The organism is Candidatus Margulisiibacteriota bacterium (assembly GCA_018822365.1).
Taxonomy (GTDB): domain Bacteria; phylum Margulisbacteria; class WOR-1; order O2-12-FULL-45-9; family XYB2-FULL-48-7; genus XYB2-FULL-45-9.
Genome location: JAHJKL010000059.1, coordinates 1 through 49406, shown reverse-complemented (window position 1 = coordinate 49406; position 49406 = coordinate 1). Strand labels below are relative to the sequence as shown.

50 protein-coding genes and 3 tRNA genes are annotated in these 49406 nt (G+C 46.1%); 51 read left to right on the top strand and 2 right to left on the bottom strand.

All coding sequences use genetic code 11. From position 1 onward, the window contains the following. From KKF06_05205 to KKF06_05165, 9 genes are all read left to right on the top strand, one after another. Window positions 1–259, top strand: a 259-nt coding sequence (locus tag KKF06_05205; GenBank protein MBU1617151.1) for a hypothetical protein, incomplete at its 5' end; no start/stop codon positions are given. Window positions 260–293: 34 nt separating this feature from the next. Further along, window positions 294–899 (top strand): hypothetical protein, encoded by a 606-nt coding sequence (locus KKF06_05200; protein MBU1617150.1) that lies wholly within the window; start codon window positions 294–296, stop codon window positions 897–899. A 40-nt stretch (window positions 900–939) separates the two neighbouring features. After that, entirely contained in the window at window positions 940–2397 is a 1458-nt protein-coding gene (locus KKF06_05195; GenBank protein MBU1617149.1) for a tetratricopeptide repeat protein, read from the top strand. Between the two features lie 12 nt (window positions 2398–2409). Then, window positions 2410–2646 (top strand): hypothetical protein, encoded by a 237-nt coding sequence (locus KKF06_05190; protein MBU1617148.1) that lies wholly within the window; start codon window positions 2410–2412, stop codon window positions 2644–2646. A gap of 8 nt (window positions 2647–2654) precedes the next feature. Continuing rightward, entirely contained in the window at window positions 2655–3299 is a 645-nt protein-coding gene (locus tag KKF06_05185; GenBank protein MBU1617147.1) for a nucleotidyl transferase AbiEii/AbiGii toxin family protein, read from the top strand. A 10-nt stretch (window positions 3300–3309) separates the two neighbouring features. Then, window positions 3310–3382: transfer RNA gene (locus tag KKF06_05180), tRNA-Thr, on the top strand. Window positions 3383–3391: 9 nt separating this feature from the next. Next, a tRNA-Thr gene (locus KKF06_05175) sits at window positions 3392–3464 on the top strand. 5 nt (window positions 3465–3469) lie between these two features. Beyond that, a tRNA-Cys gene (locus KKF06_05170) sits at window positions 3470–3538 on the top strand. 11 nt (window positions 3539–3549) lie between these two features. Continuing rightward, the gene (locus KKF06_05165; protein MBU1617146.1) at window positions 3550–4656 is read left to right on the top strand and encodes a glycosyltransferase; all 1107 of its coding nucleotides are present in this window, start codon (window positions 3550–3552) and stop codon (window positions 4654–4656) included. Here the strand turns inward: KKF06_05165 and KKF06_05160 are convergent. Next, window positions 4637–6085, bottom strand: coding sequence for a hypothetical protein (locus tag KKF06_05160; protein ID MBU1617145.1), 1449 nt, complete (start codon window positions 6083–6085; stop codon window positions 4637–4639). The genes KKF06_05165 and KKF06_05160 overlap by 20 nt on opposite strands. Then, window positions 6085–7122, bottom strand: coding sequence for a hypothetical protein (locus tag KKF06_05155; protein ID MBU1617144.1), 1038 nt, complete (start codon window positions 7120–7122; stop codon window positions 6085–6087). The genes KKF06_05160 and KKF06_05155 overlap by 1 nt, the downstream gene beginning before the upstream one ends. Window positions 7123–7223: 101 nt before the next feature. On the opposite strand from KKF06_05155, the gene KKF06_05150 reads away from it, so the two are divergent. From KKF06_05150 to KKF06_04945, 42 genes are all read left to right on the top strand, one after another. Further along, complete coding sequence (locus tag KKF06_05150) at window positions 7224–8306, top strand: SLBB domain-containing protein (protein MBU1617143.1); 1083 nt, start codon at window positions 7224–7226, stop codon at window positions 8304–8306. Between the two features lie 16 nt (window positions 8307–8322). Beyond that, window positions 8323–9198: a hypothetical protein gene (locus KKF06_05145; GenBank protein ID MBU1617142.1), complete on the top strand. Its 876-nt coding sequence runs from the start codon at window positions 8323–8325 to the stop codon at window positions 9196–9198. Between the two features lie 9 nt (window positions 9199–9207). After that, window positions 9208–10326, top strand: a complete 1119-nt coding sequence (locus tag KKF06_05140; GenBank protein MBU1617141.1) for an NAD(P)/FAD-dependent oxidoreductase — start codon at window positions 9208–9210, stop codon at window positions 10324–10326. Between the two features lie 39 nt (window positions 10327–10365). Beyond that, window positions 10366–10590, top strand: a complete 225-nt coding sequence (locus KKF06_05135; protein MBU1617140.1) for a helix-turn-helix domain-containing protein — start codon at window positions 10366–10368, stop codon at window positions 10588–10590. A gap of 14 nt (window positions 10591–10604) precedes the next feature. Continuing rightward, window positions 10605–11597 carry a UDP-N-acetylglucosamine 4,6-dehydratase (inverting) gene (pseB, locus tag KKF06_05130; GenBank protein ID MBU1617139.1) on the top strand — a complete coding sequence of 331 codons (993 nt, stop codon included), beginning with the start codon at window positions 10605–10607 and terminating at the stop codon, window positions 11595–11597. 12 nt (window positions 11598–11609) lie between these two features. After that, window positions 11610–13502: a hypothetical protein gene (locus KKF06_05125; protein ID MBU1617138.1), complete on the top strand. Its 1893-nt coding sequence runs from the start codon at window positions 11610–11612 to the stop codon at window positions 13500–13502. Further along, the gene (locus KKF06_05120) at window positions 13499–14536 is read left to right on the top strand and encodes an alcohol dehydrogenase catalytic domain-containing protein (GenBank protein MBU1617137.1); all 1038 of its coding nucleotides are present in this window, start codon (window positions 13499–13501) and stop codon (window positions 14534–14536) included. Before KKF06_05125 ends, KKF06_05120 begins: the two co-directional genes overlap by 4 nt. A 13-nt stretch (window positions 14537–14549) precedes the next feature. Then, window positions 14550–15245, top strand: a complete 696-nt coding sequence (gene rpe / locus KKF06_05115; GenBank protein ID MBU1617136.1) for a ribulose-phosphate 3-epimerase — start codon at window positions 14550–14552, stop codon at window positions 15243–15245. Beyond that, window positions 15238–16152, top strand: coding sequence for a sugar phosphate isomerase/epimerase (locus tag KKF06_05110; GenBank protein MBU1617135.1), 915 nt, complete (start codon window positions 15238–15240; stop codon window positions 16150–16152). Before rpe ends, KKF06_05110 begins: the two co-directional genes overlap by 8 nt. A gap of 1 nt (window position 16153) precedes the next feature. Continuing rightward, on the top strand, window positions 16154–16726 hold the full coding sequence (locus KKF06_05105; GenBank protein MBU1617134.1) for a hypothetical protein: 573 nt from the start codon (window positions 16154–16156) through the stop codon (window positions 16724–16726). Continuing rightward, on the top strand, window positions 16723–17511 hold the full coding sequence (locus tag KKF06_05100) for an NTP transferase domain-containing protein (GenBank protein ID MBU1617133.1): 789 nt from the start codon (window positions 16723–16725) through the stop codon (window positions 17509–17511). The genes KKF06_05105 and KKF06_05100 overlap by 4 nt, the downstream gene beginning before the upstream one ends. Beyond that, complete coding sequence (locus KKF06_05095; protein ID MBU1617132.1) at window positions 17504–18322, top strand: NTP transferase domain-containing protein; 819 nt, start codon at window positions 17504–17506, stop codon at window positions 18320–18322. The genes KKF06_05100 and KKF06_05095 overlap by 8 nt, the downstream gene beginning before the upstream one ends. Next, the gene (locus KKF06_05090) at window positions 18316–19422 is read left to right on the top strand and encodes a bifunctional glycosyltransferase family 2/GtrA family protein (protein MBU1617131.1); all 1107 of its coding nucleotides are present in this window, start codon (window positions 18316–18318) and stop codon (window positions 19420–19422) included. Before KKF06_05095 ends, KKF06_05090 begins: the two co-directional genes overlap by 7 nt. Beyond that, window positions 19419–21305 carry a hypothetical protein gene (locus KKF06_05085; GenBank protein MBU1617130.1) on the top strand — a complete coding sequence of 629 codons (1887 nt, stop codon included), beginning with the start codon at window positions 19419–19421 and terminating at the stop codon, window positions 21303–21305. The genes KKF06_05090 and KKF06_05085 overlap by 4 nt, the downstream gene beginning before the upstream one ends. Then, window positions 21302–22330, top strand: a complete 1029-nt coding sequence (locus tag KKF06_05080; protein MBU1617129.1) for a galactitol-1-phosphate 5-dehydrogenase — start codon at window positions 21302–21304, stop codon at window positions 22328–22330. Before KKF06_05085 ends, KKF06_05080 begins: the two co-directional genes overlap by 4 nt. Continuing rightward, window positions 22327–23463 carry a UDP-4-amino-4,6-dideoxy-N-acetyl-beta-L-altrosamine transaminase gene (pseC, locus tag KKF06_05075; protein MBU1617128.1) on the top strand — a complete coding sequence of 379 codons (1137 nt, stop codon included), beginning with the start codon at window positions 22327–22329 and terminating at the stop codon, window positions 23461–23463. Before KKF06_05080 ends, pseC begins: the two co-directional genes overlap by 4 nt. Continuing rightward, window positions 23460–24335, top strand: coding sequence for an aldo/keto reductase (locus KKF06_05070; protein MBU1617127.1), 876 nt, complete (start codon window positions 23460–23462; stop codon window positions 24333–24335). The genes pseC and KKF06_05070 overlap by 4 nt, the downstream gene beginning before the upstream one ends. Next, a complete protein-coding gene (pseG, locus tag KKF06_05065; protein MBU1617126.1) occupies window positions 24335–25381 on the top strand; it encodes a UDP-2,4-diacetamido-2,4,6-trideoxy-beta-L-altropyranose hydrolase in 1047 nt (348 codons plus the stop codon). Before KKF06_05070 ends, pseG begins: the two co-directional genes overlap by 1 nt. A 2-nt stretch (window positions 25382–25383) precedes the next feature. Further along, window positions 25384–26205, top strand: a complete 822-nt coding sequence (locus KKF06_05060; GenBank protein ID MBU1617125.1) for a glycosyltransferase family protein — start codon at window positions 25384–25386, stop codon at window positions 26203–26205. Further along, entirely contained in the window at window positions 26195–27478 is a 1284-nt protein-coding gene (locus KKF06_05055; protein MBU1617124.1) for an aminotransferase class III-fold pyridoxal phosphate-dependent enzyme, read from the top strand. The genes KKF06_05060 and KKF06_05055 overlap by 11 nt, the downstream gene beginning before the upstream one ends. Before the next feature lie 10 nt (window positions 27479–27488). Next, window positions 27489–28622 carry a hypothetical protein gene (locus tag KKF06_05050; GenBank protein ID MBU1617123.1) on the top strand — a complete coding sequence of 378 codons (1134 nt, stop codon included), beginning with the start codon at window positions 27489–27491 and terminating at the stop codon, window positions 28620–28622. Next, window positions 28546–29574 (top strand): thiamine pyrophosphate-dependent dehydrogenase E1 component subunit alpha, encoded by a 1029-nt coding sequence (locus KKF06_05045; protein MBU1617122.1) that lies wholly within the window; start codon window positions 28546–28548, stop codon window positions 29572–29574. Before KKF06_05050 ends, KKF06_05045 begins: the two co-directional genes overlap by 77 nt. Then, entirely contained in the window at window positions 29567–30553 is a 987-nt protein-coding gene (locus KKF06_05040; protein ID MBU1617121.1) for an alpha-ketoacid dehydrogenase subunit beta, read from the top strand. Before KKF06_05045 ends, KKF06_05040 begins: the two co-directional genes overlap by 8 nt. Beyond that, window positions 30546–31283: a WbqC family protein gene (locus KKF06_05035; protein ID MBU1617120.1), complete on the top strand. Its 738-nt coding sequence runs from the start codon at window positions 30546–30548 to the stop codon at window positions 31281–31283. Before KKF06_05040 ends, KKF06_05035 begins: the two co-directional genes overlap by 8 nt. Next, the gene (locus KKF06_05030; protein MBU1617119.1) at window positions 31280–32347 is read left to right on the top strand and encodes an N-acetylneuraminate synthase family protein; all 1068 of its coding nucleotides are present in this window, start codon (window positions 31280–31282) and stop codon (window positions 32345–32347) included. Before KKF06_05035 ends, KKF06_05030 begins: the two co-directional genes overlap by 4 nt. 14 nt (window positions 32348–32361) lie before the next feature. Beyond that, window positions 32362–32829: a GNAT family N-acetyltransferase gene (locus tag KKF06_05025; GenBank protein ID MBU1617118.1), complete on the top strand. Its 468-nt coding sequence runs from the start codon at window positions 32362–32364 to the stop codon at window positions 32827–32829. A 1-nt stretch (window position 32830) separates the two neighbouring features. Then, window positions 32831–33580: a PIG-L family deacetylase gene (locus KKF06_05020; GenBank protein ID MBU1617117.1), complete on the top strand. Its 750-nt coding sequence runs from the start codon at window positions 32831–32833 to the stop codon at window positions 33578–33580. After that, entirely contained in the window at window positions 33570–34259 is a 690-nt protein-coding gene (locus tag KKF06_05015; protein MBU1617116.1) for a GNAT family N-acetyltransferase, read from the top strand. The genes KKF06_05020 and KKF06_05015 overlap by 11 nt, the downstream gene beginning before the upstream one ends. Before the next feature lie 68 nt (window positions 34260–34327). Further along, the gene (locus tag KKF06_05010) at window positions 34328–35857 is read left to right on the top strand and encodes an oligosaccharide flippase family protein (protein ID MBU1617115.1); all 1530 of its coding nucleotides are present in this window, start codon (window positions 34328–34330) and stop codon (window positions 35855–35857) included. Between the two features lie 64 nt (window positions 35858–35921). Then, on the top strand, window positions 35922–36683 hold the full coding sequence (locus tag KKF06_05005; protein ID MBU1617114.1) for a class I SAM-dependent methyltransferase: 762 nt from the start codon (window positions 35922–35924) through the stop codon (window positions 36681–36683). Then, entirely contained in the window at window positions 36684–37304 is a 621-nt protein-coding gene (locus KKF06_05000; GenBank protein MBU1617113.1) for an SIS domain-containing protein, read from the top strand. Between the two features lie 10 nt (window positions 37305–37314). Further along, on the top strand, window positions 37315–38298 hold the full coding sequence (locus tag KKF06_04995) for a Gfo/Idh/MocA family oxidoreductase (GenBank protein ID MBU1617112.1): 984 nt from the start codon (window positions 37315–37317) through the stop codon (window positions 38296–38298). Continuing rightward, window positions 38285–38977 carry an SDR family oxidoreductase gene (locus KKF06_04990; protein ID MBU1617111.1) on the top strand — a complete coding sequence of 231 codons (693 nt, stop codon included), beginning with the start codon at window positions 38285–38287 and terminating at the stop codon, window positions 38975–38977. The genes KKF06_04995 and KKF06_04990 overlap by 14 nt, the downstream gene beginning before the upstream one ends. After that, window positions 38974–39702 carry an SDR family oxidoreductase gene (locus tag KKF06_04985; GenBank protein MBU1617110.1) on the top strand — a complete coding sequence of 243 codons (729 nt, stop codon included), beginning with the start codon at window positions 38974–38976 and terminating at the stop codon, window positions 39700–39702. The genes KKF06_04990 and KKF06_04985 overlap by 4 nt, the downstream gene beginning before the upstream one ends. Then, window positions 39699–40784 (top strand): 3-dehydroquinate synthase, encoded by a 1086-nt coding sequence (locus tag KKF06_04980; protein MBU1617109.1) that lies wholly within the window; start codon window positions 39699–39701, stop codon window positions 40782–40784. The genes KKF06_04985 and KKF06_04980 overlap by 4 nt, the downstream gene beginning before the upstream one ends. 3 nt (window positions 40785–40787) lie before the next feature. Continuing rightward, complete coding sequence (locus KKF06_04975) at window positions 40788–41930, top strand: cupin domain-containing protein (protein MBU1617108.1); 1143 nt, start codon at window positions 40788–40790, stop codon at window positions 41928–41930. Continuing rightward, window positions 41931–42311 (top strand): VOC family protein, encoded by a 381-nt coding sequence (locus KKF06_04970; protein ID MBU1617107.1) that lies wholly within the window; start codon window positions 41931–41933, stop codon window positions 42309–42311. Between the two features lie 4 nt (window positions 42312–42315). Then, entirely contained in the window at window positions 42316–43230 is a 915-nt protein-coding gene (locus tag KKF06_04965; protein MBU1617106.1) for a phosphoglycerate dehydrogenase, read from the top strand. A 1-nt stretch (window position 43231) separates the two neighbouring features. Then, window positions 43232–45235 carry a hypothetical protein gene (locus tag KKF06_04960; protein ID MBU1617105.1) on the top strand — a complete coding sequence of 668 codons (2004 nt, stop codon included), beginning with the start codon at window positions 43232–43234 and terminating at the stop codon, window positions 45233–45235. Further along, on the top strand, window positions 45232–47247 hold the full coding sequence (locus KKF06_04955; GenBank protein ID MBU1617104.1) for a hypothetical protein: 2016 nt from the start codon (window positions 45232–45234) through the stop codon (window positions 47245–47247). The genes KKF06_04960 and KKF06_04955 overlap by 4 nt, the downstream gene beginning before the upstream one ends. After that, entirely contained in the window at window positions 47234–49042 is a 1809-nt protein-coding gene (locus tag KKF06_04950; protein ID MBU1617103.1) for a hypothetical protein, read from the top strand. The genes KKF06_04955 and KKF06_04950 overlap by 14 nt, the downstream gene beginning before the upstream one ends. After that, window positions 49018–49406 (top strand): hypothetical protein (locus tag KKF06_04945; protein ID MBU1617102.1); only part of this gene is annotated, 389 nt, incomplete at its 3' end. The genes KKF06_04950 and KKF06_04945, both read left to right, overlap by 25 nt.

Genomic DNA, 49406 nt, shown 5'->3' with positions numbered 1-49406 from the left:
GATCGAGAAATTGATCTTCCTGGTCAATGAGCTTAAACGGGACAAAGAGCGGCTCATCTGGCGAAACCAGGAAATGCAATGCCAGCTTCAAGCGGCGGAAGAGATCCGCTTGGCGGAAGAAGGTATGCGTCTTGAGAATGCTCAGCTGCGGCAGAGAGCATCCACTAAATTTGTGAGCGCCAGCAGCAAGCGCTTTAAAGTAATCCGGAAAAAGGAGGGTCGAAAACCAAAAAGAGTTTCAATGAAAAGAAATGATTAAAAATAGTTTTCGTTCCTTTGGCTGCGTGTTATTTGTGTTAATTTTAGTGGTGGCGGCAAGTGCCGAATTGTCGTTTTTTATGATCGACAATTTTGAGTCAGGCAGGTTTGACAAATGGTATAAGTTTGGCGAAATGACCGCCAGGATCGTGGAAAATGGGACTCCGGAAGGAAGGGATACGATCAACGAATCATGCGGCGACTATTCCCTGGACCTGAAAGGAAGTTCGCAGAATTATTATGTTGGCGGGATCGGCAGTGATCTGAATGTTGACGCGACGACATTTTCTCGGATCCAAATGGATATTTACGGGGTTGCCGGTGCCGGCAAAATAAAGATCGAATTGTTTGATGACGATAATGACAATTTTGTTTTGGAGCAGGATTCCAACAAGGATTGGATCCCAACCAAGGATGATAAATGGGTCGCGGAAGTCCCGATCTTAGGGAAGGGTTTTACCAGGGTTTCAATCCCGTTTACCGCTTTCCGCCTGGAAAATCCCGGGGCCGGGGATGGGACCTGGAACCTTGACCAAAAGAATAGTTCGGGCGGATTACTGAAGATCCAGATGATCGTTTTAACGAATCAACCAAAAGGAGACGTTGAGACCAGGGTAGACAATATCCTATTAACATACTGATGAAAACCAAATTAACACCGATTAATGGGGGGGGGCTTGAATGAAAAAGGGTTGGCTGATCATATTTTTCGTTTTCCTGGTCGTTGGCAGTGCTTTTTCCCTTGATATTTCCGGCGATAAGGAAAATATTAGCCTGAAGGCGGGGCCGACCGAGCCTGGGGAAGGCTTGTCTTTGGTATGGGTCGAAGCGATCATCTATCCCAAGACAGTAAAAGACGATAAGATCATTTCACTGGGGGTTAGGACCGCTTCGCGGGTTAAAGAAGTCCAGGCGACCTTTGATTTTTCCGCCAATCCAATCAACCTTTCCACCAATGATAGTATGTCCTGGAGCACGACCTATTCACTTCCGGATACCGCGACGGTCGGGGTACATGTGGTTCGTTATAAGATAATCGGCCAGAGCGGTGGAGCGATCCAACGTACTGTTGAGTTTTTTGTTGAAAAGCAAAGCTGGATGCCGCGTGATCTCTCTGCTGTTAATCGAGGCGAGCGGGCCAAAACGACTGGATGGCCGTTGACTGTTACCTCAACTTGTACCGCCGTTTCCGGTCAAGCGACCCGCCAGCTGACCACCGGATCGATCCTGATCGGGATCTCCAAAGTTCCCTGGTACAAGGTGATCTTTGATGACGGAAAAGAGGGGTGGGTTTCCGCCTCCTACGTAAAAGAGCCGACCGAAGATTATTTCTACATGGGCTTCCGGGCCTATCAAGCCAAGAAATATACCGCCGCGATCAAGTATTACCGCGACGCGGTGACGATCAATCCCCAGCTGATCAAAGGTTATATCTGGCTGGCAAAAAGCTATTCAGCCAATGGCGATCTTTCTTCAGCCGCGGAAGCGATCAAGCAATCTCTCCAGCTTAATCCTCGCGATATTGACAGCCGGGTGGTCGCCAATTCTTTGGCCAAGAAGTTCCTTTATCAGGCTAATCTGCGCTATCGCGCGAAGCGATATCATGAAGCGGTCGCCTCATACCGCGAAGCGCTGGCCCTTGATCCGAACTCGACTAAAGCCTGGGTCGATCTGGGCGAGAGCCTGCTTAAGCTTGGCCTTAATTCAGAAGCAAATGATGCCTGGCGAGAAGGGTTGCGGTTTGATCCGCAAAATTCCCAGCTTTTGGCCGCTTTAAAGGTTAAAGGGGTTGATCCGGCGAGTTTGGCCGAAAATCCAATTGAGGTCAAAGAAAAGAAACAAGCGGTCCCTTCAATGGTCGCCGACGATTCGCTCCGGATCGTCAAAGATGAACGGACCAGCAAGGGGACCAGGGTTGAAGCGGCGATCAAGTCGGTCATCAGCTTGACCAAATCGGTTGGGACCCCGATCGTGGAAAAAGGGTGGAAGATCAAGCGACAGGGGGAAAAATTCCTGGTCAGCTACCTGTGCGAGCAGAACAGCGGGGGGCTGGAGTCATTTGATTGGATGGTTGATGTCGATACCAAAAGGGTCGCACCGCACAATGATAACGCCCGGCTCCTGATGAGCCGGTGGTGAAAATTTAAAATCATGAAACTGCCTGATTATTTTAAGCAAATTATTTGGTTTGCCGATTTTGATCAGGTTTCTTTAGCTAAAGACAAAGAGATGGTTCTTTTTCAAGCCTTGGAAAAGGGGAGAATGGAGCATTTGCGTTATCTGGCCGGTAAGCTTGGCGGTCGGGCGATTTATTCCTTTGCCAGAAAAAACTCCAACAAATTAAGTCGTAAGAGCATATTGCCTTTTATTCGAGCGCTGTTCGCCTGATCAAGAAAATGAAAAAATTGTTTTGGAATATATTGGACAAGAAAAGGCTCGAAACATTTAAGGAGCTTTACACTATATTTGGCAACGATTATTATTTGGCCGGTGGAACCGCGCTCGCTTTGCAAATTGGCCATCGGGAATCGCTTGATTTTGATCTGTTCAGAGATAAAGAGATAACTTTTGCGGTAAAAAGGAAAATGTTGGCGGGTTTTATTAAGCGTTCTCCCAAGATGTTGGTTGATACCGCCGATGAATTAACGCTAACTGTCGAACATGCCGTAAAAATAACAGTCCTTAACTATTTTTGGGGACCGGTTTTCCCGCTGATCAAAGTTCCCGGGTCTTTGTCGTTATTATCCATTAAAGATATCGCGGCGACAAAAGCTTATGCTCTGGGGCGAAGGGGAAATTACCGCGATTATTTTGATCTTTATGTTATTATTAAGAATCGGCAGGCTTCGTTGCGAGAGATTGTGAAGATATCGAAAAAGAAATATGGAGATGTTTTTAGTGAACGGATGTTCCTGGAGCAGTTGCTTTTTACTAAAGAACTTGAAATTGACGGCCATCTCCGTTATTTGGCTGAAAAGGCTGTTTCTCCCAACACTTTAGCCGGTTTCTTTAAAAGAAGGATCATTGATGAGGGGTTCTAAGGGTTTGCATGCCGACGTAGCTCAGCTGGTAGAGCAACTGATTTGTAATCAGTAGGTCGCCAGTTCAACTCTGGCCGTCGGCTTTTTTTCGGGCCACTGTAGCTCAGTTGGTAGAGCAGCTGTTTCGTAAACAGCAGGTCGCCAGTTCAATCCTGGCCGGTGGCTTATTTAGCTCAGTTGGTAGAGCAGTCCGCCGCAGGCGGATAAACAGCAGGTCAGCGGTTCGATCCCGCTCGTCGGCTTAAATATTATGAAAAATATTCTTTTTCTCGAACAGTTCTCCTTTTTAGGTGGCGGACAGAAGGTTCTTCTTAAACTGATTAAAGGGCTTGATTATCGCTCCTGGGTTATTATTCCAGGAGAAGGAGACTTCTCACGAGCGCTTACCGGAATTGGCGCTCAACCGATTGTTGCCCCTATTGGACAATATTCAACTGGCCGCAAATCCCTAATCGATTTTGTTAAATACCTGTTTCTTTCAATTATTATGGTTTTCTTTTCAATATATATCATCAAGAAAAACCAGATTAATATTGTATACGCGAACGCTCCCAGGACATTCTTGTGGGGAGCGCTTGCCGCTAAGATATGCGGGATCCCTGTCATTTGGCATCTTCATTCGAACCTAAAAGGGGTTGAATTGCGGCTGTCAAGGTTTTTAGCCAAACATTGGGTTGATAAATTGATCGCGGTTTCTAATTTTACCTCCAATGTGTTTAACAATGGAGATCCAATTCTTTTGGCCAAAACTAGTGTTGTTTACAATGGGATTGATCCACGAGAATATGATCAGGTAGCTGTTTCTGATTTACATAAGACATACAATTTGCAAGGAAAAAAGGTGATTACATTCATTGGGCGAATTACTCCACTTAAAGGGATCAAAACATTAATTGAAGCGGCAGATATTATCAAAAACGAGGGCCAGCTGGCCTATTTGATCGTTGGTGAGCCTGCTCCTGGAGATAGAAAGGATGTTGAATATAGAGGAAAACTGGTGGATTTCGTTGGTAAACATAAACTAACCGATCGGGTATTATTTGTTGGACAGAGAAACGATATCCCCTCGATATTGAAGATGACTGATATTTTGGTCCTACCATCCGTTGAGCCGGAAGCGTGTCCCTTAGTTATTTTGGAAGCGATTGCCGCGGGAAAGAACGTTATTACTACAGATATTGGCGGACAAGCGGAACTAGCCAAAGAGGGCCTTCTTTTCCCGCCCGGCGACGCCCAAAAGTTGGCTGATTTAATTATATTAGGGATCAATACTAAAGTTGGACGAGAAAGCGGCGCGGTTGAGACGCGAACAAGTTTTCAACAAAAGATCGCGGAAACTATTGCCTCTTTGATTTAGCTTTTTTCTTTTCTTTTTTTGCTTCTTCCGGTCGCGGCGAGCAGATGCATATCGCGCAGAAATATAGGACAAACGGGATTTGATACATCATTAGCCGGTTGACCAGCGTTCCATCGACGAGGTATTGATACGTTCCGGGGCTGGAAAAGGCATAAATGATCATGGCCAGATTGGCGACGATCAAGATAAAGCCGTATTTTAAATAACTTTGCCAGATCAATTTCGCTCCCAAAACCGAAACGACGATAAAAACGAACCAGAGAATTTGCCAGTCGGCGTAAGTGAACATTCTCCGCCCAAGATGATAGGCCAGATCGGCAAGCGCGGGTGTGATTGGTTGAGAAACAACACCACCGGATACCAGCGGGGTTGGAATGGCAGGGGAGAGCCGTGCCGCTACACTGCTTAAAAAACCGTATAAAAAACTATTCGACGAAAAAAGCCAGGGGGAAGAGATTAACACGGCAATAGTCAGACTTTTGAGGCCGCTCCAGCTTTCTTTGGGGCGCTCGAAAAGGAGAAAAACGGCTAAAACTATGACCGACATCCCCCAGAGTGGGATACCTGATTGCTTTACGAAATTACCAATACCAAAAAGAAAAGCTGACGTGAATAGGTAGTACGGCTTATTTTCTTTGAACCAAGATAGTAGATAAATAGCTCCGGTTGAATAATAAAAAGTCTGCATCAGGTCTGAATAGGCGTTGCCGGAGTGGAGAATTATCAGCGGAAATGAGGTGAGCAGGTAAGTAAATATCAGGGCTTTAAACCGGGAGGTTTGAGCTCGCAGGCGGAAGTAAAAGATGAAGAGCATGGAAGAAAAGCAAAGAGGAAAAATTACTTTTCCCAGCGCGTCGTCCCAGTAGCCAATCCCCATATAAATCCAGGATTGAGCTAAGGGATTAAGATAGGGGTGAGGGCCCGCGACTGCTTTCGCCTGTTCGGTCGCGACCTGGCCGGTGGTAAAGATGATTTTGGCGATCGTTCCCTGCCGCCACATCGCGTCAAATTCGATCGTCGGTTTGACTAAAGCGTCAAAAAAAACATAAACAATGGTTAGGCCGATCAATATTATAATGACTTTCTCAAAATAAAATTGCCAGCTGTGCCGTTTATTTATCTGGCCGACCAGGTTACTTAAGAAAAATGGGATCGTTTCGAGCCCAAAGGATAAGGTTTTAAAGTAATACGCGCAAATGATCAGCAGCGCGGTCAAGCTGACCGTTGGGATCAATACATTTCTAAGATTTAAAGTAATCCCTAGAAGAGACATGGCGAACATTTCGATCCCCAGCAAGCCGAGCCCAATACCCCAGGCAAGTGAGCCTCTTTCCAGAAACGAGATCTTTTCCCTGATCAGCGCTGAAGTCACCCCATAGCCGAGGAGCAGAGGGACCGAAACGGCTAAGATTAGCTTGATAGTTATCATTATTTTTTTCCTTTGACAATATACTTGCCATTGTCAAGCTTGGCAAAGACCGGCAAACTTTGGAGCTGTTTGGTCTGGTCAGAATTCGGATAAAAAGCCAGAATGTAATCCGGTTTTTTATTTACGTCGCCGGCAAGAACATGGGGAACCAAAAAAAGCCGGCCAGCGAGGTCCGGAGAATTGATTGAAGAATAGATCAGAAAATTGACCGGTTTTTTGGGGAGGGTCTTAGCGGCAAATTTAAGGAATTCGTAATAATCTTCTCCGTACGCTTCGGCGTGCTTTTGCTCGATCGTTTTGCCGAAATATTTTTGGTAATTGACCTTAAAAAGCGAGAAATAATTAAGATCGGCGTTCAGCGCGAGCAGAAGCCAGGAAGCGACAATAGCCGCGAAAGCGGTTTTTACGGCGGAATTAAAAGGGGAGAAGAACTCTTCAAAGCTTTTGGGTCTTCCCATAAACAGGTTAAAGATAAGAGAAAAAATAAAAGCCAGCCCGACAAGCCAATAAAAATAGACATTGATCGAATTGCCGTACAGAGGACTGCTGTGAGTGACATTGATCGAAAATCCGGTAGGAGTCCGTCCTTTTGGCCCCCAAAACTCTTGCCAGCCGGAAGCCAGGAAAGTCAGCCCATTCCCCCGGCTCACGGTTGAAGCGAGAATTTCAATTTGGCCAGGGCTTTCCGGGGCAATGATTAGCCGCTTGATCCAGCCTATCCAATAGGGGTTTTGAGAGGGAATATTAAAATAATAGGTATGAACGCCCCTTTTCGAGGAAAACCAGATGCTTTTTGACTGCTCAAACCGCTGATCGTACGAAGTGATCCAATAAAGACGGGTTAACCCGTTACTTGAGCAATTTAACTTCAAGCTCAAAGTCGAATTTTCCAGCGAATCGATCATCATCGCCGGGCTTTCGAGATAGTCCTGGCCGGGTGTTTTTTGGAAAGGGACATTAATCTCTTCGGCAAAAGCTGGTAGGTAAAACGCGAAAATAGAGAGAAAAGCTACAATTATTAGTCTTTGCTTAATCATGTCAGGTAATTATATAGTAATAACGATTAATTTCAACCTGACAATACAGATATTGGCGACGATTGAATGAAAATCTTTAATGTGGTATTATACTAAAATCTATGGAAAGAATTGTTTCATTCATTCTAATAATGTGCTTGGCTAGTACTGCTTTTCCTGCCTTTGCATTGTCGGTTGAGGAGTTTAGTTTGAATACGCCAAATATTCAATCTGTTGGAGCAATTGAACAAGCTGGGCCAAAGTCTGCTGGGGATATGGTGTTGGAATTACCAATTGATGGAGCCGCATATATACTTGGCCCGGGGGATCTTTTAGCTATTCATATAATAATAGGCGACGGCGAATTGTCTGTTGATCATAATTTATTAGTCGGAGCTGATGGGAAGATTTATTTCCCCAATATAGGTGAAATCTACATATCAGGGGTGAGTTTAGATCAGGCAAAAAATAAGATCAATAATGAAATTAAAAGCCGTTATAGAAACAATTATCAGCTCTCTGTTCTTTTAAGTCAACCTAAAAAAGTTAAAATCTACCTTTCCGGGATGGTTAAAAATCCCGGTCCCTTGTCGGTTTACGACAATTTAAGAGTTTCCGAAGTTATCGCCCAATCCGGAGGGGTTGCCAGCGGGGCCTCAAATCGTTTTATTTATATTCGACGGAAAGCGACTAACGGCAAAGAAATCCTCTTTGCTGCCGACCTTTTTGAAGCCTATCGCAGTCGCGATCTCTCAAAAGATCTCCGGGTTCAGGCCGGCGATATTATTGAAGTGCCCGATTCTGATAATCTTCTGCTTAGCCAAACTCAGGAGAAAGAAAATGATAAATTGCTTTTTGAGGGGAAAGAAACGTTTGTTTATGTTTATGGAGAAGTGAATAAAAGCGGACGTTTCGAATATGTACCGGGGAAAAGATTGTCTGACTATATTAGTTATGCGGGTGGGCCAACTGCCAGGGCCTTGCTAAGTGGAACTACGGTAAGCCGTGGGGAGAATGGACAAGCGCGAAAAATTAATATTGACGTGGCTGATGCGATTTATAATGGCAAAAAGGAAAAAGACATCGAATTAATTGGCGGCGATGTTGTTAATGTCCCGGGAAATTTCTTTTATTTTTCAGACTTTTCCAGCTTTGCCAGTATGATCTTTACCGGAGTTGCGCTATATAATACATTTAAGCGTTAATTAAAGGAATAAATAAGTGGAAGACGAAATAAATATTAAAGAATATATTGATGTTATTATTAAACGTTGGTTGGTCATTGTATTGGTTACAGGGATTGTTCTTGGTTTTGTCTTGATTACCGGCCTAAGGGAACCCCCTGTTTTTGAAGCAAAAACTACAGTCTTGATTCGTGGCAACGCAGGTTCTGGTATGTCGCAATATGCGGGATTGGCCGGTATGCTAGGTATCAATGTGGGCGGAGTAAGCAGTATTGGCGAGTTGACAGAATTATTAAAAAGTCGAGCGGTAGCGGAAAAAGTTCTTGATGATTTAAAACTTACTCAAAGAATAAAAGGTTGGGATAATCCTAAGGCTAATAGACAATCATTAATTTCATCCGTTGGTTCCATGGTTAAATTACCTAAGGTAAGCGGTAATGTTATCGAAATTAAGGCCGAAGCAAATGACGCGCAATTAGCGGCTGATTTGACAAATGGTTTTGTTTCGAACCTCGCTTACTACTGGAATCAGCTTAATTTTACTCAAGCACAGAAGAAATTAAAATATATTGAAACGGAATTGCCTAGAATCAAAGAGGAATTGCAATTGGTTGAGGACAAAATGAGCTTATCCTCTGGATTTTCCTTTCAGGGTGGGGTGCAGAGAGATTTTGAAATTTACAATTCAGTGTATACCATGCTAAGGAAAGAATACGAGTCGACCAAGCTTGAGGCGTCTAAGGAAATCCCTCCTTTTTCTGTTATAGACAAAGCAGAAAAGCCGCTTTCACCAGTCAGGCCAATATTTAAGAATATTTTTGTTTTTGGGTTGGTGATGGGTTTGTTTTTAAGTGTTTTGTCTGCATTTTGTTTGGAGTTTTGGGGCAATTCTTCGGGTCGTAAAAAATCTTAGCCGAATATTATGGAAAAGATTAAATATGCCATAATCGGCGCGGGCGTTGTCGGATTGGCCATTGCTAAGGTTTTAAGCGATCGACATGACGGTGATCTGATGGTTTTTGAGAAATACGACAGTTTTGGCCAGGAGACCAGCAGTCGTAACAGCGAAGTTATCCATGCCGGTATTTATTATCCCCCCAATACTCTGAAGAGCCGACTATGCCTTGAGGGAAACTCGCTCCTTTATAAGCTTTGCGAAACGGCCGGGATCAAATATCAAAATTGCGGTAAAGTGATCATTTCCACCAATGAAGAAGAAAAGAAAGAGATTGAAAAGATCTATCAGAATTGCATAGAAATCGGCGTGCCGGGGATCAGTTTACTGACTGAAGCCGAAGTTGAAAAGCTGGAGCCGAATGTTTTTGCTTTGACCGGTATTATGTCGGCCACGACCGGGATTATTGATTCTCACGGTTTAATGAAATATTACTACCAGCAGGCGCAGGCCAATGGAGTGCTTTTTGCTTTTAATCATGAGGTTACCGGTATCAGGAAACAATCCGGTGGATATATAATTGAAACTTCGAACGGCGAAAAAATCCTGGCTGAACGGGTTATTAACGCGGCCGGGCTTGGTTCGGACCAGATTGCCGGATTGGCCGGTTTCGATGTCAAAAAACTGCATTATAATCTTTATCCCTGCAAAGGAGATTACTTTTCCATTCCCGGGGCCAAAGGGAAAATTCACCACCTGGTTTATCCGGTCCCTCATAAGCAAGGATATGGACTCGGAGTCCACGCCACTCTAGACCTGACCGGGCAGATCCGTTTAGGGCCCGATGCCCATTATGGCGAGAATTTAATTTATGAAGTCGACCCGGCTAAGCGGGCGGAGTTTTACCGCGCGGCCAGGACCTATTTCCCCTGGTTGAAAGAAGAGATGATTAGCCCGGATACTTCCGGGATCAGGCCAAAACTACAGGGCCCGGACGACGGTTTCCGCGACTTTGTCATTAAAGAGGAGTCGGCTAACGGTTATTCCGGTTTTATCAATCTGATCGGGATCGAATCCCCAGGGCTGACCGCTTCCTTGGCAATCGCCCAACTGGTAATAAGACTAGTAATGACTAGTTCTGACTAGGACTTGACAGCCCCTGAATAACCTCCTATACTATATTATATGGGCATCCAAGAGAACGAAGTCTATACGCCTCAAGAGGCTATTTCACTCCTGAAGATCTCTGATTCGACGTTTCGCCGCCTCATTCGGAAAGGGGTACTCAAAGCGGCCAAGATCGGCGGACAATATCGTATTCTCGGCAAGCATCTCCTCCAATTGTTGAACCCTACATTACCTGCTAAAATAATAAATGTTTATAAAAAGGTATTAAAAGAACTGGAATAAAATAGGGGGCTTTAATGACAAAAAAAGAAAAACATGTATTTGATGGGAAAAGTGTTTTAATTACTGGCGGAACGGGATCGTTTGGCAAAAAACTAATCGATATTGTGCTTAAGGAGGCGTGTCCAGAGCGACTGATTGTTTATAGTCGGGATGAGCTAAAACAGTTTGAGATGCAGCAATATCTCAAAGACCAGAATAGGGTGAGATTTTTTATCGGCGATGTTCGGGATAAGGATCGGTTAATGCGTGCGTTCGATGGGGTTGATTTTGTTGTTCACGCCGCCGCTCTCAAGCAGGTCCCGGCGATGGAATATAATCCATCAGAAGCGATCAAGACCAACATTAATGGGGCGATGAATATCATTGAAGCGGCGATCGATAAAGGAGTTAAACGAGTTGTCGCTCTTAGTACCGATAAAGCTTGTAATCCAATAAATCTATACGGTGCGACTAAACTATGTTCCGATAAACTATTTATTTCAGGTAATTCATATGCTGGTTTGCATGATACTCGTTTTGCCGTTGTTCGTTACGGCAATGTGGTTGGGAGTCGTGGCAGTGTGGTCCCTTTTTTCCGAGAAAAAGCCAAGGAAGGAGTTTTGCCGATTACCGATGAACGAATGACCCGTTTTTGGATTACCCTGGAGCAGGGAGTTCGTTTTGTTATCAGTAGTTTTAAGCGGATGCATGGCGGCGAACTATTTGTTCCCAAAATTCCAAGCATGAACATTATGGACCTAGCCAAAGCCATAGCGCCTAGCTGTCAGACTAAGGTGGTTGGGATTCGGCCGGGGGAAAAGCTCCATGAAGTGATGATTTCCGAAGATGATGCTCGTCATACCCTGGAATTAAGCGACCGCTATGTAATTCAACCGGCTTTTCAGTGGTGGAGCCTGACCAATCATTCCCAGGGGAAGCCAGTTCCGGAGGGTTTTAGCTATAGTAGCGATACTAATGAGCATTGGTTATCCATTCCGGAGCTACAAACGATGATCGAGGAGCAATAACTTTTGCGGACAATGAAGATCGATAAAAAAGAGCTGGCAGGATTTTCTTTGGTGCTGGCGATCGTTCTTATCCTGCTATTGTTCCGGGACGCCCTGATCCTGTTCTGCGGCAAGTGGCCGCATTTATACGCCGTGATCAATACCACAACGCTCTCTTGGGAAGAGATCTATTGCTACACCCCGTTCGCCAATCGTGTTTCGTTGACGAACCTTTTTCCCGCGCTACCCAATGCCGACCCGTTTTTCGCGTTTTTTACCAATTTTCCTTTTTTGGCCATTTGGGTGCAGGGGGTGATCTTGAAAATATTAGCGGGTGGGAACCCGGATGTCTATTTGCTGATCATGCATGTCCTGTTCCCAGTCCTTAGTTTTACCCTCCTTTACCTGGTTTATCGGCGGTTCATTTCGCAAAGCTGGGCGCTGTTGTTCTCGTTCTTGGGTGTTATTACTTACGGGAATTTTTCGTATCTTGCTTTCTTGTGCAATCTGATCGCGACGGGGATAAATTGGAGCAGTGTTTTATCGCTATCGAGTTTGAGCCCCCTGGAGCTAAGCCGCGCGCCTTCCCCTAGTTTTACGTTCTTTTACTTTATTCTCTGTTTTTATCTGACCATCGCGAACATTAAGCCATCGTTCAAACGGATCGTCGGCTTGAGCCTGCTCTGGGGCTTGAACCTCTATGTCTATGTCTTTAATTTTATTGTCGGCGCGATGTTCTGGCTTGCCTTTTTGTTCTATTCTTCCGTCTTGGTAAATAAAAAGATCGAGTGCCGCGATATCGCGATCAAAGTGGGCATCGCCGGTGCGCTCCTGGCGCTGATCGCCCTGCCGCTGGTCGGTAAGACACTGTTCTTCGCGACCCCCATTGACGCGCAGGTTCTTGATAAGATGGGGATGGTCACCAGATATCAAGGGCTGATCTATAGCCTGCAATATTTTATAAGTTATTTCGCGATCCCGGTCCTGGTCGTTTTAGCTGTCATCCGGATCTTTTCTTTCGATTATTATGAGCTGTTTTACAAATTTAGCCCCATCTTGATACTGCTGTTCATCGAATTCCTGATCCTGAACCTGCACATCTTGTTTGGCCGGTTCATGCAGCCGCATCTGTTTTCGACCCGCTTGGCGAATTATTTTTTCCATTATTTTTATTTTGTGCCGGTCATCTATTATCTGTCAAATCCGCCGAAAACGCTCTTTCATAATCCGCAAATTAATCAGAAAGTGGCGCAATGTTCCACTTTTATCCGCGAATATATCATCGAAAAGAGGATTTATTTCATCCCGGTCATTATTGCCTTTGTTTCCATGATCTCGTTAGTCTCGAGCGTGCGGAACTATGATAATTATCGGCAAAAGATTGAGCCACGGATGCCGGCCATCTCCGAAAGGCTGGCTCTCTTGACCGGGAAAGCCGCCGCGGGCGAGGTCGTGATCGCTGCCGACCCAGCGGTTAATATCCTGGTCCCGGCGATAACCAGGCAGGGTTCGCTTTGGGTGAACGCTTTCAATAATTATGAGTCGACCGACCGGATCGTCGAGCGCCTGGCTTTGTTTGCGCGACTCTATGGTTGGGACGAGGCTCGTTATCTTGAATTCATGATGCCGAGCAAAATAATGAAGAACATCTACACGGACCGCGATTTTATCTTTACCGACCAGGTCTATCGGCAGGGGTTCGGCTATTGGCTTGTCAATCACAATATGACGATGAACGCAGCCGAATTAAGGGCTTATAAAAATAGTATTGTCGGAAAATATAACGGCGTCGATATTAAAATGGGTCTGGAGAAATATCGCGTTAGATTTATTGGGTCCGCTGTCCCGCTGCGCCTCCCGGTCCGCAATAAGGTCGTTGCAATCAAGGATAAATATAAGGTCTACGAGGTTATCAGCGTACAATGAAAGCGGCAATTATCAAAGGATTAGGGGAGATGTCGGTCGAGACAATCGAGACCCCGCGCGTGAAGGACGGCACGGTCCTGATCAAGGTCAAGACCTGCGCCGTTTGCGGTTCGGATATCAGAATCTTTGAGAGCGGCAACGATCGGGTCAGGTATCCGGCGGTGATCGGCCATGAGATCGCCGGTGAGGTCGTTGCGGTCGGTGCCGGTGTTTCACAGTTTAAGCGGGGAGATCGTGTCGCCGTCGGGGCCGACGTCCCCTGCGGCGCTTGTGATTGGTGCCGCCATGATATGGGTAATTGTTGCGACGAGAATTACGCCATGGGCTATCAATTCGCCGGCGGTTACGCCGAATACTGTTTGTTGGAGCCGCTGGTGGTCAAGCACGGGCCGGTCGCGCTAATCCCGGACAGTGTTTCTGACGACGAAGCGGCGATCGCGGAACCGTTGGCCTGCTGCATTAATGGCCTGGAACGGGCCCAGATGCAGCCGGGGAAGACGGTCCTGATCATCGGTAGCGGCCCGATTGGGACGCTCCTGGTAGCTCTGGCGAAAGCTTATGGCGCGGCCTCCGTGGCGATCGCGGAAAGAAATCCGCAACGGCTGGATCTGGCGAAGGTTTACCAGCCTGATCAGCTAATCCTTTCTGTCCAGGAAGATCTTCGGGACCGGGTCCGGCAGCTGACTGCGGGGAAGGGGATGGACATAGTTATTACCGCTTGCGCGAATACTGACGCGCAGGAAGAGGCGTTAGGTCTGGTCGCCAAACGTGGCGTGATCAACTTTTTCGGCGGATTGCCCCGGGGGTCCCGCCAGATCAGAATTGATTCCAATCTCATCCATTATCGGGAATGCTACGTTACCGGGTCCCACGGTTCCGTTCCCCGTCAACATAAACTGGCGCTGGATCTGATCGCCGGCGGGAAGATTGACGTTAGAAAAATAATTAGCCATTCCTTCCCTCTGGAGCTGATCGCCGAAGGATTCAAAACGGTAAAAAACCTGGCGGGGATGAAAGTTGTGATCAAGCCCTAATAAGGAAGGGAAAATGAAGAAAGTGAAAATATCCGCTTCAATCATCTGTGCCGACTGGCTGAACATGGGCAAGTCGCTGACCGAATTGACAGCCGAGGGGATCGATTATATCCATTATGACATTATGGATGGATTTTTCGCGCCGACCTATACTATCGGGACCGATATTATCCGGCAGATCAGGGATAATACCCAGATCCCGTCGGATTTTCATCTGATGGTCGAAGAACCGGCCAGAATATTCCAGCGCTTTACGCCCAAGGCCGAGGATATTTTTTCCATCCACTACGAAGCTTGCCGTAATTTGCACCGGGACCTGATGGCCATCCGCAGTTTCGGTTGCAAGACGGGGGTCGTGCTTAACCCGGCGACGAACCTGGAAGCGCTTGATTACATTATTGATGACGTCGACATTATTACCATTATGACGGTGAACCCCGGTTATACGGGACAGAAACTGGTTCCGCAGACGATCCAAAAGATCAAACGGCTGAAAGATAAGATCGACACTTCCGGCTTGAATATCGAACTGGAAGTGGACGGGAATGTGAATGCCGAGAATATCCCCAAAATGGTTGGGGCAGGCGCGGATATCCTGGTCGGCGGCTCATCGGGGTTATTCATCAAGGATATGTCTCTGACCGAATCGGTCGCCCGGATGAAAACCTATATTGACGAGGGGCTGAAATTAAGAGGTCAGAATGGCTGACATCAAGCTGGGAATAAATACCGGGTTTGCGCTCAACCGCTATTCGGCGCCGGAAGACTGGACAAGAGTGGTCGGCCGGGAATTAGGCCTCAAATACGTGCAGTTGACAGCTGATCTTATCAATCCCTCTCTGCCGGATAAAATAGTCGCCAGTCAGATAAAAAAGATCCGTCACGAATGTCGGAAGAACAGCGTGGTGGTAGCTCACACCTTTACCGGCGCCTTTACTCGCGTCAATCACTTGGCCCATCCCGACGAAAAAATAGCGAAGTACTGGCTGGGGTGGTTCAAGCGGTTCGTCGATATCTCCGTAGCGCTGGAAGCGGAAAGCCTGGGAAGCCATTTTGGGATCTTCAGCGTGCCGACGATGGATAACGCCACCAGACGGCGGGAAGTATTTGCTCGTTGCGTGGAGCACTGGCAGTCGATCGCGGCCTACGCCAAAAAGCAGGGGTTAAAATACCTGACCTGGGAGCCGATGTCCATTCCGAGAGAAATGGGCGAGACGATTGCGGAAACGAGGCGGATCCAGCTGGCCGTGAACGATGGGTCAGCCTTGCCGATTAGACTGTGCCTGGACGTGGACCATGGGGATGTCGCCTCGCGCGATCCCCGGGATACCGATCCTTATGCCTGGATCGCCGAATTCGGCAGGGACGCGCCGTTGATCCACATCAAACAAAGCCTGATCGATAAAGGAGGGCACTGGCCGTTCCTTCCGGATAAGAATAAAGCGGGGAAGATCAAGCCGCAAAAAGTGCTCCGCGCCATCAATGATTCGGGAGCGCGCGACGTTTTGCTTTTGCTGGAGTTAAGTTTCCGGGAACGAGAGCCATATGAAAGCCGGGTGCTACGGGACTTGCGGACGTCGGTCAAGTACTGGCAGCCCTTTGTCGCGGTGAAATAACATGATAATCGTACGACACCAGATAAATACGGTCGCCGAACTCCAGGCGATCGGGCCGGAATTCGGGATCGAGATCGACATTCGAAATAACGACCGGAAGCTGATCCTGCACCATGATCCCTGGGGGGAAGGCGAAGAACTGGATGCCTTTCTTTCCCATTACCGGCATAAGCTGTTGATCCTGAACGTGAAAACAGAGGGGATCGAGGATCGTATCCTGGAACTGATCAAAAAGTATGAGATCAAGGATTACTTTTTCCTGGACGTGAGCTTTCCCTTTATCGTTAAGATGGCCGGGAAAGGTTTCGTTAAAAATGCCGTGCGGTTTTCGGAGTACGAATCACTGGAGACCTGTCTCGCGATGAAAGGGAAATGCGACTGGGTCTGGGTCGATTGTTTTTCCCGGCTACCGCTGACACCGGAAATTTACGTCCGCCTGAAGGAACATTTTAAGATCTGCCTAGTCTCTCCCGACCTGCTGGGCCGGCCGGCCCAGATCAAAGAATACCGGAAAATGATCGGCCAGATGGAGCTTGACGCCGTCTGCGCGGATGACTGGGAAGCGTGGCAATGAAGATCGTCATCCCCATGGCGGGTCATTCCCGGCGGTTCAAAGCGATCGGCTATAACGACCCCAAGCCGTTCATCATGATCGACGGGAAGATGATGATCGAATACGTCTGTCAGATGTTCTCGCCCAATGACGAATTTATTTTTGTCTGCAACGAGGAGCAATTGAAAAACGAACGACATTACGCCAGGTTAAGGACGGTCGTGCCGCATGGCCGTGTCATCGGGATCCCCGCGCACGAGCTGGGTCCGGTCTATTCCTCCCTAGCCGCGGATCCCTATCTTGCCACTGATGAAGAAGTCATTATTTCCTACTGTGATTTTTTTGTTCACTGGAATTACAAGGCCTTCCTGATGAAAGCGCAAAACTACGATGGAGGGATCCCGGTCTTCCGTGGCTTCCATCCCGCGTCTTACGGCGACACGAATTATTGCTATCTCCGGGGCAACGAGGGCGGCGAGTTGCTGGAATTGCGGGAGAAAAGATCGTTCACCGATAATCGCGTCCAGGAACATGCTTCGGTCGGGATCTACTATTTCGACCGCTGGTCGACCTATCAGCATTACGCGAACCTGATCATTAAGGGCGAGGAAAAGGTTGCCGGCGAATATTACGTCAGTCTGGTGTTCAATCCCATGGTCCGGGACGGGAAAAAGGTCTGTTTGCACGAAGTCGACAAGTTCATTTGCTGGGGAACGCCGGAAGACCTGGAACAATATCTATTCTGGTCTGGTTATTTCAAGGACCACGCGAACCGGATCATGAAATACGAGGTTGAAAATGCTTAACCTTATCCCGATGGCTGGCGGTGGCAAACGGTTCCAGGAAGTGGGGTTTCGGGGTCCGAAGCCGATGGTTCCGGTGCTGGGCCAGCCGATGGTCATAACTGCCAGTCGCTCGTTCCCCCGGGCCGACCGCTGGATATTTATCTGTAACAGCGAGCACCTGCAACGTTATCCGTTGAAACAGGTGCTACTCGATAATTTTTCCTCCACGGCGATGGAAGTCGGTATTATCACCGTCGATCAGATTACGCAGGGGCAGGCCTGTACCTGTCTTTTGGCTGAAGACCGGATGCGTCCGGACGAAGCGCTCTTTATTTCCTCCTGCGACTATCAGGTTGTTTACGATCACCCCGCGTACCAGCGCTTGCTCGATGATCCGACCGTTGATGTCATCATCTGGACATTTAAGAACCCGCTGGCGGTTAAGAAGAACCCGCTGGCCTACGCTTATTGCCGGGTCAAAGATGGCCGAGTTGTGGAGGTCGTAGAAAAAAAGACAGTTTCCGACCAGCCGGAAAAAGACCCGGCGGTGGTCGGTTCTTTTTATTTCCGGCGGTCAGAGGCTTTTCTGGCCGGCGCTAAAAAAATGATCGTCAAGAACATTAGGGTGAACAATGAATTCTATGTTGGAACGAGCATAAACCAGCTGATCGAAGACGGCAAGAAAGTCGTTGTGTTCGAAGTTGAGCGCTTCATTTCGTTCGGGACGCCTTTCGAACTGAAGCTTTTTCAATACTGGGAAGAATATTTCGATCGTTTGGAGGATTTCGATTATGCCGCTCAATATTCGAAATATGGGAAAGTAAAATGGTAGGGATCGAACTTTCCATAGTGCTACCCTGTTACAACGAAAGCCGAAATCTGCCGCTGATCCTGGACCGATTAAGAGCGTTCGCCGGCCGGTACGATTTTGAACTGATCTTGGTCGATAACGGTTCCACCGATGATTCCGCGGCGGTCTTGCGGGCGCTGTTGGCAAAAGAAGAGAACCGTTTTGCCCGGAGCGTCAGGATCGAGCGAAATATCGGGTACGGTCACGGGATCATGACGGGCCTTGACGCGGCGAACGGGAAAGTCCTGGCTTATTCGCACGCGGACATCCAAACTCCGCCCGAGGATGTTTTCCGGGCGTTCCAGCTGATGAAGGACAACCACTTGGCGCTGGACCGGGTCCTGATCAAGGGGTTACGCGTCAATCGGCGCGAGGACCAGCAAGTCCTGACCCGCGCCCTGGGGGAAATATCTTCGCTACTTTTAGGCTACGAGCTGGAGGATATCAACGGTCAGCCGAAATTATTCTCCCGGGGTTTCCTGGCCAGCCTGAAAGGCGCGCCGGTCGACTTTTCCTTTGATGTGTTTGTGATGTATAAAGCGAAGCAGCAGGGGTTGGCGATCAAAACCTTTCCGGTCGATTTTGGAACCAGACTCCACGGTGAATCAAAATGGGCAAATTCATTATTCTCGAAATATCGAACGATCTTTGGCTATTTGCGGAATATCTGCTTTTTAGCGCTACAGAACATCAAGGACCAGAATAATCCGTTCCAGCAATTTAGCAAATTCATTCTGGTCGGCGGGCTTAACACGGCGATAACTTACGCGGCCTTTTACGCTTTATACAAGTATTTCGCCTTTTATTATGTGCTGGCGTCTACGATCGGCTACTTAATGGGGATGGTGAGCGGTTTCTATTTCAACCGGCGCTGGACTTTCCGAGCCGATGGCGGGGGCGCGGCCGGCCAGCTGCTCAAATATTTTATTCTTAACCTCATTTCTTTGGGCACGAATGTGCTGGCGATCTACGCTTTGACCGAAAGCTTTTCCATTATCCCGGAAGTATCGCAGTTGATCGTGCTGGTTTTAACGACGCTCATCAATTATTCTGGGGCCAAATGGTGGGTATTTAAACGATGAAAAGAGATTATCCGGCGCTCGTTATTAACTGGATCGGGGCGAACCTCTTTTTCGTCGTTTTACTGGTGATCGCCGGGTTGTTATTGGGACTGAAGGATATTCTGACCCTGTTATTCTCCGGCTGGCCGCATTTATATCCAGTCTCGAATACCGATTGCCAGACCTGGGAATCGGTATATCTATATACTCCATGGGCGCGGCAGGTTTCGCTGGGCAATCTGTTCCCCGCGGATCCGTTCTTTTCTTTGCGCCAGAGCGTTTTTAGTTCGTCCCCATTTTTGACCATCTGGGTAATGGGTTTTTGCTTAAAAGTTATCTGTTTGGGCAATTTGGACCATTATATCCTGTTCATGAGGGCTGGCCTCCCGTTGTTTTCGATGTTTTTTCTTTATTTGATCGCGCGCCGGTGGCTGGACAGATATTTCAGCTCTATTTTGGTGTTTCTTGGAACAGTTGGGGCTGCGTTTCCTTTTCCTATTTTTGGCTGGGGGACGATTGGCAATATGCCTAAATTTATCAGCCAGGCGACAGTGCCATTGGAAATGACCAAAATACCCTATCCCAGCTTAAGTTTTGTTTTTTTTGCTTTGACTTTATGGATAACAATTCACCTGTTTTCCCAGCCGCTGAAAAAGAAGACCGCCTTGCTGGTAGGGATGTTATGGGGACTTAACATTTATGTTTATATCTTTAATTTTGTTTTTGGCGTGGTCTTTGCCGGTTTGCTTGTCAATCTCTTGGTGATCATGGGGGGAACTAAAAAAAGTTTAAAGAATTTGTTAGTTGAAGCTTTGGTCATGAATAGCCTGCTCTTGGCTTCCATATCAGCGGTCATTTTGCCTTTCTTATTCAGCCAATTTGTGTTTATTGACGAAATAGGCAAAGAATTTTCCATGAAAGTCGGCTGGGTCGGCAGGGAACGCGGCTTAATCTTAAGCCTGACGTGGGTTGTGTTCATGGCCCTAACGTATTTTGCCACCTTGATCGTTGCCTGGCTACGCGGCGTCAACCTGCGAGAGTTGATAGATAGAAGCAAGATTCTGGTCTTATTGTTGGTCACTTATTTGTTTACTGTAAATTTGCATTTACTGCTTGGTCGATTTGTCCAGCCTGATCATTTTTATATTAGAATTTATATGTATTTGCAGCACTTAAACTTAATTCCTCTTGTTTTGGCCGGTTGTGTTTTACCGGGAAAGAAACGGAATTATCTTTGCTTATTGATAAAAATTGTTCTTATTATTGGTTTAATTGGAGCAATATTTGTGACCATATTACAGAATATAGGATTGTATGATTATCAGATTGTACGGACTGCCCCAATTATGAAAGGCGTGGAAAGTCGATACTTAAGCTTAAGCAAATACGCTCGTTTAGATGAAACGATCGTTTCGAGCGATCTCGCGGTTAATTATATGATCCCGCTGGAAGGGAAAAACGCGACCCTTTTTATTCCGGGATTTATTGCCAGGAGAAGCTCGAATGATTTGGTAGAGAAAGTGGTCATGTATATTAAGATATTTGACTGGGACGAAAACAAACTGCTTCAATATATGAGTTCTAACGTGGATTTGAAGGAAGTCGGGGATAAAATGCATAAGCTTCCGAACGGCCAGGTTATTTACGACGACGCTCTTTTTAGCTTTCTTGGCTATTGGTTTGTTTATCACGGCGATTTTCGGGGTAATTACGAGAAACGGGCCGAATACCGCCAATACTTACTAAAAGTATTTAAAGAGTTTGACCTGGCAAGGGCTGCTCGGGAAAACAAGGTTATGGTTATACAATCCGATAGGGGGATAAACAAGAAATTAAGACCATACGTGGAAGCGGTGATGGATAGCGGCAAAGGTTATAAAGTCTACAGGATGAAATATAAATGAAAGCCTTAGTTTTAAGAGAAAATGGTTGTTTGGAACAGTCGGAGGTTGATTCTCCTCAAATAAGCAATGGCGAATGCTTGATCAAGGTTGAAGCGGCTGGAGTATGTTCGTCCGATATCGCGCGCGCGTTTTATGGCGGGGCCTATCGCACCCCGTTGATTATGGGGCATGAAATAGTGGGCACAATAAGGGAAATGGCGGCCGGAGTTAGAGACTTTCGGGTTGGTGATCGGGTCGCCGTTTATCCGATTTTGGCTTGTAATAATTGTTCTTATTGTCGGGACGGTAATTTTCAATTGTGCGTTAAATATGATTATTTTGGGTCGAGAAGGGACGGGGGCTTCGCCGAATATTTAGCGGTACCGGAAACGAATTTGGTGAAAATCCCGGATAATGTCGATTTTGATGCGGCCGTTTTAGTTGAACCGGCGGCGGTCGCCCTGCACGGGGTTAAAAAATTAGATATTCAAGGATCGGCTAAGGGGCTTGTTTTTGGCGCCGGTCCAATTGGCAATCTGGCTGGCCAGTGGTTGAAGTTTGCCGGTTGTGGCGAGGTTGATATCGTTGATCGGCACGCTAGTAAACTGAAAATCGCCGAAGAAAACGGTTTGCGGCCGGTTAAGTCAGAAACTAACGCTGTCGCCGAACTGTTATCCCTTAGCGATGGGGGTTATCGTTATATTGTCGAAGCGACCGGTTCCCCCCAATTGATCGAATTGGCCCTCAAGGTTGTTCGGCGGGAAGGCACGGTTTTATTGCTTGGCAACATTAGCGGAGAGTTAAAATTGCCGCAGGCATTAGTTTCCTCGTTATTGCGTAAGGAGATCAAGATCTTGGGGACTTGGAATTCAAGGATTGACGAATGGCCGGAGGTTTTGGCGGCTTTCGGGGGAACGGTGCGCGTGAATAATTTGCTTAGCCGCAAGGTTCCGCTGTCGAAAGGGGCGGCGACGCTTGCGGAAATGAAAGACGGTAAGTCCGGGAAAGCTAAAGATCCATTATTAAAGGTTATTTTAAAACCATGAAGACAATTCCCTACGCGACTCAGTGGATCGACGAAGAAGATATTCAAGCGGTTGCGGCGGCTCTCCGCTCCAGCCATTTGACGCAAGGGCCGCTTGTCGATCAATTTGAGGCCGCTGTCGCCGCTTATTGCGGCGCTAAATACGCGGTCGCGTTTAACTCCGGGACTTCCGCCTTGCACGGAGCTTGTTTTGCCGCAGGGCTTATAGCTGGGGATGAGGCGATAACTTCTCCGATCACGTTTGTCGCTTCCGCCAACGCCATCCTTTATTGCGGCGCTAAACCGGTCTTTGCCGATATTGATCCCCAGACCATAAATCTTGACCCGGCCGCCGTTGCCGTTCGGCTGACCGCTAAGACCAAAGTTTTGCTCCCGGTCCATTTTGCCGGTCAACCCTGCGACCTGGTGGCGCTTTCTAAGCTGGCTAAAGAACGGAATTTAATAGTGATCGAAGATGCTTGTCACGCTTTGGGCGCCGATTATCAGGGGGAAAAGATCGGTGCCGGTCAGTATTCGGACATGACCATCCTTAGCTTTCATGCGGTCAAACATATCACCACCGGCGAGGGGGGGATGGTTTTGACTAACAATAAGGAGTTCGCGCAGAAACTAAAAACTTTCCGTACCCATGGCATTACTCGCGATCCGCAACTTCTCGCCGAAAAAGATCCAGGCCCTTGGGTTTATGAAATGCAGGCACTCGGCTTTAACTATCGGCTGACTGATTTTCAGTCGGCGCTGGGGATCAGCCAATTGAAAAAGCTCGACCAATTTGTCGCTCGGCGGCGGGAGATCGTCGCCCGTTATCAGGCTGCGTTTAAAATTATTCCCGGCTTGGCGACTATTCAGGAAAAGCCCGGTTGTCGTTCGGCCTGGCATATTTATCCGGTCATGGTCAAGGGGGATCGGCGCGAACGTTTCGATTCCCTCCGTAAAGTCGGGATTGGGGTGAACGTTCATTACATACCGGTCTACCGCCAGCCTTATTACCGGAAACTGGGATATGCGCAAAATGAATGCCCGCAGGCGGAAAATTATTATGAGTCGGCGATCACGCTGCCGCTTTATCCCCGCCTGAAGGACGAGGAAGTTGACTATGTGATCAGCAAAGTCAAAGAGGTCATGGCAAAATGAACAAGATCGCGCTTGGAACTGCCCAATTCGGAATGGATTACGGCATAAACAATCTTCGAGGGAAAATCCCGTCAAAGGAAGCGTTTGCTATCCTTGATGAAGCGGCGCGGAGCGGCATTGACACGCTTGATACTGCGACTGCTTACGGCGAGAGCGAAAATATTCTGGGCGAATTCCTAAAGCTGAATAAAAATAAATACCGGGTAGTTTCCAAGTTGCCCGGAGAGCTATTGACGGACCTTAAAGAAATAGTCAATGCCTCGCTTGAAAAACTTAATATCGGCTCTTTTTACGGATATCTTTTCCATAATATTAATACTTACAAAGAAGCGCCCCTGCGCCTGGAATTGCTTAAGGAGCTGAAAAAAGAAGGGAAAATCAATAAAATTGGCTTTTCCCTTTATTATCCGGCCGACCTGGACCTTATCTTGGATAACGATTTGGAATGTGATCTTGTTCAGGTCCCATACAGTGTTTTTGACCGGAGGTTCGAGCCCTATTTCCGGAGGTTGAAAGACCGCCAGATCGAACTCCATGTCCGGTCGGTCTTCCTTCAGGGCTTGCTTTTTAAGCCGGCCAGCGAACTTGGCGGTTATTTTTTGCCGGTTAAAGGTAAAATTGCCGCGCTCCGACGGTTGGCGGAGGAATCCAGTATCCCACTGCCTTCAATGTTGCTTAATTTTGCGCTGGCCAACAGTTCGGTTGACCGGGTAGTCGTCGGAGTTGACGGGCTGGACAATCTTAGAGAACTGGTTGCTTCCGCCCGATATCTGAATGAATTTTCTAGGATAAAGGACCGGCTGGACGGGCTGAAAGAGGACGACGAAAAAATCCTCCTTCCCTTCAACTGGAAAGCGGCGGTGGCAGGCTGATGAAAGTATTTTTTCGCGTCGATGCATCAAAGAATATTGGGATTGGGCATTTAATGCGATGCCTGACGCTCGCGACGGCGCTGGTTGAAAAAGGGGTGAAAGTTTCGTTTATTTGCCGCGAGCTTCAGGGGGAGGTGCATGGAGTAGTCGAGAGCAAAGGAATAAAAGTTCATAAGTTGCCCGGCAAATCTGCCGGGGCTTTGGCAGCGGGCGGCGAAGAAACAAAAAATATTATGTCGAATGAAACATCCGGACCGGATTGGCTGGTTGTGGATAATTATGCCTTAGATGAAAATTGGGAGTCGCAAATGAGGCCTTATGTAAAAAACATTATGGTTATCGATGATTTGGCTGATCGCTCGCATAATTGCGATGTTTTATTGGACCAAAACTACTTCGAGAATCTGGAAAATCGCTATGATGGCTTAGTCCCGGTTGGTTGCGCTAAATATCTGGGGCCGAAATACGCGCTACTGAGAAAAGAATTTTTGGCGGTAGAAAGAAAATCGCCCGGGCAAAGCGACCTGGTGGGACGGGTTTTGATCTCATTCGGCGGCGCCGATCCCACTAACGAAACGGTAAAATCGCTTAATGCGCTTATGAAACTGGAAGGATTTAGCCCGGCGATCGATGTGGTAATTGGCGTTTTGAACCCTAATAAAAAGGCGATTGAGCAACTTTGCGCTAACTTTCCAGGTGCGGTCGTGCATTATCAGGTAAACAATATTGCGCAAATAATGGCAAAGGCTGATATCGCGATCGGTAGCGGCGGGGCGACAACCTGGGAGAGATGCTACCTGGGTTTGCCGACGATCACTTTAGTTTTGGCTGAGAATCAAGCCAAGATCGCGACCGACCTTGCCGCGCAAAATGTTATTGTAAATATGGGATGGCATGCCAATGTAACAAGCGACGGCTTGGCACTGGCAATAAAAAATTTAGTTTCTGATTCAGGAAAACGGCGGAAGATGAGCGCCAAAGGACGTCTGCTGGTGGATGGGAAAGGGGTCGAAAGAATGATTTCCGTGATGCTGGAGAGGCGGTAGGAATGATCGGAATAATAATACAGGCCAGAATGGGTTCGACAAGATTGCAGGGCAAGGTGATGAAAGAGGTCCTTGGCCGGCCATTGCTCGAATTATTAATTGAACGATTGAAAAATTGCCAACTGGTTGATGAAATCGTAGTGGCCACTACGACCAAGGCCGCCGACGATGTTATTGAGGCTTTGGCGCGGAAATTGTCTGTCAAAGTCATGCGCGGCAGCGAAGACGATGTTTTGGACAGATATTTTCAAGCGGCTAAAAAGTTTGCGCTTGATCATATCGTGAGAATTACAGCGGACTGTCCTTTGAGCGACCCGGAAATTGTCGATAAAATGATAAAATATTATATAGACAGTTATTTTAAATATGACTATTTGTGCAACACGATAAAGCCGACTTTTCCCGACGGGATGGATGTTGAAATCTTTAGTTTTGAGGTTTTAGAAAAGATACATAGGCTTTCCCAGAAAAAATATTTGCGCGAGCATGTTTGTGGCTACATTATAGAGAACCCGGATCAATTTCGTATAAAAAACTATGCAAATGATAATGATTTGTCAGCGATTCGTCTTACGGTGGACACTCCGGAAGATTTTGAATTAATAAGGGTAATATTTGAAAGATTGTATCCTTCAAAGGGGATCTTTCATTTCGATGACATATTGGAGCTTATTAGGGAAAACCCGGAATTATCAAAGATGAATAGCCGCGACGGAAGGAACGAAGGTTTTTTGCTTTCTTTGGAAAAAGAAGGGTATGATGAGGCTGAAAGAGCCGCGATAAAAAAGATTATTGTTGATAAGGAGAAGATCTATGGGATATGAGAAGTCGCTAAAGTTATACGATGAGGCAATAAACCTAATACCGTCGGCTACTCAAACCTTTAGTAAAGGTGCCCGGCAGTATCCTTTTGGCGCTGCCCCGATATTTTTAGCGAAGGGGAAAGGCAGCCATGTCTGGGACGTAGATGGGAATGAGTTTATCGATTACCCGATGGCGTTGGGTGCGATTATCCTCGGTCATTCATATCCTTCCGTAAATCGGGCGATAATGCAGCAGCTTGAGAAAGGCATCGTTTATTCCTTGCCGCATCCGTTGGAAGTAGAGCTGGCTGAGATTCTTGTTGAAATAATCCCTTGCGCGGAAATGGTAAGATTTGGCAAAAACGGTTCGGACGCGACCGCCGGCGCGGTCAGGACGGCCAGGGCTTATACTGGAAGGGATAAGGTCGCCTGTTGCGGTTATCATGGCTGGCAAGATTGGTATATCGGAACAACGACCAGAAACGCTGGCGTACCGGGGGCGGTACAGGACCTGACCCTGACATTTACATATAACGATATCGATAGTTTAAAAAAAGTGTTTGATGAAAACAAGGGCCAGATCGCCGCGGTGATAATGGAACCGGTAGGGATTGTTGAGCCAAAGAACAGATTTCTTCAGCAAGTGAAGGAACTTGCCCATAAAAATGGCGCTTTGTTAATCTTTGACGAAGTGGTCACCGGTTTCCGTATGGGCCTTGGCGGAGCGCAACAATATTTCAATGTCATTCCCGACATGGCCTGCATCGGGAAGGCGATGGCCAACGGTTTGCCGATTTCCTGCGTGGTAGGCAGAAAAGAAATAATGGAGACGTTTGATGAAGTCTTCTTCTCTTTTACGTTTGGCGGAGAGTGCCTGTCATTAGCGGCAGCCATCGCGACGATCTCTGAAATGATGAAAAAGAATGTTATAAAAAAAATCTGGGCTAACGGCAAGAAATTGCAGGAAGGTTACAATTGTCTGGCGCAGGAAATGAACTTAGGCCATATTACGCAATGTGCCGGACTGCCGCCGCATACGGTCATAACTTACGATAATTTGGGAGAGATCGACCCGTTATTAATTAGAACATTGTTTCAACAGGAAGCGATCAAAAGAGGCGTTCTGGCGATTGGCGTTCATAATGTGTGCTATTCGCATTCTTCAGAAGATATTGACAAGACATTGAAAGCGTATCGGGGAACGCTTCAGGTCATTAATGAGGCGCTTGCTGACGGAGACATTAAACGATTTTTAAAAGGAAAGGTCGTTCGGCCAGTATTCCGCAAACCATGAGGAGGGGGAGATGATTTATCAGATATATCTGCCAAAATTTGGAGCAAATATCGAATCGGGGACAATTACCGAATGGTTGAAAAAAGAAAATGAACCGGTGACCAAGGGGGAAACCCTCGCGTTGATCGAAACCTCAAAAGCTATCTTTGAGCTTGAAGCGGAGGAGTCCGGGGTATTGAAAAAAGTTTTGGCAAACGCAGGGCAAGAAGTGGCCTTTAATCAGACGATCGGCATCATAGCCGGACCCGATGAGGATATAACCGCGGTTCTTGCCGAAATTAAATCAACAAAAACCGATAAATCGGCGGAATTTGTCAAGGAAATGGACAAAGGCGTTTTTGACGTGAAACAGGAAGGGCCAGTGAATAACAGGAAAATGACCCCGGCCGCCCGCCGGCTGGTCAGGGAGAAAAAAATAAGCGAAGACGTTTTAAACGCCATTGAAAAAGAAGTGATCGAAGAAAAAGATCTTTTGTCTTTAATTGATGCGGGGCAAATTTATATTTACGGGGCCTCGACCGGATGCAAACAGATTATGGAAATATTAAAAAGCAATCATAAATATAAAATCCTTGGAATAATTGATGATAACAAGGAATTCCATGACCGGACCGTGGAAGCTTATAAAGTGTTGGGCGGGTTTGAATGGTTAAAAAGAAGATACGAAGAAAATCCTGATTTTGGAGTAATGATCGCTTCTCACTCCACCAACCGGGAAAAGATCTATAATAAAATCAAAGAAAATATGCCGGGGATCAAACTGCCGCCGATCATCGACGAAAGAGCGATCATCATGTCTGGCGTAAGAGTGGGAGAAAGCAGTTTGATTGAAGCGGGCGTTATTCTGGGCCAGGAAGTGGAGATTGGAAAGAACGTCATCTTGAATTTGGGAGTTAAAATATCCCATAACAGCGTGGTCGGCGACCATTCTCATGTTGCGTTGGGGGTCAGTATGTCGGCGGCGGTGGTAGTGGGAAAAAACGTCTTTATCGGTGCGGGTGCGGCGATAAACCCGGCGGTTACGATCGGGGAAAATTCTATGATCTCCCCGGCGACCGCGGTTCTGCATGATATTCCTGAAAACGTCATTGTCAACGGTGTCCCAGGCAAGATTGTGGGGGAAAGCAAGCGTGGCAAACAATAACCTTGAGCAATTAATTGAATTTTACAAATTGATGCTCAAGATCCGCCTTTTTGAGGAGAAAATCGATTGGCTGTTCTCCCGGGGGATGCTTGGTGGCACCAGCCATATGTGCATTGGGCAGGAGGCGGTGGCAGTGGGGATCTCGGCTAATTTGAATCAAGATGACTATGTGATCAGTTCCCATCGGGGTCACGGCCATTTGATAGCCAAAGGGGGAGAGATTAGAAAGATATTTGCGGAATTGATGGGTAAAATCGACGGCTATTGCTATGGGAAGGGTGGGACCCAGCATCTTTGCGCGAAAGAGATTGGTTTTTATGGGACAAATGGGATCGTCGGCGGCGGCATACCTGTTGCTACCGGGATCGCGCTGTCGATAAAACTTCGAAAGACCAGGCAGGTCGCAGTCGTATTTTTTGGGGATGGGGCGACTAACCAAGGGACATTCCATGAATCGCTGAACATCGCTTCGATCTGGAATTTGCCGATCTTATTTGTTTGCGAGAACAATCTTTATGGCATGTCCGCGCCGGTTGGCAAAATGACCAATATAGACGATCTCGCGCAGCGAGCCGATGCTTATAATATTAAAAATTACATTGTGGATGGCATGGATGTAAGCGGGGTCTTTGATGTTTCTAACGAGGCCATAAGCTATATCAGGGACCGGCAACAGCCTTGTTTTATTGAAGCGAAAACATACAGACATTGCGGGCATTCGAAAAGCGATCCCAAGGTTTACCGGACAAAAGACGAAGAAAAGTGCTGGTTGGAAAAGGATTGTATCGGTTCTTTAAAAAAACGATTGGCAGTTGCTGGCTTTGATGTTGAAAAAATGGATAAAATAAAGGGTGATATCGAACGTGAGGTCGGGGACGCTCTGAAATTTAGCGAAAAAAGCGAATTTACGCCGCAACATTTTGCGCTGGAAGGGGTTTACAAAGATGGCTAGGATTATTTCATATCGTGAGGCAATCCGGGAAGCAATTGCCGAAGAAATGAGCGCGAATGAAAAAGTTATCTTTCTGGGGGAAGATATTGGCGCCTATGGCGGGGCGTTTGGCGTCAGCAAAGGGTTGCTTGACCAGTTTGGTGACGCCCGGGTTATTGAGACTCCGATTTCCGAAAACAGTTTTGTCGGCATCGCGGTGGGCGCCGCGATGACTGGCTTTTACCCTATTGTAGAAATTATGTTTATGGATTTTATTACTCTGGCTATGGACCAAATTGTTAATCATGCCGCTAAGATCCATTATATGTATGGTGGGCAGATCAATGTCCCGCTGACCGTCCGAGTTCCGTCCGGGGCAGGAAAAGGCTATGGGGCGAGCCACTCGCAAAGCCTGGAAAGCTGGTTTGTCAATGCTCCAGGATTGAAAGTGATCGCGCCGTCAAACCCCTATAGCGCCAAAGGGTTGTTGAAGAGCGCGATTAACGATCCTAACCCGGTCATTTTTGTCGAAAATAAAATGCTTTATGACCTTAAACAGGAAGTTCCGGAAGAGCCGTACTATTTGGAGATCGGGAAGGCGGAAAAGGTCCTTGCGGGGACCGATATTTCGCTCATTTCATACGGCCGGGCTCTGCATCTTTCTTTGGAAGCGGCCAAAATAGCTAAAGAATCGGGGATTTCCGTCGAATTGATCGATCTCGCGACGTTAAAACCGTTGGATGTCGACACAATATTAAGCTCCGTAAAAAAGACTGGGAAAGCGGTCATAGTTGAGGAAGGGTATAAAACTTCGGGGATAGGAGCGGAAATTGCTGCTATCATAGCGGAAGAGTGCCTGGAGTATCTGAATGGGAAAGTGGTTAGAATCGCGGCGGAAGACTGCCCGATCCCTTCATCGATAGCGCTGGAGAAAGCGGTGCTACCGAGTGTCGATAAAATTGTGGAAGCAATAAGAAAGGCTTGTTTTAGTTATGAATAAAGAAAAGATCATACTTACCGCGCATCAACCGGTATATTTGCCATGGTTGGGTTTATTCCATAAGATTTCCCTGGCGGACATATTCGTTTACTTCGACGACGTTCAATACCAGACCAAAGATTGGAACAATCGGAATAAAATCAAAACTAACCAGGGAGATATCTGGTTGACCGTTCCGGTGTTAAACAAGGACCATTACCAATTGAAGCTGAAGGACGTCATGATTAACAACGAGTTGCCGTGGGCAAGAAAACATTTCAAATCCATATATCTTACGCATAAAAAAGCCAAATATTTCGATAAATATATCGGCTTTTTTGAAGATACCTATAATAAAAAATGGGATAAATTATCCGATTTAAACGAACATTTGTTAAAAAACATCATGAAATTCCTGGGCATTGAAGTCAAGTTTTTTAAGCTTTCCGAATATGGCTTTACTTCCAGCAAATCGGAACTGGTCCTCGAAATGTGCCAAAAAATGGGAGCGGATTTATACATCTTTGGGATCCAGGGAAAGAACTACGCGGACCTGGAGGCGTTTAAAAAAGCCGGGATAAACGTTTATTTCCAGGATTACCAGCATCCGGTTTACGACCAGCTTCACGGGAAAGAGTTCAGCCCGTTCCTCTCAATTATAGATTTGCTCTTTAACCACGGGGAAGATAGTTTGCGAATAGTTCAATCGGGGAACATAACTAAAGGGGAATTGTTAAAAAGTATCGTATGAACATAGAAAACGAGAAAGACATAAAAATAAAAATCGGCCGTAAAGAGATCGGGACCGGAGCGCCTTGCTATATTATTTCTGAAATAGGAAATAATCATGGGGCGAACCTTGAAACGGCCAAAAAAATGATCAAAGCTTCTTTCGCAACGGGTGCGGACGCGGTTAAGTTCCAAACTTTTAAGGCATTGGATATAGTCAATCCAAACGTTCCCGCGAATGCTTACTCCGGCTGGAATGTATCCGATAAATTCGATTACTGGTACCAGTTTGTCGAAACACTGGAAATGCCTTATGAATGGTATGATGAATTAATCGGTTACACAAGGAGCCTGGGCCTGGCCTTTATATCCACTCCGGCCAGTATGGAAGCGGCCTTGTTCCTGGCCGAAAAAAAAGTTGACGCCATAAAAATCGCCTCCATGGACCTGAATAATCTTCCGTTTTTGCGGGAAATTGACAAGCTTGGCTTGCCGGTCATTCTTTCAACCGGCATGTCCCGGCTGGAAGAGATCGAAGAGGCTGTTCAATCGTTTAAAAAAGCCCCGCTAGCCTTACTCCATTGCGTATCGAATTATCCTTTAAAGCCTGAAGAGGCCAATCTTTTAAACATTAAAATGTTAAGGGACCATTTTTCACGGCCTGTTGGCTTTTCAAACCATGCTCTGGGTTACGACCTTGATCTGGTCGCTATAGGTCTAGGCGCCTGTATCATTGAAAAACATTTTACCCTTGATCGAAATGATCCCAAGCCCGCCGAGCATCATTTTTCCATGCTACCGGAAGAGATGAAGGAAATGGTTTTGAAAATACGAGTTATTGAAAAAGCCTTGGGGAGCCGAAACAGGGAAGTAAGCGGGAAAGAGCTAAAAAACCGGGAACTGATAAGAAGAAGCATTACCGTATTGGAAGACATTAAAAAGGGGGACATTATTAAAAGCGAATCCCTAGGATTTATCCGGCCCGGTACGGGGATCGAACCGAAGAATATAAATAAAATAATTGGAAAGAAGGCGCGGAGAGCAATGAATGCCTATGACTTGGTGAAATGGGAAGATTTGGAATAAAGAGGACGATAAAAATGGATAGAATAAAATTGAGAAAAGTGAAAATGTCCGACGCCGCCGATTTGTTCCGCTGGCGGAATGACCCGGAAACGCGAAAGGTTAATTTTCAATCAGCTCCGGTAAAATATAAGGGTCATCTGAAATGGTTGGCCTCCTCCCTGACCAGCCGCGACCGTCTTCTTTTTATGGCGGAAGATAGCAACGGGGAAGTTATCGGGCATGTAAGGTTGGACCGCTTGGGCAAGGGGATTGGGGAATTTGGGGTGCTTGTTGTACCCGAAAAAAGAGGCCGGGGCTATGGCCCGGTCCTTATAAAGAAGGCGTTGTCAATGAGGCGGTTTCCCATATATTTGGCCAGGGTTAAGCAGGATAATCCCGTTTCTTTAAAAACTTTTATCCGGGCCGGTTTTGTACACGTTTTTGATTACGAAAGCCGGGGAAACGGACGGATCTCCCTGCTTATATATAAAGGAAAACTATAATATGCATGAAAAAATACTGATTGTTGCTGCGCACCCCGATGACGAAGTGTTTGGTTGCGGCGGGACGATCGCCAAACTGGTGAAGGAAGATCGGGCCGAGGTTTATTTGCTCGTCTTGGGAGACGGTGTTACCTCCAGATCGTATTACCCTGGGATTTCAAATGTAAAAGAACGTAAGCTCTCCTCCGCCAAAATAGTGCGTCGGCAGAAAGAAATGAGGCGCGCGGCCGGAATATTGGGGATCAAACCCGATCGGATAAAGTATTGCGGGTATCCAGACCAGCGGTTTGACGCTGTCTCGATTTTAGCTCTCATCAAGGAGATTGAGCAGGTAAAGAATGATTTTGCGCCGGAAAAAGTCTTTACCCACCATTGGGGAGATTTGAACCGGGACCACCGGATTGCCTATGAAGCGACTATTACCGCCTTCAGGCCGAAGTTTGGCGACAAGAAGAAGGCGGAAATATTATGTTATGAAATCCCGGGGAATATGGATATTCTCCAGCCTTTATCGACTAACCGGTTTAGGCCCGATGTGTTGGTCGATATTACCGGTACGATCGGAAAAAAGATTGAGGCCGTGAAAGCCTATGAGAGCGAATGGAATGATGCGGGCCCATTATCGGTAGAAGGCCTGATTAGTAATGCAAAAAAAAGAGCCGGAAAAGGAAAAAATAAAATGGTCGAATCGTTTGTCAGGCAGAATATTAGTGCGGGACAACGATCGAATGGAGGAGTTTATGAACAATAATTTTGCCCCAGCGGTGTTTTTAACGGGGGAGCTGGTATATTTGAGGACCCCGGACATTGAAAAGGACGTTATCAGTGGCAAATGGTACACTTGGTTTAACGATAAAGCGACGACAAAATATTTGGGCCAGGGGATCTATCCAAATACGATCGAAAAACAAGTGGATTTTGTCAATTCATTGAAAAATGATAAAACAAAAATATTATTGAGCATTATTGATAAAGCGAGCGATAGCCACGTCGGCGTCATTTCATTCAATGATATTGATTTTGTTAATCGAAAAGCTTCGATCTCGATCGTGGTGGGAGAAAAGAAATATGCGCCGGGTGTGCCTTTGGAGGCAATGGCTTTAATGATTGAGCATGGGTTCGATCGGTTGAACTTAAATAAGATTTGGGCGGGCCAAGTTGTTGATTTGTGGAAATGGGTCAATCAATTGGAGCTTATTGGTTTTCGTATCGAAGGTTACAATGAATCTTCGTTTATCAGGGACGGGAAAATTCAAGATACGGTTTGGACGGGAGTGACGGCCGACCGGTTTTATGAAATCAAGGGAAAACGCGGCGGGAAGCTTTGTCCCGATAGCATAGGAGAATTGATGAAGAAAAGAAGCAAAGAAGATAAGGCAGCCAAAATAAAAAAATATATTGATAGTTTGTATGAGCAACAGCCATGCTAGGCCGAAAACGTCCTGAAAATAATTGTGAGATTTATTTGGTTATCGGTCAGGGTACGGGTAAATAAATAATGGCAATTAGCGAAAAGAACATAAAGAATATTCTTATTTATGCCGCGCCGAATTTTGTCGGGTATCTGATCTCTGTGTTTACCATGCCGATCATGACCCGGCTCCTGATACCGTCCGATTACGGGATCATCGCCATGGCCGGGATCTTTCCTGCCATTGCCCTTGGGGTGCTGACTTTTGGCTTGTCGAGTGCTACACAGAGGTATTATTTTGAATACTATAAGGACAAGAAAAAACTTGACGCGCTGGTGATCTCAGCCCAGATCTGTCTTTTTGTCATGTTCGCGTTTTCAATTGTTCCGATCTATCTGTTCAAGGATTTTATCGCTGAACGGATCATTGGCAGTCCCGTTTACGGCACTGCCCAGTTCGTCTGTTATTTGGCGACATTTTTGGCTTACATGAATAACTTTTACCTGCTACTTTATCAGAACATGCAACGTGCCAAGGAATATGCCATGTATATTCTTATGCAAATGTTGATCACTTCTTTTGCAGGCTTGATCTATATCTGGTTTTTTAAAATGTCCTACATGGGGCCGCTCTATGGCTCTCTGACCGCTTCGGTCTTGGTTTTCCTGACCCTGTTATTCCGGTTCAATCGCGAATATGTTTTTAGATATGATTTCGGGTTGTTATGGGAAAGCATTAAATACGGCTTGCAACTCGTTCCACAATCGTTTACCGGGTTGATCTCCCGTTTTTTTGATAAATACATGCTAAGCAGTTTGCTGTCTCTTTCCGCTGTTGGTATTTACAATATCGGTCAGAATATCGGTCAGCTTTTATTTACTTTAATGGTGGCGGTCTGGAATTCATTCCAGCCGGTGTTTTTTAAGGAGGTATTTGATAACGGGCCCGGCGCCGCCCGGTCGGTCGGCAGGATGGTCACGGTGTTTTCTTATCTCACTTTGGCCCCGATCGTGCTGGCGGTCCTTTTTGCAAAAGAGATCATATTTATCATGGCTCCCCCGAGTTATTCCCACGCTGTCCCGGTGATCATTATTATCGCCTGTGCTTATGCGACCAATGTTTTCGGTTGTTTTGTCGGACTGCAATATGTTTATACCAAAAAGACCTTCCTGCTCTTTCCTCTCTCCATTTTTGGGACGATTGCTAATGTCGGCTTTAACCTTATCTTGATCCCGAAGTACGGACTGGCGGGTGGGGCGGCGTCGACCTTCTTGAGCTTTTTGTTTATTAATGGAGTTACAACCTACGTAGGCCAGAGATTGTATAAGTTCGAGTACGAATGGTTGTTATTATTGCTGATGTATTTTAATGTTTTCGTCCCTGCGGGTCTGTTGCTTTATCTGCCGAAGATCAATTGTCCGCTTCAAGTGATTTATTTGATCAAGCTTGTGTTTCTAGCATTGTTTGTTTTTATCGGCCACCGGAGCAATATCCTGACCAGAAGCAAATTTGATATGCTCATGAATATGTTTCTAAAAAAAAGGAACCCAAAACTTGCGATTAAGATGCCGAACCGGTGTAATTCATGTGGACCGGATAATTTTGAGCTAGAATGACTGATAAAGAGAGGAGACGAAAATGGTTACAAAAAGGATGCTTAAATTAGCGGGGGTTTACAGTATGTATGAAGGGTTGTGTGTTTTTCGCAAGAAGTTAATTGAGGTTATGCGAAATAATAGTTATTTGAAGTATCAATATTTCAGAATGGCTTCTTTCTTGGCAACTAACGGCATAGGGCCACCTCTGGCCTCTCCCGCTTTTGAAAGTTGTTCCCGCTGGCAGAAACAAGGCACAAAAGGGAGTAACGACCATCCGGAAACTTATATTGAAGAAAATAATTCCACGATTGAATTGTTTAAAGAAGTACTTCCCTACCTTGATAAAAACAGCCGGATCCTGGAAATCGGCTGTAATGTCGGACGATCATTGAATTATTTATACAAGCTTGGATATAGAGACCTTACCGGCATTGAGATCGGCGAAGAAGCAGTCAAACTAGCCCGGGTAGCTTTTCCTGATATGGCGCAACAGAGTAAATTAATCGTAGGGAATGCCCCGCTGGAACTGCGCAAATTTCCGTCACGACAATTCGATCTGGTTTTTTGCCATTCCGTACTGGTTAATATCCATCCCAGATATAACTATGTATTCAGGGAAATGGCGAGAGTTAGTCGCAAGTTCGTGCTGACGCTTGAAAATGAAGGAAGTTTCCTGGCCTATCCGCGAGATTTCCAAAAATTGTTCGAGAGAGTCGGTTTGAAAATGGTAGCAAGCAAAATATTCACCGGGGTCTGCGAACGGTTTCCCGTTCCTTATAGGCAAGAGGATGCTCTTGCCAACAATACCATTCGCCTCTTTGTAAAGGATGAGACAAGGGGCTAGATGATCGAAAGCGTAGCTAAAGGGGTTTGTTTAAATCAAATAAAAGGAGTGATCGAATTGGATACTAGACAATATTTTGAGGGGTTTAACGAATCATTAAAGGAGTATTTGGAAGATAAGGAAAATATCAGGGATCTTTTAGCGGCCATAGAAATGATCAAAAGCACGAAAAAACGCGGGAAAAAAATAATCCTGGTCGGGAACGGTGGTTCCTCGGCAATCGCTGAGCACATGGCGATCGACCTGACCAAGAATGCCGGGCTCCGGGCGATGGCGATAAGCGGCACGCCCCAATTAACGACATTCGCAAATGATTATGGCTACGACAAAGTGTACAGCAAAGGGATCGAAGCCTTTGCTGACAAAGGAGATGTGTTGATTGCGATTAGCAGCGGAGGGACCTCCAAGAATATTTTAAATGCTGTTGCAGCGGCCAGGAAAATCGGGTGCGAAGTGATCACTTTTTCGGCTTTTGAAAAAAATAATCCTTTGAGAAAAAAAGGCAATATCAATATTTACCTGAACAGCAAGGCTTACGGTTATGTGGAAATAATCCATAATTTGTTGATCCATTATATTAACGATCAGATCATTGGCGCGGCGGTCTACAAGTTCAGATAAGGAGAAAAAAATGAAATTTGGCTTGCTGGGTTACGGCGTGATGGGAAAGATCCGTCATGAGGTGATTGATTGTATCCCCGGTCATTCGGTCGCAAAGGTTTACGACCCTTGCGGTCAAATCCGGCTTAATGGGGTTGAGGTCGTGGAAGATTACCGGGAAATACTTGATGATGACAAGATTGGCGGTGTATTCATCTGTGTTCCCAATTATTTAATTGCCAAATACGTAATCGAATCGTTGCGTAGGGGCAAGCATGTTTTTTGTGAAAAGCCTCCGGGAATCAGCGCGGCGGAAGTAATGGAGATGATCAAAGAAGAGAAAAAACATCCGAAGTTGAAATTGATGTTCGGATTTAATCACCGGCATCATGAAAGTATCATACGATCCAAGGAATTGATTGATTCCGGAAAATATGGCAAGTTGCTTTGGATGAGGGGTCGCTACGGAAAAAGTGTTCCGCCCAATTTTCAGGATAACTGGAGATCAAAAAAGAATTTATCTGGCGGTGGCATCTTTCTTGACCAGGGGATCCATATGCTCGATCTATTCTTGATGATGTGCGGTGATTTTCAAGAAGTGAAAGCTTTTGTTTCTAATCTTTATTGGAAAGCGGATATCGAAGACAACGTTTTTGCGTTGTTCAAAAACCATAAGGGGCAGGTCGCTTCGCTTCACTCAACCATGACCCAGTGGCGACACCTGTTTTCTCTTGAAATGTTTTTGCAAAAAGGATATTTAACAGTCAATGGTCTTATAACCTCTTCCGGGTCTTATGGGGAAGAACAATTAACGATCGCGGAGAACCGGACCGCGCCGCCAGCCGCCACCTGGACCGAAGAAGAGAAGTTTGTCTATAGAATAAATTCTTCCTGGGAAAAGGAAGTAAAGATATTTTTGGATTCGATTGAGAACGACAAAGAAGTCCCGGTAGCGAATACGCAAGACGCGCTCAAACTGATGAAATTGGTGGATGCGGTTTATGCACAAAAATAAATTGAATTTTAAAGGGAAAAAGGCGATCGTAACCGGTGGGACCAGGGGGATCGGAAAAGGGATTGCCGACTTATTGTCCGATTTGGGCGGAGAAGTGGTGGCTACAGGCACGGCTCAATTAGACCTGGCGAATGACAAGAGCATTGTTGCTTTTATAGAAAATATGCCGGATGATGCTGATATCCTGATAAACAATGCGGGGATCAACCTGATCGAGCCGATCAATGAAATGAATATCGGCAATTTTGAAAGGATTGTTAAAGTTAATCTTACCGGCTGCGCGTTATTGATAAAAGAAGTCTCAAGCCGGATGATCAAGAATAATATAAAAGGAAAAATATTAAATCTAAGCTCGATTTTCGGAATCGTTTCCAAGGAAAAACGCGCTTCTTATTCGGCGAGCAAGACCGGTCTGATCGGGCTGACCAGGGCGGCGGCGCTTGATTTAGCTCCACACGGCATACTGGTTAACGCGCTGTGCCCTGGTTTTACCAAAACCGACCTAACCGCATCGATCCTGTCAAAAAACGATATCGATTTGTTATGCAAAGAGGTGCCGACGGGAAGGTTCGCGGAAGTGGAGGAGATTGCGAAAGCGGCGGCTTTCTTATGTTCTGATCTCAATACTTACATGACCGGCCAGGTGCTGGTTGTGGACGGGGGGTTTACCATCCAATGATCGATTTTAGAGGGAAAAACGCGCTGGTGACCGGTGGGGACCGCGGTATCGGGGAAGCGATCGCGAAGGGACTGCTGGAGCTTGATTGCCGGGTAACGGTCACCAGCAGGGGGGAGCCCCCCGCCTGGATAAAGGGGTACCCCCTGGCCGAGCATATCAAGGTTGATTTTTTGGACGTGGAAGGGATGGCGGGTTTTCTTGAAAAGCTGGAACAAGAAGAACGGTTGGACGTGCTGGTCAATAACGCCGGGATACATATTCCTGAAGCAGTCTATGATCTGACCGATGGGAACTTTGATAAAGTGTTGAAAGTCAATTTATATGCGCCGGCCAGGATTATGAAGGTTGCTTCGAATAAAATGAAAAAACAAAGATCGGGGAAGATCGTTAATGTCAGTTCCATGGCTGGGATTGTTTCAAAGCCCGGCTCCACTGCTTATAGCGCAAGCAAGTCCGGACTGATCGGGCTTACTCGGGCAAGCGCGCTGGCTCTTGCTCCATTCAATGTGCTGGTGAATGCCATTTGTCCCGGGCATACCCAGACTGAAATGGTGGAAATGGTCCTGACCGCCGAGCAAAAAGAACAGTTTATTCGCAATATTCCTTTTGGTCGGTTTGCTAGTCCGGAAGAGATCGCTAATTTCGCGGTTTTTCTTTGCTCCGACCTTAATACTTATATTACCGGCCAAACGGTCGTTGTCGATGGAGGCGTGACGATAAAATGAAGATGGAGATTAAGTCCAAAGTTAAGGATTACTCGGCGGAGATCGTTTCCGATCTGCTGGATAATAAGGATCAAGTTTTTTCCGGCCAGAAATACGACCGTTTGTTCTATTTTATAGATGAAGGGTTTTACCGGGCGCATCAAAAAAAGGTCAATGCTTTTACGGGCGAGGCTTACCGATTGGTCATTCCCGCGTTGGAGCAAAACAAGTCATATTTGAAGCTGGCCGACTACTATCGGGCGTTGATCGACGCCCATTTCACCCGCAATGATATTCTGGTAACGTTTGGCGGGGGGATCCTCCAGGATATCAGCGGGTTTATCGCGTCCACTATGTATCGGGGGTTAAAATGGATTTTTTTCCCGACGACGCTTCTGGCGCAAGCGGACAGCTGTATCGGTTCGAAGACTTCGATCAACTTCGATGACAGCAAAAATCTGATCGGGACATTTTATCCCCCAGATAAGATCTTTATCGACCGTTCGTTATGCCGGACCTTGGCCGACGCTTATTTTAACAGCGGGTTGGGGGAGATCATAAAATTTCATCTGATGTCCAACCAGCAGGGCTACGCATTGTTAAAAAAATATCTTTCCGCCGGTGATTTGAGGGACAATGAATATTTTGAGCCGGTCATCAGATCGACGCTGGAGATCAAGCGATCCTATTTTGAAGGCGACGAGTTTGATTCGGGGCGGAGGAACCTCCTGAATTACGGCCATTGTTTCGGGCACGCGCTCGAGTCGGCCAGCAACTTTGGGGTCAGCCATGGGGAAGCGGTGATCGTTGGGATGGGGTTTGCCAACCTGGTCTCTCTCAAACGGGGAATAATGACCAAAGGGAAATATGACGAATTCGAGGCGATTTTTAGGCAGTATTACCCGAAGTTCGACTTTAAGACGATCGGGGCCGAGGCCATGATTAAGTATCTTAAAAAGGATAAAAAAAGAGTTGGCCACGACCTGACCATGATCCTTTCGAAAGACATTGGCCAGCAGTTTAAATACGACGACCTGAAGGAAGACGAATTCCGAAAAACGTACGCGGAGTTTATCGCGGGCTATCGGGCAGGAGGAAGGTGAAAAATGGCAAAAACTATCGGGATGATACCGGCGAGGTTGGGGAGCAAGAGGGTGCCCAAGAAGAACCTGCGGCTAATCGACGGCAAGCCTTTGATCGCTTATATAATAGAAGCGGCCGTTGCCTCCGGGGTTTTTGACGAGGTTTATGTCAATTCCGAAGCGGAAGTGTTTGCCGGGATTGCCGCCGAATACGGAGCCAAGTTCTATAAAAGGCCGGACAAGTTTGCCTCTGATCAGGCCAATAACGATGATTTTGTAGCCGATTTCATCGGCAAGGTCAATGGGGAGATCCTGGTCCAGCTTCTTCCGACCTCTCCCTTGATAACGCCTGAAGAGATCAGCGCTTTTGTAAAACAAATGGCGGACGGGAAATTCGATACTCTGGTTTCGGTCGAGAATCAGCAGATCGCCTGTATTTATAAAGATCAGCCGGTCAATTTTAAAAGGCTGGAGCCGCATATCTCTTCGCAGGATATGGTCCCGGTCCAGTCTTACGCCACGGTCCTTATGGCTTGGACCTACCAGAGCTTCAAAGACCACCTGAAAAAGTACGGCTTTGCTTATCATGGTGCGGACGGCAAGACCGGGTATTATGTTTTGAAAGGGCTGTCGACGATCGATATTGACCATGAAGAGGATTTTGCGCTGGCGGAAGTTGCCCTGCTTTACCGCAAAAACCATGAATATTTCGAAAAGAAATATTATGAAGAAAAATCAAAAGATAAACTGGTCGCCGAAGTCGAGGTCCCCAGGATACTTAAAAAAGACGGAGTTGAAAATAATGATTTTGAACATGAGAACCTCCCGCTGGTCAACCTTGAAGCGATAATTGCCGGCATGGACAACTCAAGGTCATGGTGTCGCCGGGTTGTTAATACCGAGAACAATTCCGCGACGCTGATTTCCCAGCTTCCCGGCGAAGGGAACCGGCTCCATTTCCATCCCGACTGGAACGAATGGTGGTATATAGTCGAGGGACAATGGAAGTGGGAGATTGAAGGCAAAGAATACGAAGTCGGCAAGGGCGATCTGGTCTTCATCGAAAAGAAAAAATGGCACAAGATCACCGCGATCGGCGACCGGCCGGCGGTCCGTCTGGCGGTCAGCCGCGACCTGGTCCCGCATGTATATAGAGAGGAGAAGTAAATGAGCAAACCAGTATTTTTTGACCATATTGAAGTGCATGTCTCGGATATCCCGGCTTATTGCGAATTCCTGACCAGAATATTTCAAGGCGGAAGATATAAAACGATAAGCGGCTCCGGCACGGCGATGTTTATCAGTAACGATGGTTTGAACATCGAGGTTAAGAAGAAGCAATCCGGCGAGCGATCGTGTGCCGTCGGGTTTTGTCAGCCTTGCTTGAGGACCGAGAATGCCAGGTCGTTTATTGAGGATGGTTTGAAATTACAAATTGACCGGACCGTGAAAAATCCTGACGGCGATTGTTATTTTTTCACCGATCAGGAAGGGGTTGTTTGGCATATGAAGGATTACCTGAAAAAGGACGAATATGTTAACTGGTGATCGGATGAAAAAAATCTTTATTTCGACTTCAACTTTCGGGAAAGACGATCCCAAGCCGTTGGATTTGCTTAAAAATCATGGAATTGATTACGAATTGAACCCGACTGGCAGGCAATTGACGGAGGCAGAGATTGCCGGTTATTTGGCTGATAAGGCCGGCCTGATAGCGGGGACGGAACCATTGACGGAAAAAGTAATGGAGCAGGTCGGTTTTTTGAAAGTGATCTCGCGGCTGGGGGTAGGGTTGGACAGCGTTGATGTCGCGGCCGCCGAAAAGAAGGGGATCCAAGTTTATAATACGCCTAATGGCCCGACGGAGGCGGTGGCGGAGTTGGCGCTCGGGCTGATCCTGGACGTTCTTCGTTTAATTAGTTATTCCGACCGTAACTTGAGGCGGGGGGCCTGGAAAAAAACGATGGGCCGTCTGCTTAAGGAAAAGAAGGTCGGGATAATTGGTTTCGGCAGGATCGGCCGGAGGCTGGCGGAATTACTGACCCCCTTCCATTGCCAGCTGTATATTTATGATCCCTATGTTTCCGGAAATCAAGGGATCAAACAAGTCCAGACCATTGAGGAATTGATCGCAACGTCTGAAATAATTTCGTTGCATATCCCTTATACGAAAGAAAACCATCATTTGCTGGGCCGCAAGCAGCTTGAAGCGATGAAGCCCGGAACGGTTCTAATAAATGTTTCCCGGGGGAAACTGGTGGACGAAGCCGCCTTATATGATTGTCTGCAAAATGGGCGGCTTGCCGGGGCGGGGTTCGATGCTTTTGCGGCCGAACCTTATTCAGGCGCTTTATGTGAATTGGACAATATTGTCTTGACCCCTCACATGGGGAGTTATGCGAAAGAGGCGAGGGTCCAGATGGAAGTAGACGCCGTTAAAAATTTATTGAAGGGACTCGGACTTTAGGATGGAAAAAGAAAATACCGGAGAAAAGATCGTTCTTTTGGAATTTACCGATGAAGCCGAAGCTTTTTTAGAATATTGCCGGGAGCAAGCGCTTTCCCCGATGGATTTCCGGATCATTGCCCTGCAAGCGCAGGTCCAACTGTTTTTTAAAAGCTGCAATATCCCTTTTGAAAATACTTTGCCATATTTGTCAAATCAGGCGCATTCCAGGGCTTTGCTACAATCGGAAAAATGGTATCAATTCCTGGCGAAGAACATAAGTCTTGAGGATGGCACGGAAATAAAAGAAAGCTACAACGACACTTTTCTGTTTTTCCTGCGGTTTTATATGCATCATTTTTTGATGTATAACGAAATGCTTGTGGAATTAACAAACAAACACAATATCGCGTCTATATACGCCTGCTCCCCCCGGAATGATATTCAAGAGAACAGTACGCCTCAGATCCAGGCTGGCGAGCGGTATGTCGGGGCGATCGCTAAAATATTCTCAAGCAAACACGACCTGAAATTCAAAAAGATCCCGATGCGATCCAGCTCAAGCGATAAAAAGAGGTCGTTTGGCGGCTTTATCAGCGCGTTCTTTCTTGGGTTGGCGGCGGAGGGATACCGGCGTTTATTGTGCTTTTCCTTGAAAAGAAAAAAAGTGGTCCTGCTTGCTTCCTCCGGGTACAATGTCGGGAAAATAGCGAACGATCTAAAAAGAAATTATTCCGACGTGCACTGGATGGTGGTTTCCGAGGAGATCGGTTTCAAGAAGATCGCCGCCATTACGCTTACCTGCGTATTAAGGTTATTGAACATCTCGAGGATCAGTGGCTTAAATTTAATCTTGCCGATAAAGCCGGATATCGTTTCCAGGCGGCTTAGCTCCGGCAACGGCCAGCGTTTAGCGCGGTCGGTGGACGACCTTATAGCGAAGCTCAATGGCGATTGGCATGGACATTTTACGGTTAATGGCGTGAATTTCATGGATATCATGGGTGAGAAAATTGTTATAGATTTAAAGCCTTATCTGGTTAATTTGTATTATAAGTCCGTAATAATGAAACGCTGTTTTGATACCTTGAACATCAAGCTGATGATTTCCCCGTTTGCGAGGTTCACCTATTTTATGCTCGCCGAGCTTTGTTTGATTCGTGATATTCCGGCGCTGATGATCGCGCATGGTCCGATAGTCGCGCCAAAGAACGAACTTGAAAGCATCGAAAATTATCATTTAGGAAAAACCTTGGTTTTAAGCGATGTTTATAATTGCGCGGCGATCCAAACTCCAACCGAGTTCGAGCATTACGAGTATTACAGAAAACATCACCTTGTCAAAGAAAAACGGATCATTAAAACCGGACCGTTGGTCTTCGCGAAGATCAATGTAGATCAGAAGGCGGCGCTAAAAAAGAAATATTTGGATGAAAATATATGGAATAAAAAAATAATCTTGTACCCCGAAAGCGTTCGTTTAAGAAATGGGATGAGATTTCATACCTTTCAAACGTTCGATGAGTTCCTGGCATCCGCGGCCGATCTGATAAGCGCGATCAATGAAATCGAAGGGTATCACTTGGTTATTCGATTGCATGCCGGCTGGGGGAGATCGTCCACTTTCGGGACGTTAAGATCCTTGCTTCCAAAAACAAATAATTTGACCATCCTTTCTTCCGACCCGCCATTTTACGAAATGCTGACGCTGGCGGACCTATTGGTCAATTTTTCGTCGACCGTTATCGAGGAGGCCTTGCAAAATTTTATCCCGGTTTTATTGTTTGACAGAGAGGGACGATACCAGCATCTTGAGGCAGAGAAGTTGACGTCCGGAACTGCCGGGAAGATAGGCTCGGTTTATTATGTAAATGACGCAAAGCACCTGAAAGATGGTTTGCAATGGCTATTGGACAACATTTTGTCCCAAAATGTTCCAAAACCTCTATTTAAAAAATATTTGTTTGCTGAAGATTATTCAGGAAATCTTTCAAAATTTGTATCTGAAAAGGTTGGGCAAGGATGAAGTCCAGGTATTATTATCGTCTTGATTTGTTGTTATTGATAGAGTTTTTACTTCCTGGCAAGAAGTTTGATAAGATCTATTATTTTAACGCGACCCCTTTGGCTAAAAAAGTCATTAAAATGTTTGATCTGGGGCGAATAATTTTTCGTTATAATTTTTGTCTTCGTGATCTGCGAGGAGATGAGGAAGAGGCGATTTTTCCGATTATTTATAGCCAGGATTTGATCGAGCTTGTTGATCGGATTGAGCGCAATGTTATTGAGAAGAATGAATTTATTGGCCGTTTAGGAGAGATGCTAGGCAGTACAGATAAGGTCAGGCTTTATTTCAGGAAACACTCGTACAATATGGTGCATGATCCCACTATATATCTTAGAGCGATTGAACAGGAGAGTGAACTCAAGGGGCGGGGGCAAATTGAATATGTTGTCCCTTGGTCGCCGTTTACAAATGAGTTAGCCGCTTATGCTCTTGATCGCTTCGGTATTACGGTGTTGACCAGATATTCGTTAAGGACATTGTGCGGACAATTAATAATGCTGGCTGCAAACCTGTATTTAATCGTTAAAATGATGCTTTTGCCCCTGTTCTCTCCAAATAATTGGCGGCAAAAAGTTGCTGCTAAACAGACCGTCAAATTGAGCAATCCCTACACGTTAAAAGGGTTTTCTTTTGATCTTAATAAGCGTTGTGATTTTCCCTGGTTATTGATGTTGGATAAGTACAGAGCGCAAACAATTATGTATTTTGAAAGAGAAGATGTCCCGGTCAACAAAAAAATGTCGGATCAGTTACGGGAAAATGGCATTTCTGCTGTCGCGATGACGCCTAAAGCGACTGCTACCTGTGATGTCATGATTTACCGCCCATCGTTTGCCGTTTTTTTGAAAAGTTTAAAGATGTTAGTAAAGAGCATCTTTTTATTTATTAGATACTCATTTGCCTTGAGATCTTTGGACTATTTGCACTGGACAATGCGGTTTGTCGGTCAATATGCGCGTTTTTATGATTTTTTTAGGAGTAACAACATCAAAGTAAATATTGATTTTATTGATTTTGACCCTTTCAGGCTTGCCCGCCAGTTAGCGCTTAGGGACAACGGCGGAATAAACGTTAGTTATCAGATATCGAATTGGCCGATTTCAAACAACGGATTGTCTTCGGGGGCCGACGTGATGTTTATATTTGGGCCTTATTATTTGCCGCGACTGACCGACGCTGGATCGATTTGCGGGCGTTATATCTATAATGGTTTCCTAACTGATTATGCGTTTATAGCTGTTAAAGAACGGGCGGCAGGCATAAGACGGCAACTGGTTGATAATGGGGCTGAATTCATTATTTGTTACTTCGATGAAAATTCCGGCGACGACCAGATGAGTGTTCTCCCCAACGCTAGGAGCATGGAGATATACAAAAATTTACTTGAAGCCGTGATCGCCGATAAAACACTGGGGCTGATCTGTAGCCCAAAACGTCCAAAAACATTCTTAAAAAGGTTGCCTGAAATTGGGAAATTAGTCGAAAAAGCAAAAGCGACCGGAAGATGCATCTTTATTGACGGCGAATATATGACCGACACTTTTCCGGCGGAACCATCTTTAGCGGCCGATCTTACTGTCGCCCTCCTATTAGGAGGGACAACTGCTTTAGAGTGCTTTTTGGCCGGTTCGCGGGTTGTTTATTTGGACCTGGAAAAAATATACACATATGAGGAATATGATTGGGGGAGGGGAACCATCATTTTTGATTCCTTGCCGGGTCTGCTGGCGGCAATAAGCGAAATGAGGCAGAACAAAGACAGCCGGGTCGGCAGACAGGAAATAATTGCGACTTTGCCGCAAAAAGATCAGTTTCGGGACGGAAAAGCGGCGAAAAGAATGGCCGGCTATTTGGAGTGTTTGCTAGACAATTTAAATCAAGGACAGGACCGAGAGGCCGCCTTGGCGTTTGCCGACGAAAAATTCAGGAAAACTTGGGGGCGCGATAAGATAATCAATGGGTCAGATTAGAAAAATATTTATTGTGCCGGATGCGCATCGCGCTCAGCAGCTGTTTTTAAGCAAAAAGGAGTTGTTTGGCACTGCGCTTCTTGTCTTAGCAACTGACAGAGAGCAAGCCGCGGCTATTTTGGATATCTGCCGGGTTAAAGCGGTGAATGTTTGTGACCGTCCTCTGGCAGAGACGGAGCGCTTCTTGGCGGAGTATATTGATTTGATCGGAGAAGTTAATTCCAAATATCAAGGCATTAAATGGTGGAGCTACAGTCTCTCTTCGAAAGATTATGTCTCCTCGAGTTTTTTCGACGAGCTTTATAAGATGGCTTGTCTTGCTGATAGAATAAAGGCTTCGGGTGCGGAGTTTGTCGTAGTGGTCACAGATTTACCTCGCGTCGCCGGGCAGTTGAGGCGTTATTGCGAAAATAATGGGCGGCCAGTGCTGATGTCCGGTTTTAAGGGCTGGTTGTTTGCTTCATTGCTTTTTCTGTCCAGGCTGACTCTTTCTTCAGGGTTGTTCCTGCTGAAACATTATTACCGGATCGTTGTTTGTCGTTTGTTTTTGCGCCGGAAGAAAGTGTTTGGGCCAGAAATGAAGGAAGGGGGGCGATATTTGATCAGGAGTTGGGCGACCTCTGCTTCATTGTCTTCTTCTCCTTATAAAGATCTTTACTTCGGCTTGCTTCATGACGATTTAAGAAAAAAACAACTGAACGTTGATATGTTTGTCGGTGTTCTTGGTGATTTTATCGAAGCGGTAAAGATTATGAAGACGGATGGCAAGCCGCTACCGCAGGAGATGTTGCTTCGTTTGATCGATCCGCTCTTGGCCTTTTTTTCTTGCCGGCTCAAGCCATGCAAGGTTACGGGACCTGTTTATTTTCAAGGGATCGATATCTCTTTGCTTCTGAATTCTTGCCTTGCTTATGAGCGCGCCCGCGGACAGGATCTGCATAATATGATTTATTATTACCTCGGTAAGGGCATCGGTCGGCATTATAAGCTTGCGACCTGTATTTTTAGCCACGAGAATTATCCATGGGAAAAAATGCTGACCCTTGGATTAAGAGCAACAAAAAAGCCTTATATTATTGGGTACCAGCATAGCGTGCTTTATCAGGCGCTGACGAGTGTTCTTTTGAGCGCTAATGAGAAGAATTTTATTCCATTGCCGGACCGGATTGTTACTGTGGGGAGTATTACCAGAGATTATTTAGTAAAAGATGGGCATTATCCACCGGCAATATTGCAGGTGGGCTGTTCTCTTTCCGCGGTTAAAGCCGGTTTTGAGATCAAGCCAAAATTAACGAGCAAAAATATACTGGTTGTGCTTGGCTGTTATCCAAGGGCTAAAGAAATGCTGGAATTTGTGATTTCTTCTTTAAAAGAGAGTGATTTTCAATTGATAATCAGACCTCACCCGGCGGCTCCCTTAAGTAATTATATTGATAATTTGACTTTTAATCTTCTAGCTATAAATAATGTCGAGATTTCATCCCGCCCTCTTCAACAGGACATTGAAAGATCATTTGTCGTACTTTATGATGGAAGTAAAGTAGCTTTAGAGGCAATGGGGATGGGCTTGCCGGTCATTAAGATCAGCCATTTTCATGATATAATTAGTTATGATCCTCTTATAAACTCCCCCTTGAACAAATTGAAGGCAGGATCAGAAAAATCGCTTGTTACCTTGCTTAACGAAATATCTTTAAAGGGTGAAAACGAAGATCAAACAATCAAAGCGCAGCGGTATTACAGAGAATATCTGGGGCGAAAAAGCGAGGAATGTCTTTGCTTGTTTTTAAGGTAGGAGTGGCACAAATGCTGGAAAATATTGTCGAAAAAAGTCGAATAGTTAAAGTCAGTCCGGACTTTATCGAAGTTCTGGGGACGGATCGGTTTGAGGATACTAACCGGCTGTTTGGCGAAAAATTCGCCCTGTATCGAAAGGCCTGGTCGGAAAATCCCGCGAAAAATATTGTGGCTGATTTTCCGCTTCACATTGATATCGAAACTTCCAACACCTGCAACCTTCGGTGTTCAATGTGCCAGATCCCTTTTGGGAAGATGGCCCAGGGCTATATGAGTAAGGAGCTTTATAAAAAGATACTTGATGAAGTTAAAGATAATTTTCTCCCTTCGGTAAAGTTCAATTTCCGGGGCGAACCGTTGAT

Coding starts and splice junctions, on each gene's coding strand:
- KKF06_05195 (MBU1617149.1), top strand. CDS start 940: ATGAAAAAGGGTTGGCTGATCATATTTTTCGTTTTCCTGGTCGTTGGC.
- KKF06_05190 (MBU1617148.1), top strand. CDS start 2,410: ATGAAACTGCCTGATTATTTTAAGCAAATTATTTGGTTTGCCGATTTT.
- KKF06_05185 (MBU1617147.1), top strand. CDS start 2,655: ATGAAAAAATTGTTTTGGAATATATTGGACAAGAAAAGGCTCGAAACA.
- KKF06_05165 (MBU1617146.1), top strand. CDS start 3,550: ATGAAAAATATTCTTTTTCTCGAACAGTTCTCCTTTTTAGGTGGCGGA.
- KKF06_05160 (MBU1617145.1), bottom strand. CDS start 6,085: ATGATAACTATCAAGCTAATCTTAGCCGTTTCGGTCCCTCTGCTCCTC.
- KKF06_05155 (MBU1617144.1), bottom strand. CDS start 7,122: ATGATTAAGCAAAGACTAATAATTGTAGCTTTTCTCTCTATTTTCGCG.
- KKF06_05150 (MBU1617143.1), top strand. CDS start 7,224: ATGGAAAGAATTGTTTCATTCATTCTAATAATGTGCTTGGCTAGTACT.
- KKF06_05140 (MBU1617141.1), top strand. CDS start 9,208: ATGGAAAAGATTAAATATGCCATAATCGGCGCGGGCGTTGTCGGATTG.
- KKF06_05135 (MBU1617140.1), top strand. CDS start 10,366: ATGGGCATCCAAGAGAACGAAGTCTATACGCCTCAAGAGGCTATTTCA.
- pseB (MBU1617139.1), top strand. CDS start 10,605: ATGACAAAAAAAGAAAAACATGTATTTGATGGGAAAAGTGTTTTAATT.
- KKF06_05125 (MBU1617138.1), top strand. CDS start 11,610: ATGAAGATCGATAAAAAAGAGCTGGCAGGATTTTCTTTGGTGCTGGCG.
- KKF06_05120 (MBU1617137.1), top strand. CDS start 13,499: ATGAAAGCGGCAATTATCAAAGGATTAGGGGAGATGTCGGTCGAGACA.
- rpe (MBU1617136.1), top strand. CDS start 14,550: ATGAAGAAAGTGAAAATATCCGCTTCAATCATCTGTGCCGACTGGCTG.
- KKF06_05110 (MBU1617135.1), top strand. CDS start 15,238: ATGGCTGACATCAAGCTGGGAATAAATACCGGGTTTGCGCTCAACCGC.
- KKF06_05105 (MBU1617134.1), top strand. CDS start 16,154: ATGATAATCGTACGACACCAGATAAATACGGTCGCCGAACTCCAGGCG.
- KKF06_05100 (MBU1617133.1), top strand. CDS start 16,723: ATGAAGATCGTCATCCCCATGGCGGGTCATTCCCGGCGGTTCAAAGCG.
- KKF06_05095 (MBU1617132.1), top strand. CDS start 17,504: ATGCTTAACCTTATCCCGATGGCTGGCGGTGGCAAACGGTTCCAGGAA.
- KKF06_05090 (MBU1617131.1), top strand. CDS start 18,316: ATGGTAGGGATCGAACTTTCCATAGTGCTACCCTGTTACAACGAAAGC.
- KKF06_05085 (MBU1617130.1), top strand. CDS start 19,419: ATGAAAAGAGATTATCCGGCGCTCGTTATTAACTGGATCGGGGCGAAC.
- KKF06_05080 (MBU1617129.1), top strand. CDS start 21,302: ATGAAAGCCTTAGTTTTAAGAGAAAATGGTTGTTTGGAACAGTCGGAG.
- pseC (MBU1617128.1), top strand. CDS start 22,327: ATGAAGACAATTCCCTACGCGACTCAGTGGATCGACGAAGAAGATATT.
- KKF06_05070 (MBU1617127.1), top strand. CDS start 23,460: ATGAACAAGATCGCGCTTGGAACTGCCCAATTCGGAATGGATTACGGC.
- pseG (MBU1617126.1), top strand. CDS start 24,335: ATGAAAGTATTTTTTCGCGTCGATGCATCAAAGAATATTGGGATTGGG.
- KKF06_05060 (MBU1617125.1), top strand. CDS start 25,384: ATGATCGGAATAATAATACAGGCCAGAATGGGTTCGACAAGATTGCAG.
- KKF06_05055 (MBU1617124.1), top strand. CDS start 26,195: ATGGGATATGAGAAGTCGCTAAAGTTATACGATGAGGCAATAAACCTA.
- KKF06_05050 (MBU1617123.1), top strand. CDS start 27,489: ATGATTTATCAGATATATCTGCCAAAATTTGGAGCAAATATCGAATCG.
- KKF06_05045 (MBU1617122.1), top strand. CDS start 28,546: ATGATATTCCTGAAAACGTCATTGTCAACGGTGTCCCAGGCAAGATTG.
- KKF06_05040 (MBU1617121.1), top strand. CDS start 29,567: ATGGCTAGGATTATTTCATATCGTGAGGCAATCCGGGAAGCAATTGCC.
- KKF06_05035 (MBU1617120.1), top strand. CDS start 30,546: ATGAATAAAGAAAAGATCATACTTACCGCGCATCAACCGGTATATTTG.
- KKF06_05030 (MBU1617119.1), top strand. CDS start 31,280: ATGAACATAGAAAACGAGAAAGACATAAAAATAAAAATCGGCCGTAAA.
- KKF06_05025 (MBU1617118.1), top strand. CDS start 32,362: ATGGATAGAATAAAATTGAGAAAAGTGAAAATGTCCGACGCCGCCGAT.
- KKF06_05020 (MBU1617117.1), top strand. CDS start 32,831: ATGCATGAAAAAATACTGATTGTTGCTGCGCACCCCGATGACGAAGTG.
- KKF06_05015 (MBU1617116.1), top strand. CDS start 33,570: ATGAACAATAATTTTGCCCCAGCGGTGTTTTTAACGGGGGAGCTGGTA.
- KKF06_05010 (MBU1617115.1), top strand. CDS start 34,328: ATGGCAATTAGCGAAAAGAACATAAAGAATATTCTTATTTATGCCGCG.
- KKF06_05005 (MBU1617114.1), top strand. CDS start 35,922: ATGTATGAAGGGTTGTGTGTTTTTCGCAAGAAGTTAATTGAGGTTATG.
- KKF06_05000 (MBU1617113.1), top strand. CDS start 36,684: ATGATCGAAAGCGTAGCTAAAGGGGTTTGTTTAAATCAAATAAAAGGA.
- KKF06_04995 (MBU1617112.1), top strand. CDS start 37,315: ATGAAATTTGGCTTGCTGGGTTACGGCGTGATGGGAAAGATCCGTCAT.
- KKF06_04990 (MBU1617111.1), top strand. CDS start 38,285: ATGCACAAAAATAAATTGAATTTTAAAGGGAAAAAGGCGATCGTAACC.
- KKF06_04985 (MBU1617110.1), top strand. CDS start 38,974: ATGATCGATTTTAGAGGGAAAAACGCGCTGGTGACCGGTGGGGACCGC.
- KKF06_04980 (MBU1617109.1), top strand. CDS start 39,699: ATGAAGATGGAGATTAAGTCCAAAGTTAAGGATTACTCGGCGGAGATC.
- KKF06_04975 (MBU1617108.1), top strand. CDS start 40,788: ATGGCAAAAACTATCGGGATGATACCGGCGAGGTTGGGGAGCAAGAGG.
- KKF06_04970 (MBU1617107.1), top strand. CDS start 41,931: ATGAGCAAACCAGTATTTTTTGACCATATTGAAGTGCATGTCTCGGAT.
- KKF06_04965 (MBU1617106.1), top strand. CDS start 42,316: ATGAAAAAAATCTTTATTTCGACTTCAACTTTCGGGAAAGACGATCCC.
- KKF06_04960 (MBU1617105.1), top strand. CDS start 43,232: ATGGAAAAAGAAAATACCGGAGAAAAGATCGTTCTTTTGGAATTTACC.
- KKF06_04955 (MBU1617104.1), top strand. CDS start 45,232: ATGAAGTCCAGGTATTATTATCGTCTTGATTTGTTGTTATTGATAGAG.
- KKF06_04950 (MBU1617103.1), top strand. CDS start 47,234: ATGGGTCAGATTAGAAAAATATTTATTGTGCCGGATGCGCATCGCGCT.